General features: G+C 54.7%; 56 protein-coding genes (2 of these 56 cut by a window edge). 36 read left to right on the top strand and 20 right to left on the bottom strand.

Annotation, left to right across the window (positions count from 1 at the left end):
* Positions 1–39 carry the 5' portion of a DUF1178 family protein gene (locus tag M9H61_RS19980; RefSeq protein WP_068519659.1) on the bottom strand. The gene continues 399 nt to the left of window position 1, outside the view, so 39 of the gene's 438 nt are visible here — the first part of the coding sequence; its start codon is at positions 37–39; its stop codon lies beyond the left edge, outside the window.
* 113 nt (positions 40–152) lie between these two features.
* Between M9H61_RS19980 and M9H61_RS19975 the strand changes: the two genes are divergently transcribed.
* The 5 genes from M9H61_RS19975 to M9H61_RS19955 all read left to right on the top strand — a co-directional run bounded on the left by M9H61_RS19975 (position 153) and on the right by M9H61_RS19955 (position 5,163).
* Positions 153–692: a bifunctional 2-polyprenyl-6-hydroxyphenol methylase/3-demethylubiquinol 3-O-methyltransferase UbiG gene (locus M9H61_RS19975; protein WP_250282574.1), complete on the top strand. Its 540-nt coding sequence runs from the start codon at positions 153–155 to the stop codon at positions 690–692.
* 375 nt (positions 693–1,067) lie between these two features.
* Positions 1,068–2,561 carry an alkaline phosphatase gene (locus M9H61_RS19970; RefSeq protein WP_250282572.1) on the top strand — a complete coding sequence of 498 codons (1,494 nt, stop codon included), beginning with the start codon at positions 1,068–1,070 and terminating at the stop codon, positions 2,559–2,561.
* 73 nt (positions 2,562–2,634) lie between these two features.
* Positions 2,635–3,075 (top strand): hypothetical protein, encoded by a 441-nt coding sequence (locus tag M9H61_RS19965; RefSeq protein ID WP_250282570.1) that lies wholly within the window; start codon positions 2,635–2,637, stop codon positions 3,073–3,075.
* Positions 3,053–3,784, top strand: coding sequence for an ABC transporter ATP-binding protein (locus M9H61_RS19960; protein ID WP_250282568.1), 732 nt, complete (start codon positions 3,053–3,055; stop codon positions 3,782–3,784). Before M9H61_RS19965 ends, M9H61_RS19960 begins: the two co-directional genes overlap by 23 nt.
* Positions 3,781–5,163 (top strand): FtsX-like permease family protein, encoded by a 1,383-nt coding sequence (locus M9H61_RS19955; RefSeq protein ID WP_250282566.1) that lies wholly within the window; start codon positions 3,781–3,783, stop codon positions 5,161–5,163. The genes M9H61_RS19960 and M9H61_RS19955 overlap by 4 nt, the downstream gene beginning before the upstream one ends.
* 128 nt (positions 5,164–5,291) lie before the next feature.
* Here the strand turns inward: M9H61_RS19955 and M9H61_RS19950 are convergent, their stop codons facing one another.
* Positions 5,292–5,831: a YHS domain-containing (seleno)protein gene (locus tag M9H61_RS19950; protein WP_101245814.1), complete on the bottom strand. Its 540-nt coding sequence runs from the start codon at positions 5,829–5,831 to the stop codon at positions 5,292–5,294.
* A 230-nt stretch (positions 5,832–6,061) separates the two neighbouring features.
* Between M9H61_RS19950 and M9H61_RS19945 the strand changes: the two genes are divergently transcribed.
* Positions 6,062–6,463: a VOC family protein gene (locus M9H61_RS19945; RefSeq protein WP_228196462.1), complete on the top strand. Its 402-nt coding sequence runs from the start codon at positions 6,062–6,064 to the stop codon at positions 6,461–6,463.
* Positions 6,464–6,516: 53 nt separating this feature from the next.
* Here M9H61_RS19945 and M9H61_RS19940 read toward each other — a convergent pair whose 3' ends face one another.
* Complete coding sequence (locus M9H61_RS19940) at positions 6,517–7,341, bottom strand: carbon-nitrogen hydrolase family protein (protein WP_250282563.1); 825 nt, start codon at positions 7,339–7,341, stop codon at positions 6,517–6,519.
* 274 nt (positions 7,342–7,615) lie between these two features.
* On the opposite strand from M9H61_RS19940, the gene M9H61_RS19935 reads away from it, so the two are divergent.
* The 3 genes from M9H61_RS19935 (at position 7,616) to M9H61_RS19925 (ending at position 10,507) form a co-directional block, all read left to right on the top strand.
* Entirely contained in the window at positions 7,616–8,287 is a 672-nt protein-coding gene (locus M9H61_RS19935) for a GntR family transcriptional regulator (RefSeq protein ID WP_068519651.1), read from the top strand.
* A gap of 63 nt (positions 8,288–8,350) precedes the next feature.
* On the top strand, positions 8,351–9,145 hold the full coding sequence (locus M9H61_RS19930; protein ID WP_068519650.1) for a phytanoyl-CoA dioxygenase family protein: 795 nt from the start codon (positions 8,351–8,353) through the stop codon (positions 9,143–9,145).
* A gap of 24 nt (positions 9,146–9,169) precedes the next feature.
* Positions 9,170–10,507 (top strand): NAD(P)H-dependent oxidoreductase, encoded by a 1,338-nt coding sequence (locus M9H61_RS19925; RefSeq protein WP_250282561.1) that lies wholly within the window; start codon positions 9,170–9,172, stop codon positions 10,505–10,507.
* Between the two features lie 102 nt (positions 10,508–10,609).
* Here the strand turns inward: M9H61_RS19925 and grxC are convergent, their stop codons facing one another.
* The 3 genes from grxC to M9H61_RS19910 form a co-directional block, all read right to left on the bottom strand.
* A complete protein-coding gene (gene grxC, locus M9H61_RS19920; RefSeq protein ID WP_101245924.1) occupies positions 10,610–10,867 on the bottom strand; it encodes a glutaredoxin 3 in 258 nt (85 codons plus the stop codon).
* A 124-nt stretch (positions 10,868–10,991) separates the two neighbouring features.
* Positions 10,992–11,756, bottom strand: a complete 765-nt coding sequence (locus M9H61_RS19915; protein WP_250282559.1) for a ComF family protein — start codon at positions 11,754–11,756, stop codon at positions 10,992–10,994.
* A 63-nt stretch (positions 11,757–11,819) separates the two neighbouring features.
* Positions 11,820–12,734, bottom strand: a complete 915-nt coding sequence (locus tag M9H61_RS19910) for a LysR family transcriptional regulator (protein WP_250282557.1) — start codon at positions 12,732–12,734, stop codon at positions 11,820–11,822.
* A gap of 132 nt (positions 12,735–12,866) precedes the next feature.
* Here M9H61_RS19910 and M9H61_RS19905 point away from each other — a divergent pair, with 132 nt between their 5' ends.
* The 3 genes from M9H61_RS19905 to M9H61_RS19895 all read left to right on the top strand — a co-directional run bounded on the left by M9H61_RS19905 (position 12,867) and on the right by M9H61_RS19895 (position 15,518).
* Positions 12,867–13,484 carry a glutathione S-transferase family protein gene (locus M9H61_RS19905; protein WP_250282556.1) on the top strand — a complete coding sequence of 206 codons (618 nt, stop codon included), beginning with the start codon at positions 12,867–12,869 and terminating at the stop codon, positions 13,482–13,484.
* A gap of 80 nt (positions 13,485–13,564) precedes the next feature.
* Positions 13,565–14,530 (top strand): pyridoxamine 5'-phosphate oxidase family protein, encoded by a 966-nt coding sequence (locus M9H61_RS19900; RefSeq protein WP_250282554.1) that lies wholly within the window; start codon positions 13,565–13,567, stop codon positions 14,528–14,530.
* Between the two features lie 88 nt (positions 14,531–14,618).
* A complete protein-coding gene (locus M9H61_RS19895) occupies positions 14,619–15,518 on the top strand; it encodes a methyltransferase domain-containing protein (RefSeq protein ID WP_250282551.1) in 900 nt (299 codons plus the stop codon).
* Positions 15,519–15,533: 15 nt separating this feature from the next.
* On the opposite strand, the gene M9H61_RS19890 is transcribed toward M9H61_RS19895, so the two are convergent.
* Complete coding sequence (locus M9H61_RS19890) at positions 15,534–15,752, bottom strand: DUF6500 family protein (protein ID WP_250282548.1); 219 nt, start codon at positions 15,750–15,752, stop codon at positions 15,534–15,536.
* Positions 15,753–15,879: 127 nt separating this feature from the next.
* Between M9H61_RS19890 and sfsA the strand changes: the two genes are divergently transcribed.
* The 4 genes from sfsA (at position 15,880) to M9H61_RS19870 (ending at position 18,832) form a co-directional block, all read left to right on the top strand.
* Positions 15,880–16,593 (top strand): DNA/RNA nuclease SfsA, encoded by a 714-nt coding sequence (gene sfsA / locus M9H61_RS19885; RefSeq protein WP_250282546.1) that lies wholly within the window; start codon positions 15,880–15,882, stop codon positions 16,591–16,593.
* A 114-nt stretch (positions 16,594–16,707) separates the two neighbouring features.
* Positions 16,708–17,514, top strand: a complete 807-nt coding sequence (gene map, locus M9H61_RS19880; protein ID WP_101245800.1) for a type I methionyl aminopeptidase — start codon at positions 16,708–16,710, stop codon at positions 17,512–17,514.
* Positions 17,515–17,540: 26 nt separating this feature from the next.
* On the top strand, positions 17,541–18,401 hold the full coding sequence (gene radC / locus M9H61_RS19875; RefSeq protein ID WP_250282543.1) for a DNA repair protein RadC: 861 nt from the start codon (positions 17,541–17,543) through the stop codon (positions 18,399–18,401).
* 38 nt (positions 18,402–18,439) lie between these two features.
* The gene (locus tag M9H61_RS19870; RefSeq protein WP_250282540.1) at positions 18,440–18,832 is read left to right on the top strand and encodes a VOC family protein; all 393 of its coding nucleotides are present in this window, start codon (positions 18,440–18,442) and stop codon (positions 18,830–18,832) included.
* Between the two features lie 117 nt (positions 18,833–18,949).
* Here the strand turns inward: M9H61_RS19870 and M9H61_RS19865 are convergent, their stop codons facing one another.
* The 5 genes from M9H61_RS19865 to M9H61_RS19845 all read right to left on the bottom strand — a co-directional run bounded on the left by M9H61_RS19865 (position 18,950) and on the right by M9H61_RS19845 (position 26,479).
* Positions 18,950–19,777, bottom strand: coding sequence for a MipA/OmpV family protein (locus M9H61_RS19865; protein ID WP_250282538.1), 828 nt, complete (start codon positions 19,775–19,777; stop codon positions 18,950–18,952).
* A 357-nt stretch (positions 19,778–20,134) separates the two neighbouring features.
* Positions 20,135–21,664: a trypsin-like peptidase domain-containing protein gene (locus M9H61_RS19860; protein ID WP_250282537.1), complete on the bottom strand. Its 1,530-nt coding sequence runs from the start codon at positions 21,662–21,664 to the stop codon at positions 20,135–20,137.
* A gap of 67 nt (positions 21,665–21,731) precedes the next feature.
* Positions 21,732–24,551 carry a TonB-dependent receptor gene (locus M9H61_RS19855; RefSeq protein WP_250282535.1) on the bottom strand — a complete coding sequence of 940 codons (2,820 nt, stop codon included), beginning with the start codon at positions 24,549–24,551 and terminating at the stop codon, positions 21,732–21,734.
* Between the two features lie 227 nt (positions 24,552–24,778).
* The gene (locus M9H61_RS19850; RefSeq protein ID WP_250282533.1) at positions 24,779–25,945 is read right to left on the bottom strand and encodes a FecR domain-containing protein; all 1,167 of its coding nucleotides are present in this window, start codon (positions 25,943–25,945) and stop codon (positions 24,779–24,781) included.
* A gap of 9 nt (positions 25,946–25,954) precedes the next feature.
* A complete protein-coding gene (locus M9H61_RS19845; protein ID WP_250282530.1) occupies positions 25,955–26,479 on the bottom strand; it encodes an RNA polymerase sigma factor in 525 nt (174 codons plus the stop codon).
* A gap of 477 nt (positions 26,480–26,956) precedes the next feature.
* Between M9H61_RS19845 and M9H61_RS19840 the strand changes: the two genes are divergently transcribed.
* From M9H61_RS19840 to M9H61_RS19820, 5 genes are all read left to right on the top strand, one after another.
* Positions 26,957–28,591, top strand: coding sequence for a peptide ABC transporter substrate-binding protein (locus M9H61_RS19840; protein WP_250282529.1), 1,635 nt, complete (start codon positions 26,957–26,959; stop codon positions 28,589–28,591).
* Between the two features lie 81 nt (positions 28,592–28,672).
* Entirely contained in the window at positions 28,673–29,596 is a 924-nt protein-coding gene (oppB, locus tag M9H61_RS19835; protein ID WP_250282527.1) for an oligopeptide ABC transporter permease OppB, read from the top strand.
* Positions 29,596–30,504: an ABC transporter permease subunit gene (locus tag M9H61_RS19830; protein ID WP_101245792.1), complete on the top strand. Its 909-nt coding sequence runs from the start codon at positions 29,596–29,598 to the stop codon at positions 30,502–30,504. Before oppB ends, M9H61_RS19830 begins: the two co-directional genes overlap by 1 nt.
* 21 nt (positions 30,505–30,525) lie before the next feature.
* Entirely contained in the window at positions 30,526–31,500 is a 975-nt protein-coding gene (locus tag M9H61_RS19825) for an ABC transporter ATP-binding protein (RefSeq protein ID WP_250282525.1), read from the top strand.
* Complete coding sequence (locus tag M9H61_RS19820) at positions 31,497–32,516, top strand: ABC transporter ATP-binding protein (RefSeq protein WP_250282523.1); 1,020 nt, start codon at positions 31,497–31,499, stop codon at positions 32,514–32,516. Before M9H61_RS19825 ends, M9H61_RS19820 begins: the two co-directional genes overlap by 4 nt.
* Positions 32,517–32,596: 80 nt before the next feature.
* Here the strand turns inward: M9H61_RS19820 and M9H61_RS19815 are convergent, their stop codons facing one another.
* Positions 32,597–34,351 (bottom strand): HD domain-containing phosphohydrolase, encoded by a 1,755-nt coding sequence (locus tag M9H61_RS19815; protein WP_250282521.1) that lies wholly within the window; start codon positions 34,349–34,351, stop codon positions 32,597–32,599.
* A gap of 291 nt (positions 34,352–34,642) precedes the next feature.
* On the opposite strand from M9H61_RS19815, the gene purB reads away from it, so the two are divergent.
* Positions 34,643–35,953, top strand: a complete 1,311-nt coding sequence (purB, locus tag M9H61_RS19810; protein WP_068519628.1) for an adenylosuccinate lyase — start codon at positions 34,643–34,645, stop codon at positions 35,951–35,953.
* Between the two features lie 61 nt (positions 35,954–36,014).
* Here the strand turns inward: purB and M9H61_RS19805 are convergent, their stop codons facing one another.
* On the bottom strand, positions 36,015–36,662 hold the full coding sequence (locus tag M9H61_RS19805) for a GntR family transcriptional regulator (protein WP_114101472.1): 648 nt from the start codon (positions 36,660–36,662) through the stop codon (positions 36,015–36,017).
* 418 nt (positions 36,663–37,080) lie between these two features.
* Between M9H61_RS19805 and M9H61_RS19800 the strand changes: the two genes are divergently transcribed.
* Positions 37,081–37,866: an Asp/Glu racemase gene (locus tag M9H61_RS19800; RefSeq protein ID WP_278006877.1), complete on the top strand. Its 786-nt coding sequence runs from the start codon at positions 37,081–37,083 to the stop codon at positions 37,864–37,866.
* A 150-nt stretch (positions 37,867–38,016) separates the two neighbouring features.
* Positions 38,017–38,637, top strand: coding sequence for a YbhB/YbcL family Raf kinase inhibitor-like protein (locus M9H61_RS19795; RefSeq protein WP_114101471.1), 621 nt, complete (start codon positions 38,017–38,019; stop codon positions 38,635–38,637).
* Here the strand turns inward: M9H61_RS19795 and M9H61_RS19790 are convergent, their stop codons facing one another.
* The gene (locus M9H61_RS19790; RefSeq protein ID WP_250282518.1) at positions 38,638–39,570 is read right to left on the bottom strand and encodes a LysR substrate-binding domain-containing protein; all 933 of its coding nucleotides are present in this window, start codon (positions 39,568–39,570) and stop codon (positions 38,638–38,640) included.
* 69 nt (positions 39,571–39,639) lie between these two features.
* Between M9H61_RS19790 and M9H61_RS19785 the strand changes: the two genes are divergently transcribed.
* A complete protein-coding gene (locus M9H61_RS19785; protein WP_250282517.1) occupies positions 39,640–40,626 on the top strand; it encodes a DMT family transporter in 987 nt (328 codons plus the stop codon).
* Between the two features lie 97 nt (positions 40,627–40,723).
* Here M9H61_RS19785 and M9H61_RS19780 read toward each other — a convergent pair whose 3' ends face one another.
* The 3 genes from M9H61_RS19780 to M9H61_RS19770 form a co-directional block, all read right to left on the bottom strand.
* Positions 40,724–41,431 carry a hypothetical protein gene (locus M9H61_RS19780; protein ID WP_250282514.1) on the bottom strand — a complete coding sequence of 236 codons (708 nt, stop codon included), beginning with the start codon at positions 41,429–41,431 and terminating at the stop codon, positions 40,724–40,726.
* Between the two features lie 123 nt (positions 41,432–41,554).
* Positions 41,555–42,232, bottom strand: a complete 678-nt coding sequence (locus M9H61_RS19775; protein WP_068519624.1) for a response regulator transcription factor — start codon at positions 42,230–42,232, stop codon at positions 41,555–41,557.
* A gap of 163 nt (positions 42,233–42,395) precedes the next feature.
* A complete protein-coding gene (locus M9H61_RS19770) occupies positions 42,396–42,713 on the bottom strand; it encodes a DUF1476 domain-containing protein (RefSeq protein WP_068519623.1) in 318 nt (105 codons plus the stop codon).
* Between the two features lie 156 nt (positions 42,714–42,869).
* Between M9H61_RS19770 and M9H61_RS19765 the strand changes: the two genes are divergently transcribed.
* From M9H61_RS19765 to purL, 5 genes are all read left to right on the top strand, one after another.
* A complete protein-coding gene (locus M9H61_RS19765; RefSeq protein ID WP_068519622.1) occupies positions 42,870–43,649 on the top strand; it encodes an NRDE family protein in 780 nt (259 codons plus the stop codon).
* Between the two features lie 222 nt (positions 43,650–43,871).
* Positions 43,872–44,636, top strand: a complete 765-nt coding sequence (gene purC / locus M9H61_RS19760; protein ID WP_068519621.1) for a phosphoribosylaminoimidazolesuccinocarboxamide synthase — start codon at positions 43,872–43,874, stop codon at positions 44,634–44,636.
* Positions 44,637–44,758: 122 nt separating this feature from the next.
* Positions 44,759–44,998 (top strand): phosphoribosylformylglycinamidine synthase subunit PurS, encoded by a 240-nt coding sequence (gene purS / locus M9H61_RS19755; protein ID WP_008891731.1) that lies wholly within the window; start codon positions 44,759–44,761, stop codon positions 44,996–44,998.
* An 81-nt stretch (positions 44,999–45,079) separates the two neighbouring features.
* Complete coding sequence (purQ, locus tag M9H61_RS19750; RefSeq protein WP_068519620.1) at positions 45,080–45,769, top strand: phosphoribosylformylglycinamidine synthase subunit PurQ; 690 nt, start codon at positions 45,080–45,082, stop codon at positions 45,767–45,769.
* Complete coding sequence (gene purL / locus M9H61_RS19745) at positions 45,763–47,976, top strand: phosphoribosylformylglycinamidine synthase subunit PurL (RefSeq protein ID WP_371922233.1); 2,214 nt, start codon at positions 45,763–45,765, stop codon at positions 47,974–47,976. Before purQ ends, purL begins: the two co-directional genes overlap by 7 nt.
* A gap of 77 nt (positions 47,977–48,053) precedes the next feature.
* Here the strand turns inward: purL and M9H61_RS19740 are convergent, their stop codons facing one another.
* Positions 48,054–49,229 carry an Mrp/NBP35 family ATP-binding protein gene (locus M9H61_RS19740; protein ID WP_250282510.1) on the bottom strand — a complete coding sequence of 392 codons (1,176 nt, stop codon included), beginning with the start codon at positions 49,227–49,229 and terminating at the stop codon, positions 48,054–48,056.
* Positions 49,230–49,631: 402 nt separating this feature from the next.
* Between M9H61_RS19740 and hflK the strand changes: the two genes are divergently transcribed.
* The 4 genes from hflK (at position 49,632) to M9H61_RS19720 (ending at position 53,630) form a co-directional block, all read left to right on the top strand.
* A complete protein-coding gene (gene hflK / locus M9H61_RS19735) occupies positions 49,632–50,756 on the top strand; it encodes an FtsH protease activity modulator HflK (protein WP_250282508.1) in 1,125 nt (374 codons plus the stop codon).
* On the top strand, positions 50,756–51,628 hold the full coding sequence (gene hflC / locus M9H61_RS19730) for a protease modulator HflC (RefSeq protein ID WP_068519616.1): 873 nt from the start codon (positions 50,756–50,758) through the stop codon (positions 51,626–51,628). The genes hflK and hflC overlap by 1 nt, the downstream gene beginning before the upstream one ends.
* Before the next feature lie 117 nt (positions 51,629–51,745).
* Positions 51,746–51,937: a DUF2065 domain-containing protein gene (locus M9H61_RS19725; protein WP_068519615.1), complete on the top strand. Its 192-nt coding sequence runs from the start codon at positions 51,746–51,748 to the stop codon at positions 51,935–51,937.
* A gap of 199 nt (positions 51,938–52,136) precedes the next feature.
* On the top strand, positions 52,137–53,630 hold the full coding sequence (locus tag M9H61_RS19720; protein ID WP_250282506.1) for a DegQ family serine endoprotease: 1,494 nt from the start codon (positions 52,137–52,139) through the stop codon (positions 53,628–53,630).
* A gap of 77 nt (positions 53,631–53,707) precedes the next feature.
* Here the strand turns inward: M9H61_RS19720 and serB are convergent, their stop codons facing one another.
* Positions 53,708–54,598 (bottom strand): phosphoserine phosphatase SerB, encoded by an 891-nt coding sequence (gene serB / locus M9H61_RS19715; RefSeq protein WP_206927039.1) that lies wholly within the window; start codon positions 54,596–54,598, stop codon positions 53,708–53,710.
* A 210-nt stretch (positions 54,599–54,808) separates the two neighbouring features.
* Here serB and miaA point away from each other — a divergent pair, with 210 nt between their 5' ends.
* Both miaA and M9H61_RS19705 read left to right on the top strand, forming a co-directional pair.
* Positions 54,809–55,777, top strand: coding sequence for a tRNA (adenosine(37)-N6)-dimethylallyltransferase MiaA (miaA, locus tag M9H61_RS19710; RefSeq protein ID WP_250282503.1), 969 nt, complete (start codon positions 54,809–54,811; stop codon positions 55,775–55,777).
* Positions 55,778–55,929: 152 nt separating this feature from the next.
* On the top strand, positions 55,930–57,443 hold the 5' portion of the coding sequence (locus M9H61_RS19705; RefSeq protein WP_068519611.1) for an acetolactate synthase 3 large subunit. 250 nt of this gene lie beyond the right edge of the window; the window shows 1,514 of its 1,764 coding nt (coding positions 1–1,514); it begins with the start codon at positions 55,930–55,932; its stop codon lies off the right edge, out of view.

Genomic DNA, 57,443 nt, shown 5'->3' with positions numbered 1-57,443 from the left:
TTCGTGATCATGTTCGCATTTAAGCTGAAAAAGAATCATGATGGTACTTGTGGAAACCGATATGTCGCAGAATTAAGGTATCTGTAATATGGCCTGACCGGGCGCATTCCGCCAGTCACATGCGAAACCTTCAATAAACAAGATTTACAAAAATGTCATCCCAATTGCCATCGGACTGGATCACACAGCATTGCCCTGTGGCAATGCCGGGACATAACCGCGCACTCGACCTTGCCTGCGGCGCCGGACGGCACAGTTTCTGGCTGGCCAAACAGGGATGGGATGTCACGGCAATTGATCGCGATCTTTCGCGTATCGAACAGTCAGGCAACCCGGCGATCACCTGGATCGAGGCCGATCTTGAAACCGGGAACTGGCCCCTTGAAAACCGTCAGTTTGATCTGATTGTCGTCGTCAATTACCTGCATCGCCCGTTGTTTGATCATCTGCGGGCCGCAACAAGGCCGGGCGGCATCCTGATCTATGAGACCTTCATGGTCGGCAATGAACGTTTTGGCCGGCCACGGTCACCGGAATTTCTGCTGCGCCCGGATGAATTGAACGAAACCTTTGCCGACTGGAATATCATCACCGGCCAGCAAGGCCCCGTGCGCGACAGCGATACCGGATTACCGGTTTCTGTCAAACAGGCGATCGTTGCGCAAAAGCCGATTACGCCTGAAAACGAATGATCGGGCCCGAAGGATCGGTCACGGTCGCAAGGTTCGGTCTGGCAAAATCGGCATTCAAATGAACAATCGGTTCTTTCGAAACATCATACCAACAAGTCACACATTTGTGGATTTGCCTAAACCGCTGTTTTGTCGAGATTATTGATCAACAACAGCATCTTATGATCTCGAACACCCGACCGCACCACACCGGTAAAAACATATCGTCAGACTTTTGAAATCGCGAGAATTGGCGAATTCCGGTTCATCCGAACATTGTAACAGATCAATCATATTTGCTTCACGAAAGCGCCTTTCACAGACACTAGACTCCCGCCGCATTCGCTGTTGGGCAGATAGCAGCGAGCATATTATTCGATAAGGGAGACTATCGAAATGAAACGCCTTCTTGTGGCTTCCGCGCTGGCTGGTGCCATGTGCGCAAACGTTGCCTATGCGGCTGATCAGCTTCCGCAGGCAAACGATTCCTATTTCCTTGCTGCACAGCAGACCCTTCAGCAGAAGCTGATGGAACAGGACAACACCAACCGTGCCAAAAACATCATCCTGTTCGTCGGGGATGGCATGAGCATTCCGACCGTTACCGCGGCCCGTATCTTTGAAGGCCAGAAGCGCGGCGTTGACGGCGAGAGCAACAGCCTGATTTTCGGTCAGTTCCCGAACGTCGCACTGTCGAAAACCTACACCCATGACGCCCAGATCGCTGACTCGGCACCGACCGCATCGGCAATGGTTACCGGTGTTAAACTCAATAACGGCACCATCGGCGTTTCCAAGGAAGTCGCCCGTCGTGATTGCGAAGCACAGAAAGAACATCCGCTGACCAGCATCGCCGCACAGGCCGAAGAAAAAGGCATGTCGACCGGCTGGATCTCAACCGCCCGCCTGACCCACGCGACCCCGGCTGCGAACTATGTTCACACCGCTGACCGTAACTGGGAAAGCGACAGCGACCTGACCGAAGAAGCAAAGGCAGGCGGCTGCAAGGACATCGCCCTTCAGATGATCGAATGGAAAGAAGGCGGTGACGGGTTTGAAGTTGCCATGGGTGGCGGTCGTCGCATGTTCATGGACAAAACCATGGAAGACCCGGAAGATGCCGGCAAAATGGGCCAGCGTTCCGATGGTCGCGATCTTCCGAAAGAATGGGTAAAGGCAGCTGGTGCCGGTGCGCAATACATCTGGAACCAGGAACAGTTCAACAAACTTGACCCGGCCAAAACCAAAAAGGTCCTGGGCCTGTTTGACCATTCGCACATGGAATACGAAGCCGACCGTGCAAAAGATGCGGCTGGCGAACCGTCGCTTGCTGAAATGACCGGCAAGGCGATTGATATTCTTGCAAAAAATGACAAGGGCTTCTTCCTGATGGTCGAAGCAGGTCGTATTGACCACGCCCACCATGCCGGCAATGCCGCACGCGCCCTTGAAGACACCGTCGCACTGAACGATGCCGTCAAGGAAGCCATGGGCAAGGTCAACCTGAATGACACCCTGATCATTGTCACCGCCGACCACGCGCACACCATGACCATTTCCGGCTATGCAAGCCGCGGCAACCCGATCCTCGGCCTGTCTGAAGAAAAAGGCGATGATGGCAAGCCATACACCACCCTTGGCTACATGAACGGCCCGGGTGCCCTGAAAGACAACCTTCGTGCTGATCTGACCAATGTTGACACCACCGACATTGACTACCTTCAGCAGGCACTGGTCCCGATGAGCAGCGAAACCCATGCGGGCGACGATGTTGCGATCTTTGCAGCCGGTCCTTGGTCGCACCTGTTCAAGGGTGTGGTTGAACAGAACTTCATCTACCACGTCATGGCGCATGCCTCGAAAATCCAGGAAAGCATGGCTTCGAAATAAGCCATCCGCTGACCACCATCTTTGCCGGTCGCAGTTCGCTGCGACCGGTGCTTCTGTTTGACGGAGACTTCCCATGCCCATCGGACGCCGCACATTCATTGCCGGTGCCTCTGCCTCAATCGGTCTTGCCCTGACCCGTCCGGCATGCGCGCAAAGCCGCATCAAAATTCGCGACCTTTACAAAACACAGGCCGAATTTTCCGCTGAGGCCAAAGCCTTTGCCGCATCGCGCGAAATCATCACGGTTCCGGGTTTCATGGCCCCGCCGCTTAAGGCAGATGCATCCTTTTTTGTCCTGACCCAGCGCCCGATGGCGGTCTGCCCGTTCTGTGAAACATCGGCAGACTGGCCAAGTGACATCGTTTTTGTCCGCACCCGCGATACGGTTGATGCGGTGGCATTCAATCGCCCGATCATTACCACCGGTATTCTTGAACTCGGTGAAGCCAAAGATGAGGAAACCGGTTTTGTCAGCCTTGTCCGACTTGTCGATGCCCAGTTCGAAATTATCTGAGCCCGTCTCTGACGTGCTTTTGCGCATCGAAGAACTCAGTCTGCATTACGGGAAAAACCAGCCCCCTGTATTGCAGATCGGAAATCTTGCGATTGATCGCGGGCAAACCGTCGGCATTTCCGGCCCGTCCGGATCAGGTAAATCAAGCTTACTGTATCTGATCAGCGGTCTTTTGAAGCCAAGCCACGGCAAGATCATCTGGAACGGCACGGATATCACCACCCTTGGCGAAGGTGAAACAGATCGCTGGCGGCGCAAATCCATCGGTTTCGTGTTTCAGGATTTCCACCTGATTGATGAAGTCAGCCCGCTTGACAACGTTCTGATCCCCGCAAGCTTTATCGGTTGGCGCATTGATGACGCCACCCGTAAACGCGCCCACGAACTTCTTGATCAGGTGGGCGTACCACTGGCGCGCAAAAGCACATCTGATTTGTCACGCGGTGAACAACAACGTGTCGCCATTGCCCGTGCCCTGCTGTTTGATCCACCCGTCATTCTGGCCGACGAACCAACCGCAAGCCTTGATGACGCCGCATCAAAAACCGCAACCGACACCCTGTTTTCGCTGGCCGGGTCAAACCGCACCATCATCACCGTCAGTCATGATCAGGATGTGATTGATCGCTGCGGCCGCGTTCTGCGTTTTGACAAGGGCGCCCTGATTGATGATAGCGCTAACATCAAGGAAAAGGCTGAGCTTGCATGAACCCGTTTCCCATCGTGATGGCCAGTCTGAAACGGCACTGGATCATGAACATTCTGTTTGTTCTTCTGATCGCGGTTGCGGTTGCTATCGGTGTTGGCCTGACGGCACAGGAACGTGCGCTCCGTCAGGGCAGTGCACAGGCGGCCGACAAGTTTGATATCCTGATCGCAGCCCCGGGAAGCCAGACCGAAATCGTCATGAATTCGATCTTCCTGCAACATAGCGCCATCAATCTTCTTGATGGTCCTTATTGGGGCAAGCTGTTTGATGATCCGCGTGTTGAAATTGCTGCCCCGCTTGCCTTTGGCGACAGCTGGAAGGGGCATTCGATTGTCGGATCAACGCCGCAATTCGTGACCTATCTGTCTGGCGGGCTTGCCAGCGGGCATGTGTTTGAAACCATCGAACAGGCCGTGGTCGGTGCTGCCGTGCCGCTTGCCATTGGTGATGAATTTGAACCCAGCCACGGCCATGGCCCCGAAGAAGTCCTTGATCATCATCACGGCGCGGAACTGCATGTAGTTGGCAAAATGCAGCCGACCGGCACGCCATGGGATAGCGCCATTATTGTGGCGGTCGAACAGGTCTGGGATCTTCATGCCCTGCCGACCGGGCATCATGAACTTGCCGGTGATGAACATGATCATGACACCGAAGAAGGTCACCTCGATCATCAGGATCACGAAGATCATGAACATGAAGAAGCCAATGCCCATGATGACGGCGATCATGACCACGATCATACGGCAGATCACGACGAAGACGCCCATGATCACGCACACGAACATGACGACGATCATCACGTAACCCGCATCGGTCCGCCCTTTGATCTTGATGAATTGCCCGGTGTCCCTGCCATTGTCGTCAGACCCAAAAGCGTTGCCGCGGCCTATACCATCCGGTCCGATTATCGCACCGACCATTCCACCGCCTTTTTCCCGGCCGAAGTCCTGGTCGAAATGTATCGTCTGCTTGGCAATGCCGGATCGGTGATGCGGGCCATGGCGCTGGGGTCACAAGCACTTGTGGTTGCGGCAATTCTGGCTGCGATCCTTGCGCTGATGCAGCTTTATCGCAAACAATTTGCCGTTCTGCGGGCCCTTGGTGCGCCGCGCAGTTACGTCTTTTCCGCGATCTGGAGCTATGTCTCCCTGCTGGTGATTACCGGCGCGATTTGTGGCCTTGGGCTTGGCTGGATGGTGGCGCAATCGGTGTCGCGGATCTTTACCGCCGAAACCGGCATGGCCATGCAGGCATCGCTCGGATCATCGGAACTGATGCTGGCGGGCGGCTTTGTCATTATTGGATTGATCCTGGCAACCCTGCCCGCCTTTTTGCTGTATCGCCGCCCGGTGGTCAGCGCATTGCGCGGTTCCTGACCTAACCTGATCTGATCCGTAACCGATCAAAAAAACACCCCGGCAGACCATTCTGGCCGGGGTGTTTTGTCATGGGGGCAATATCGGGGGCAGTATGGGGGCGCTATGGGCCGTATGGGGCTTAACGCTTATTTGATCGGTGCTGCCATGTCATAGGTGCCGTCATTGTCGCTCATCTCCATCCAACTGTCATCAGACGCCGATTTCGGTTCAAGATCGGACCACTCATCATTAGCATCCATGATGTAATCGGCGATATCGCTGTTCCAGGTTTCGGCGACTTCCGGGGTGATGTTAAGATACAAGCTGCCATCAACAATCCGCCACAGGTTCGGGTTGGCAGGCACCTTCGCCCCCTTGGCAACACCATACGCACAATGCCCGTCATATTTCGGGGCATATTTTGCCGGATCGGCCAGGAACATGTCGCGGTTTTCTGCCGTCGCAAAGGCCCAGGTCGCCCCGTTATAATCAGCGGTAATGTCCGCGCGGCCCGGCACGGCATGGGGCTGCATCATCCCATCGTCTTTTTGCGCCAAATTGAAATAGGCCACCGCGTCATAGCCGCTGATCGCAAAGCCGGTTTCGTCGACATATTGCTCACCCGCCAGGGCTGCGCCCGACATGGCAAAAAGGACAATCGCCCCGGTCAGTGTTTTCTTCAACATTGGTGCTGTCTCTCCGCTTGGGTTTCCGTGATGCCCAAGAGTGCCCCGCACAGCTTGAAAATCGAAATGACGTTGCGACACTGTTTCGTGAGGCCCTGTGAGCAATCTGTCATCCCGATCAGATAAAATTGCAAATTCAATGCAATTTGACCCTTGACCTCAACCTTACTTCATGAATTACCACCAAGGAACAAACCCACCCTTCTCCTTTACATTGAAAGGGAAACGCCATGAGTGAAGCATTTCTGGAACACGTGAATTTTACCGTTTCCGACCCCGCCCGAACAGCAAGCCTTCTGCATGACTGGTTCGGATGGCACGTCCGCTGGAAAGGCCCGTCGATCCATGACGGGGAAACCTATCATGTCGGCAACAGTTCAAGTTACGTCGCACTTTATGCGCCAGGCAAAGCCGACAGTTCAAACGGCGCCCGTGATGCACGCGACAATACCTATCAGACGCGCGGTGGCCTGAACCATATTGCCGTGGTGGTCGATGACCTTGATGCGACCGAAGAAAAGATCAAGGCATCGGGTTTCACGACCCATAATCACGCCGATTACGAACCCGGTCGTCGGTTCTATTTCCGCGATGCCGATAATATCGAGTTCGAAGTGGTCAGTTATTCCTGACCAATTCGACATCAGACCTTAGACCTCGAACCTCAAACCTTACCGGCACATGGTCAGCACGGCTTATAGGTCTGACCATTTTGCAGAGACGGCACCATGCGCCGGATTTCATCAACGCGCGACAGATCGATCTCGGCTGTGACAAAGCCGGGATCGGTCCCGCCATCGGCCAGAACTTCGCCCCACGGATCAATGATCAGGGAATGACCGAATGTCTGACGCCCGCCCGGATGATCACCACATTGGGCAGCGGCGATGACAAAGCAGCCATTTTCAATCGCCCGCGCCTTCAAAAGTGTATGCCAATGTGCCTGACCGGTGGTTCGGGTAAAGGCCGCCGGGATGCTCAGGATATTGGCACCGGCCTTGGCGTAATCGCGAAACAGATGCGGGAACCGCACGTCATAGCAAACCGACACACCGATCTTGCCAAACTCGGTCTCCGCAAGTTTGGCGGTGTCGCCGGGACGGAATGTTTTGCTTTCGCGGTAACTTTCCCCATTGGCAAGATCGACATCAAACATATGGATCTTGTCATAGGACGTGATGACATTGCCATCGGACCCAATGACAAAGCAGCGGTTTGCCACGCGGTCTTCACCCGCGACCTTTACATGCAGCGATCCGACAATCAGGGTTGATTGAAGTTCCCGGGCCAGATCGGCAAAGAAGCCAAGACCGGGATGTTCTTCCTGGGGAAAGGCTGCGGCGCGGACATTTTCCCCGCCAAAGGACATCATCGATACGTTTTCAGGAAATGCGATCAACCGGGCCCCTGCCGCATGGGCATCGCGCGCATAGGTCGCCGCACGCGCAAGGTTGTCGGACATGACGTCACGGGAATTGACCTGGACACAGGCAGCAATGAAACGGGTCATGATGCATTCTCCTTTTTATCATTATCCCTGCCATGATGACCCGGTCGGTCACGCGCGACAATACGCAATTCGATCAGTGCGAACTTCACACCTTATGACTATCGCACCGCCTTGCGGTCGTGATGCCCAGCACTCGTACGCAATGACAAAACGTCACGTCCGCGCGGGCACGTGATCAACCGCATGCCCCCAAAAGAGTCCTGATTGCAACTTACATCTTTCCTTGGTCGAAATTACTGTATACAGTATTCCGTACACCTAAGAAGGATCGAAGATGGAACCTCTTTCCGGTCGAAAAAGTCTGACTGACGAAGTGCATGACCGCCTGGTTGATGCCTTGTGTTCCGGTGCTCTCCCTCCCGGGACACCTTTGCGTCAGGAAGCGCTGGCTGAGGAACTCAATGTCTCGCGGCAACCCGTGTTGCAAGCTCTGGGGCTGCTGCGTCGTGACGGACTGGTCGAACCGATGGGGCGGCGCGGCTATCGCGTGGCACCTGTTGATGCCGATCTGGTCCGTCACGTTTATGACCTGCGAGAAGCGTTTGACGGGCTCGCCGCCCGTCTTGCCGCCCAATCCAACGCCCCGGACCGGGAATCGGCTTTGCGGGCTGCCATCACACAGGGAAACCACGCCCTGGGCAGCGGCGACACCGCAGAACTTGTTGCAGCCGACGTCGCATTTCATCAAACGATCTATCGTCTGTCGGGCAACCCCCTTTTGCCCGAAGCATCAGCGGCCGTCTGGTTGCAAATTCGGCGTGTGATGCATGCAGACCTGCAGACCGGATCGTCCCGCGATCCGATCTGGACGGAACATGAAGCCATCGCCGACGCGATCTGTGCCGGCGATGGCGACCGTGCCCAAATGCTGGCCATTGAACATACCCACAATGCCAAGCATCGCCTGATCTCGAATATGAAGGATACCGATCACCACACCAATTAACCGCCCGAAGCGGGCATCAGCCGCAACACAATAAACAAGAATGTGCGGCGCGGAGGAAACGTCATGAAACTCAGTGAGACCGAACTCGCGAAATTTCGCGAAGATGGCTTTGTTTTTTTGCCTGAACTTTTTTCACGCGAAGAAGCCGCCCTGCTGTTATCCGAAGCCAAACAGATTTACGCATCCGACCGCGAAGAGGTCTGGCGCGAGAAATCCGGCGTCGCCCGAACCGCCTTTGCCGCACATACCTATAATGAAGCCCACCGCCGTCTTGGCGCCCATCCTCGCCTGATTGAACCCGTTGTTCAGTATCTTGAAGAACAGGTCTACATGCATCAGTACAAGATCAACGCCAAGGCCGCCTTTGATGGCGCTGTCTGGCAATGGCATCAGGATTACGGCACCTGGCAACGCGATGATGAAATGCCCGAACCGCGTGCCTTCAACATTGCCCTGTTCCTCGAAGATGTAACCCCGGCCAACGGCCCGCTTCTTTTTATTCCCAAAAGCCACAAGGCAGGTGTGCTTCAGGCCGGACATGATCTTGAAACCACGTCCTATCCGCTTTGGACGCTTGATCGTGAAACCGTGACCAAACTTGCCGATGACGGCGGCTGCGAAGCCCCGATCGGTCCGGCTGGCTCGGTTGTGATGTTCCACGGCAATCTGGTCCATGCCAGCCCGCCCAATATCAGCCCGTTTGACCGCACGATTGTGTATCTCAGCCTGTGTGCGGTTTCGAACCATATTCGGGCATTCAACCGCAAACCGTGGATTGCGCATCGCGATTTCACGCCAATCGAACCGCTTGCGGATAACTGCCTTGAAGAACTGGTCGCCAAGCGCACCGCCGCATAACACCTGCCGGAGAAGTGAAGATAAATGAATCTCGATGCAAAACTGCGCAAGCGTGCCGATGAAGGCAATCCGGTCCGGGTTGGCATTATCGGTGCCGGTAAATTCGGATCGATGTTTTTAAGTCAGGCCGGACATCATCCGGGCTACCATGTGCTGGGCATCGCAGACCTTGGCATCGACCGGGCCAAGGCGGCATTGCGCCGCGTTGGCTGGTCCGATGACCGGTTTTCGGCAACCGATCCGGCAAGTGCGTATAAAAACGGAACGACCTGGATCACCGATGATGCCGACGCCCTGATTGCCGCTGACGGGCTTGAAGTCGTCATTGATGCAACCGGAAGCCCGTCAGCCGGTATTCGCTTTGCGCTAAAGGCCATCGAATATGGTCGCCATATCGTCATGGTCAATGTCGAGGCCGATGTGCTTGCAGGCCCCCTTCTTGCCAAGCGGGCCGAGGCCGCCGGTCTTGTCTATTCCATGGCCTATGGCGATCAGCCGGCTCTGATTTCGGAAATGGTTGATTGGGCGCGCGCCATTGGCCTGCCGGTAACCTGCGCAGGCAAGGGCACCAAATATCTTCCGATCTATCACCATGTAACCCCTGATGATGTCTGGCATCACTATGGCCTGACGCCCGAACAGGCACAGGCGGGCGGCATGAACCCGCAAATTTTCAACAGCTTCCTTGATGGCACCAAATCCGCCATTGAAATGGCCGCTGTTTCCAATGCCTGTGATCTGGTGCCCCAGGATTGTGGATTGCAATTCCCGGCCTGCGGGGTTGATGACCTTCCCCGATTGCTGTGCCCGCGCGAAAGTGGCGGCATCCTTGATCGCAAAGGCACGGTCGAAGTTGTTTCAAGTCTTGAACGTGACACCCGCCCGGTCTTTCGCGATCTGCGCTGGGGCGTCTATGTGACATTTGAAGCCCCCAGTGACTATGTCGCCAGATGCTTTAACGAATATGGCCTTCTGACCGATCCAAGCGGGCAGTATTCCACCATGTATAAGCCCTATCACCTGATCGGGCTGGAACTGGGAATTTCGGTGGCATCGGCAGCCCTGCGCGGTGAGGCAACCGGCACGTCGCGCGCCTGGTCGGGCGATGCGGTCGCCACCGCCAAGCGTGATCTTAAACCCGGCGAAATGCTGGATGGTGAAGGGGGCTATACGGTGTATGGCAAACTCGCCCCGGCCAGCACATCGCGTGCACGCAATGCGCTGCCGATCGGCCTTGCCCACCATCTTAAAATCAAACGCCCGGTCGCCATGGATCAAACCCTGACCTGGGATGATGTCGAATTTGACGCCAAAGACCCGGCAATCGCATTCCGCAAGGAAATGGAAAGGGTCTTTTCCTGATTTTCGCAAATCAGTCTCGCCCCGTCCCCCGTGCCACCAACAAAAAACCCCGGCCACAAAAAGGCCGGGGTTTTTAACATGTGCGGGTCAGGATGACCTGATTTATGCCGACAGTTTTGCGTCAAGCTTGTCAGCAGCTTCAAGCGCCATCAGCTCGTCGCAACCGCCGATATGTTCGTCATTGATGAAGATCTGCGGCACGGTATGACGGCCATTGGCACGGTCCATCATTTCCTTTTTGCGCTTCGGCTCCATCATCACGTCGATCAGCTGATATTTCGCGCCTTTTTCTTCAAGAAGCTTGCGGGCACGTTTGCAATAGGGGCACCATTCGGTGGCATACACTTCAACTTTTGCCATTGGGCATTCATCCTTTTTCAGGCAGCCGATCATGCCAAAAGCCCCGTAAACCGGGCTTTGAACATTTGATACGGCGCGGAAAACTGTTCTGATGACGGCTGTATAACAGATTTTTTGCAACGCGTCATCGTACGACGCGTGCAACCGTGATCACAGATACGTGCATGACGCCCGACTGCTTCAACGCCCGGGCACAGGCATTGGCGGTTGCCCCGGTTGTCAGCACATCATCAATCAAAACAACCCGCCCGCCATCAAGCCTGCAAAGCTGCGCCCGCGTGTCATCAATGGCAAAAGCACCGCCGACTTCACGTTTGCGCGATGACGGACCAAGCCCGCCAAGACTGCGCGTGTTTCGCTTGCGCCCCAGCACCAATCCATCCCAGGGAATACCGGTCATTTTTGATAATCTGGCGGCCAGCAATCCCGACTGGTTATAGCGACGATGCAATAACCGCCGCCGATGCAGCGGGACCGGCACAATCAAATCCGCCTGATCCCATACCCCCTTACCACACTGATAAAGCCAGCGTGCCAGAAGCGGGGTCAGATCGGTGCGATCGGCATGTTTGAACCGAAGCAGATAATCGCGGCTGTGATCATCATAAACAAGTGCACCCCGCGCCAGATCAAAATCCGGTTTCTTTTGCAGACAATTTCCACACAGCACCTGCCCGTCAGGCTGTTCATTTCCGGTGATGTTAGCGCTATCATCAAGTTCAAACGGATAGCCGCAACAGGCACATTGCGGGGCTGATATGAACCGCAATCCCGCCCAGCAATCGGCACAGGCCGCATGGGTGGTTTCGGTAATCGCGCCACACCCGCCACAGCGCGGGGGCAGGATCGCATCAATCCCGATCCGGCCAACCGTGCGCAACACCGCCATTACCATTCCCGTGATCCCCGATTTCCCCGCAATCACCGGATCATATCACACGCACAGGTCGAATTAATCGGAATTCAGTACCGGGTTTGATCGCAAGGTTTCGACCGCAAGATCGATAAAACTTCGGACCTTTGCCGGGGCGTGGCGGCCTTCGGGATGGACCAGATGAACCGGCACCGGGTCGGGGGCATGATCATCAAGCACGGTTTGCAGGCTGCCGTCGGAAATGAAGGGTGCGGCCTGATAGGACAACATGCGCATGATCCCCCACCCGTCAATTACGGCTTTTCGCGCCGCTTCGATCGAATTGGTCTGCCATCTGGCATCCGGGGATACCTGTATTTTGCGCCCGCCCCCCGACAATGTGTTAAATTGCCAATCAAGCCTTGCCGATGAACCGGTGGTGGCAATGATCCGGTGCCCGGCCAGATCCGCGGGGATTTCAGGCACCCCGACACGGTCAAAATAGGCCGGCGCGCCACAAACCACCTGGCGCACCTGCCCGATGCGGATGGCTGAAAGCGATGAATCGGCAAGATGACCGATCCGCACCGCAAGGTCGATGCCTTCTTCGACGATATTGACGATGCGGTCAAACAGCATCAGGCGTGCGCGCATGTCGGGATATTGATCAAGATAGCGCCCGACAATCGGGGCAACATGCACCTGTCCGAACTGCACAGGTGCGGTAATCGACAACATCCCGCTTGGGCGGGCATATGCCCCGCCAGCCGCGGCTTCGACTTCGTGCAAATCCGCCAGCAACCGTTTGCAATCAGCCAGATACCGTGTCCCGGCCTCGGTCATTGAAACTGTGCGTGTCGTGCGGATCAGAAGCCGCGCGCCGATGATATCTTCAAGCTGGGCAATGGTTCGGGTGACGGCGGCCGGGCTCATATTCAGGGCGCGGGCCGCAGCGGCAAAGCCTTGTTCCTCGGCCACACGCACATAGACCTTCATGGCGTTAAAGCGATCCAAGCACAGCCTCCTTCGCAACGAATATTATTTCATTTATCGGAATAATAAATTGCAGATGATGTGAATTCCATAAATTTTCCGAAACAGACATCATGGCACGACATTTACAGCGCAATCACAGGGAAACCTGCCATGAAACTCTATTACCATCCGATTTCCGGGCATGCCCATCGTGCGGTCTTGATGCTTGGCCTTTTGGGGATTGATCATGAACTGATCGAAGTCGATCTTGCCAGCGGTGCGCACAAGAAGCCCGACTTTCTCGCCCTTAATCCGTTTGGGCAGGTGCCGGTCCTGCAGGATGGTGAGACGGTGATTTCCGATTCAAATGCCATTCTGGTCTATCTTACCAAGAAGCAGCGGGCGACCAACTGGCTGCCCGAAGACCCAAAAGGTGCCGCCAGCATACAGCGATGGCTGTCGGTTGCGGCAGGTCAGATCGCATTTGGCCCCGGTGCCGCCCGTCTTGTGACCCTGTTTGGCGCGCCTTTTGACCCCGATGAAGTGATTGCGCGCGCCCATGCCATCCTTGGCCTGATGGAAGCACATCTGAACACCCAGAACTGGCTGGCAGCCGATCATCCGACCATCGCCGATGTCGCGCTATACAGCTATGTAGCCCGCGCACCCGAAGGCAATGTTGATCTTGCCGGCTATGGCAAGGTGCGCGACTGGCTGTCGCGGATCGAAGATTTGCCGGGTTTTGTGCCCTTCATGCATGCCCCGGCCGAAATGCTGGCGTCTTCCTGAACGCCCGGTCCTGACCCCATGCCTGCTGCAATCTGCCTGTTGCCAGTTGCCTGCTGCCCCCTTGTTTGAAGGACGCACACATGTCTGATCGCATCGACACCCAAAACCCGCACTCCCCCCGACCGCCTGTGTCGGATGGTGCCCCCAGCCCCTGGCATGCTGGAGAAATCCGTCTTCAGCAAATTCTGGGTGTCGATGCGCGTATGGAGGAAGTCGGGCGGAAGGTGCTGCGTGATCATTTGATCGAACAGCACCGCCTGTTTTACCCGCAACTGCCATTCGTTGTGTTGGGCAGTGTCGATCCCGATGGCAGACCTTGGGCCACCCTTCGCGCCAACAAGCCGGGCTTTTTGTTTGCGACCGATATCTATCACCTTGCCGTAACGCTGCCGCGCGACAGGAATGACCCGGCCGATGCCGGGATGGAAGACGGTGATGCTATCGGATTACTGGGGATCGAGCTTCATACCCGTCGACGCAATCGTCTGAATGGGACAATCAGTCGCACAAATGAGACATCGTTTGATATCACGGTCGGGCACAGTTTTGGCAATTGCCCGAAATATATCACCCCGCGCGATCTCGACATTTCCCGTCATTCTGCCCCCGCAGGCGCCTCAATCACCCGTGGCGAGCATGACCTTTCAAACGATGCCCGTGCATTGATTGCGCGCAGCGACACATTTTTCATCGCGTCCTATATCGATCATGATGATCAAAGGCGGGATGTCGATGTATCGCATCGCGGCGGCAATCCGGGCTTTGTCCATATCGAGGATGACGGAACCCTGATCATTCCCGATTATGCCGGAAACCGGTTCTTTAACACGCTGGGCAATCTTTTGATCAATCCGCGGGCCGGACTGGTATTTGTTGATTTTACCAATGGCGACATGTTGCAGATTACCGGCAATGCCGAAATCATCATGGGCGGTGCCATGCTGGAAAATTATGAGGGCGCGGAACGCCTAGTCGCATTTCGACCAAGCCAATGGATCCATCGTCCCGGCACATTTCCGTTGCGCATGAACGTTGCGAATGACTGAATGGTTTGATGGTTGATTGCGCGGCGGACCAAGACGCTCTATCTAGGTCGTAACATTTTTAACGACTTTTGCCGGAGCATCCCGCCTCATGGCCGATCCGATCACTGTCTTTGATCGAGACATATTAAAGCTGCGCCGCGACCGTGCGGCAACCCGGGCACAGGAGTACAACTTCCTGTTTGCCGAAACCGCCGAACGGCTTGCCGACAGGCTTGATGATACCACACGCACATTCCCCATGGCGGTTGATCTTGGCTGCCACAGTGGCGAATTGGGCCAGATCATTGGCACGCGCGGCGGTATTGAAACACTGTATCAATCCGATATTTCAACCGGCTATGCCCGCAATGCGCGGGCCAACAATGGCAAGACAGCCCTTGTCGCCGACGAGGAATTCCTGCCCTTTGCCGAAGGGTCGCTTGATCTGATCCTGTCCAACCTGTCGCTGCACTGGGTCAATGACCTTCCGGGCATGTTGCTGCAGGCACGCCGGGCGCTGAAACCCGACGGGTTGCTTTTGGCCTGTATGCTGGGCGGCGATACATTGCGTGATTTGCGCGAAGCCCTGATGGCTGCCGAAGCCGAGGAAGAAGGTGGCGTATCCCCGCGTGTATCACCGTTCGTTGATGTGAAGGATGCCGGTGCGTTGCTTCAGCGCAGCGGCTTTGCCCTGCCGGTGGTTGATGCCGATGACATCACCATTGATTATCCCGATGCGCTTAAACTGATGCGCGATCTTTCGGGCATGGGTGAAAGCAACCTGATCGCCAAACGGTCCAAGAAATTCACCAAACGCAGCACCCTTGCCCGTGCAGCCGCGATCTATCACGAACGCCATGCCCGCGAAGACGGCCGCATTCATGCGAAGTTTCAGGTGATCTATCTGACTGCCTGGGCCCCCGATGACAGCCAGCCCAAGCCGCTGCGCCGTGGATCGGGCCAGGTCAGTCTGGTTGATTTCCTTGGCGATGATGCCAAGAAACAATAATCCCTGTTTGGCGGGCTATTTGCCCGCCAGCACCATCTCGCGGATTTTGGTGGCCTTTTCAAAATGATCAAGCTGGCGGGTTTCGATCCACCAGGTTGCGGCCTCCATCAAAAGAGCCGGATCATCATTGCGGTTGGCAAAGAACGCATAAAATGACAGGCCGACATCCGGTCCCTTTTGCGCGATTTTGCGATCACAAACGGCAATGATTTTGGCGCGCAGGCTTTGACGCATGATGGTTCCGATACGGGCTTCTGTTTGCAAGGGGTTGATGTATGACCGATTTGCCGCAAAATTGGCATCCTGATCGCGGCCCCAAACTGACAGTTTCTGTCAGGACAGATTTCCCGAAAGGTTTTTCATGCAGCTTCCCCAGCCCCTGATCCATGGCAAACTGATCAAGCGATACAAACGTTTCCTTGCCGATATCGAACTGGATAATGGCGAGATGATTACGGCCCATTGCGCCAATCCGGGCGGGATGATCGGGCTTAAGGAGCCGGGCATTGATGTCTGGTTGTCAAAATCGGACAATCCGAAACGCAAACTGAAATACAGCTGGGAGCTTTGCCAGATCGGTGATGCCTGGATCGGGATAAATACCGCCCATCCTAATGCCATCGTCGAAGAAGCGATCCTGTCGGGCAAGGTCCCGGAACTGGCGGGCTATGAAACCCTGAAACGCGAAGTCAAATACGGCAAAAACTCGCGGATTGATATTCTGCTGTCGGACCACGATCGCGGGCTTTGTTATGTCGAAGTCAAGAATGTGCATCTGAAACGCGATGAAGATGTGCCCGGTCTTGCCGAATTCCCCGATGCCGTCACCGCACGCGGGGCCAAGCACCTTGATGAAATGGCCGACATGGTGGCCGAAGGTCATAGGGCGGTGATGTTTTACCTGATCCAGCGCACCGATTGTGATCGCTTTACCCTGTCGACCGATATTGATCCCCATTACGGCGAACGGTTCAAGGCCGCGCGCAGCAACGGGGTCGAGGCGATTGCCTATGACTGTTCGATTGATACAGATGCCGTGACCGTGCGGTCCGCGTTACCGATTGTCGGCCTGTAAGCACCGATCCCAAATCCCTGCATATCAGCCAATCCTTGCCAATTTCGGCGTCTGGCTTTATGTCATTGGACTATAAAACACAGATATACTTAGCCGAACGTAAGGAGATTTCGGGTGGCGAACGGAACAGTCAAACTTCACGGACCCGAAGCATTTGAAGGCATGCGCGCCGCAGGTAAGCTGGCAGCGGAAGTGCTCGATATGATTACCCCGCATGTGGTGCCCGGTGTAACCACCGGTGAACTTGACCGCCTGTGCGACGAATATATCCGCGACCATAATGCGATTTCGGCCTGCCTTGGCTATCGCGGTTTTCCGAAATCGATCTGCACATCGATCAACCATGTGGTCTGTCACGGTATTCCCGGTGACAAGAAACTGGCCAATGGCGACATCATGAATATCGATGTCACGGTTATCCTTGATGGCTGGTACGGCGATACATCGCGCATGTATATCGCAGGCACACCCAAAGTCATGGCGCAGCGTCTTGTTGATGTGACCTATGAAGCGCTTTGGCGGGGCATCAATGCGGTTAAGCCGGGCGCGACCCTTGGCGATATTGGTCATGCGATCCAGTCCTATGCCGAAAGCGAACGTTTTTCGGTCGTGCGTGATTTCTGCGGGCATGGCCTTGGCCAGGTGTTCCATGATGCGCCCAATGTCCTGCATTACGGCAAGCCTGGCGAAGGTCTGGTTCTTGAACCGGGCATGATCTTTACGATTGAGCCGATGATCAACCAGGGAACCTATGCGTGCAAAATTTTGCCAGATGGCTGGACAGCCGTAACGCGAGACCGCAAACTGTCGGCACAGTTTGAACATTCGCTCGGCGTGACGGATGACGGGTTTGAAATCTTTACCCGATCCCCGGCCGGTCTGGACAAGCCGCCCTATGACCTGCCCGCTGCGGCAGAATAAACAAGGGCCAAACGGGGGAAGCAGAATTGAGCGAAACCGAAGATCGCAAACCTGCTTCTGCCCCGAATATCCCCACCCCATCTGAAATTGATGACGGCACGCGGGTCTTTTTTGATCAGACCCGCGATCATCTGGCATCGGGTAGCGCCACCCCGGTCGATGCAGGCATCGCACCCAAAGCAGATGACAAAGCATCAAAATCGGCCAAGTCTGCAAAGCCCCATTATCACGGACACCGCCAACGCCTGCGTGAACGTTTTATCAAGGGGGGTGCCGATGCATTGGCCGATTACGAGCTTCTGGAATTGATGCTGTGCATGGCGATGCCCCGCGGGGACGTCAAACCATTGGCAAAGGCACTGATTGCGCAATTCGGAAGCTTTGCCAATGTCCTTGCCGCCCGCCCCGAAGATTTGCAAACCGCCAAGGGACTGGGCGATGCCGGGATCGCGGCCATCAAAATTGCCGAAGCCGGCGCACGGCATCTTTCGCGTGAACGCGCCATGGAATTGCCGGTGATTGCGAGTTGGGAACAGCTGATCGAATATTGCCGGGTCCGGATCGGGCATCTCAAGACCGAGGAACTGCATTTGCTGTTTCTTGATCGCAAGAACCGCCTGATTGCCGATGAATGTCATCAGCGCGGCACGGTCGATCACACCCCGGTCTATCCGCGCGAGGTGATAAAACGCGCACTGGAACTGCATGCATCGGCGATCATTCTGGTCCATAACCACCCAAGCGGTGATGCCACCCCGTCAAAGGGGGATATCGACATGACCCGCAAGATCATCGATGCCGCCAAGGCGATGGAAATCATCGTACATGACCATATCATCATCAGTCATGCCGGATATAATTCCTTCAAGACGCTTGGCCTGATATAGACCGCATCTGATCGCCCATCGCATTACGAGAATTCATCATGCCCCATATCGGTTTGTGCGCGCTTATTGTGCGCGACTATGACGACGCCATTGCCTTTTATACCGACAAGGTCGGGTTTGATCTGATTGAAGATACGGATATGGGGGACGGGAAACGCTGGGTCATCGTTGCCCCGACGGGTGCCACGGAAACCCGCATCTTGCTGGCCCGGGCATCCGGTGCGGATCAGGAAAATGCGATTGGCAACCAGACAGGTGGCCGGGTGGGCTTTTTCCTCAATACCGATGATTTTGCACGTGACCACGCACGCATGACAAAGGCCGGTGTGCGGTTTCTTGAAGCCCCGCGACACGAGCCATATGGCACAGTCGCGGTGTTTGAGGATCTGTATGGCAACAAATGGGATTTGCTTGAGCCGGCTTTGCAATAGTCGGAAAAATTGTGGGCCGGTCAAAAACAGCGGGGAAACCGGCCCACCCCGATCACCATCACTGGCACCGGAAAGTTTTGGGGTAAAGATGGATCAGATCATTTCAAATTGCCGACCCTAGAAGGTATAGACCAGCACCAGTCCGGCACTGATGACATAGTCATCTTCGATGATTGAGCTGTCGGTATATTCATAGGGCAGGAAGCGCACATCACTTGTCCCGATCACGGCAAAGCTTTCGGTCACCGGATAGATCACGCTGAAATCAAGATGGGGGACAAAGGCCGCATCGGGTGCATAGAAGCCCCGGTCACTGCGCGCTTCACTGCGTTTTACGCCAACATTGTAATCAACCAGTTCTTCGCTTTGCCAGGTGACACCACCGCCGATATTGAAATTGAACTTGTCCCAATTGGTCGGGATGTAATAGCCGACATCAATTTCATGTCCGCCATACGCATCATTCACATCGGTCAGATAGCTTGCCTTCACTTCGCCCCGCCACAGACGCAATGATCCGCCAAGTCCGGCTTCGAATGCCATGTCACGGTCTTCAAGCCCCTTGAGATACGGGGAATCATCGGGATCGAACGGCTCCATCCGCAGATTGCCGAGCAAAGACACGCTGCCAAATTTGTTTTCCCAGACCTTTGCATTGATCCCGTCAATGCCGACATGCAGGCGTTCGGCATCATAGGCCAGCATGGGCAATCCGGTCAGATCCGTGTTGTCTGCACCGCGATAGGGATTGGAACTGACCCGGCCAAGCACACCGATCTGCCAGTCGCCGCCCAGCCATGGTTTCAGAGCATCTTCGGTCTGGGGATTTACCTGTTCGCGGATAATTTCCTTTTGCCCCGGCGTTGCCGATTGGGCGTAGGCATCGCTGCTCAGGGCCATGATGATTGCGGTTGTGGAGATCGCAAGACCGCCCAGTACCATCATGCATCCCAATCGCCGCGTCCAAAAATACGAGACCATATGTCTAAACATCCCCTTGTGTGGTTAATGTCGCGACTTTGCCCGAATGCGAAAAGCACGGCGTCCGGTTTTATAGCCTTGTACGTACAAACCATCCATCAGAGGTACGAATGCGCATTCATACGCCTCAAACACCTGATCACATGGCGTTTTGCCGCAACAGGCACCTGGCGTTCCGTCGGTCATTTTCTTGAAGACCGGATTGACGGTTGATTGGCGATTACGCCCCCACCCGGGATATCGGGAATGGATCGGTCCGAGTGTTGCGGCACAAAAAACGGGACAGCATTTCTGCTGTCCCGCTGTGATAAGGCGGCTTTGTCAGTATGCTTCGAGATCGACCATCTCAAGCACGTCCATCATACGCACGCGATCCTCGCCCTTGCGCAGATAGCGGACCAGAACATATTGCTGATCTTCGTCAAGGGCGCGTTGCATGATGGTTTCGAAATCTTCGGGGGTTTTCATGGGGACGTCATTGACCTGTGTAATGAAGTCCCCCTTGGAAAAGCCTGCACGCGAGGCCTGGCTCATGGTTTCCATGCGGTCGACGACAAGCCCCGTCGTTCCCACCGGGAGTTCAAGTTTTTTCCAGGCTTTTTCATTGGCCGGAACAAGGTCCATGCCCATAATTTCCTTGCGCCCGTCATCCTTGTCCTTGCTGCCAAGCCCCATTTTTTCGCGTTCCTGGGCCCGGCGGCGGGATTTGGCTTCGTCCATGTCATCGGGGATCAGGGTAAAGCTGCGATAACCGTCATTGCGCCAGACAGTGACCGTGGCTTCGCCCTTGACCATTGCGGCCTGCATACGGAAATTCATGCGCGATTGAACGGTTTCACCATTGACCGCGACGATCACGTCACCGGCACGAATACCGGCCTTATAGGCAGGTTCATCGTCAGGTGCCCGTGACACCAGCATGCCTTCGTCCCGTTCCATTCCAAGCAGCTTTCCCATGCCTTTTTTGACTTCGCTATAGGCGATGCCAAACCAGCTGCGTTTGATTTCACCATCTGCCACCAGCAAGCTGATAATGCCCTGCGCATGCTCGGACTGAATTGAAAATGCCAGCCCCTCATTGCCACCGGACCGGGTATAAAGCGCGGAATTGACGCCGATCACCTTGCCATCCATCGACAAAAGAGGTCCGCCTGAATTGCCCTTGTTCACGGCGGTATCGGTCTGGATATAGGGGTTATATTGCCCCTTGCTGAGTTCGCGCTGCTTGCCCGAAATCACCCCGGTGGTCAGGCTTTGATCAAACCCGTACGGATATCCGACTGCAAAGACCGGGTCCCCGACGGCAGCGGCGTGGGAACTTCCCCATTTCAACGGCTCTATATCATCGGGCATATCAACCCTGAGAACGGCGAGATCGGTCAGGAAGTCCTTACCAACCAACTTTGCCGGAAGACGGCGGTCGTCAGTCAGGATCACGATGAACCGCACCCCATCGCGCACGACATGTTCGTTGGTGACAATCAGGCCGTCATGGGAAATGAAGAAGCCGGTCCCGGTTGCCTTGTTGCGGCGTTTCTTTTCCCAGTCATGTTCGGGTTCGTTCGGGTCTTCCTTTTCTTCGTCGTCATTATCGTCCTTGCGACGTTCATCGGGCGGCAGCCAGAAATCTTCGCCATTTTCCTTTTTCTCGCGTTCTTCCGCGACGATTTCGTTATAGCTTTTCTTGACGACATTGATGCGAACAACCCCCATCGTTATGCCCTTATAGATATCGGAAAGGGCAAGGTCGCCGGTCGCGGCAAAGGATACTGAGGGCACACCAATTCCTGGCAGCGCCAACAAACCTGACACCATACCAATGGCGATCAGACGGGATATCGAAACTCTCATTGCGGGTTTTCCCTTGAAACAAAGAAAGGCACGCCAGCAAAGTGCCGGCGCGCCGAGTGTGGAAAATTCAATAGGTGTAAGTCAGGCCAAGCCAGAAAGCCCGGCCCTTGCGATAGGGGGTTGATGCAGAAAGCGTGTGACCACCACCACGATTGAGCACATTGTCAATTGAGGCATTTAGCGTCAGGACACGGTTGTCTTCGCGGATGACGTCATAATCGAGCGACATATCAAGATCGAAACGGGCCTTGTTATAGCCGTCTTCATAAATGTCATAAGTCTCGCCATTGATGGTGATGTCGGACCCGCTATCGGTGATGGTGTCATATCCCGTGGTGTAACGGCCAACCAGTCCGGTGCGCAGGGTATCGTCGAGATAGCTGGAATACAGGCTGACATTAACGAAGATCGGTTCATCGAGATTGCCCGTCAGAACATCGAGATCCATGGTCGGAATCACGTTGCCATTGTAATAGGCACCCTCGGTGTCGTCGCTGGTGGCGTAGTAGGTATTGTTGGATGTCTGACGTTCGGAATACTGGCCATTGATGCTAAAGGCGTGCTGACCACCCCACGGGTCGGTTCCGATTTTTTTGCTCCATTCCACCGAGTAGGAAGAATAGGAACTCGATCCTTCGTTCGACAGGGTATAGGTCGAAAGACTGCTGTCTGTGGAATCGCGAGAGAACTGTTCACGTCCTTTGCGTTCGACCCATTTCAGGCGGGTGCTTCCGCCCAGGAACGGCAAAGGGAACGTTACCGCCGCCATGCGTTCGTCCGTAAACGGGGTTTTAAGGTCAGATCCCTTGAAGTTGTATTTGTTGCCCGATGACAGATACGACCAGTCGTCGGAATAGATGATATCTGCGCCGCTGGTCGTTCCGGTACGGTTTTCCACTGTTGTGCTTGGTGTGGCGTCCCGCAATGCGTAACTTAGCATGTTGGCCGCGTAATACCGGTTCCAGCCCGCTGTGAAACTGACATCCCAGTCGGTGTAATACGTGGCGTTGAAACGCGGCGCCAGATTGGTATTGCCCAGAAACGTTTCACGTTCCAGCCGCAAGCCCGGACGAACTTCGACTTCACCGAACGGAACGTTGTCAAAATTCATGCCATATTCGGCGTAAAGGGCCGCCGTGGAAAAACTTGCCGTTCCGGAAAAGGCATCATAATGGACGCGTCGTCTTGATACCTGGTCGCCGTCATCACAGGCGGGATCATCGGCATCGGCACAGACAATCGCGGAATTTACCGAGGTCGAATAATAATAATAGACATCTTCGGGACGACGACGGTTGGCACGGATCGAATGAAGATCCGCCCCCACCAGAATGTCGCCATTTCCAAGATTGCCGGTAAGATCCGCCGTATAGCCAAGATCCTGTTCCGTCTGGGTCAGATCGCCATACCAACCGTCATAACAGTTCGTTGCATCACACAGGTTTTCATAGGCCGATCCGGCAACACCGGACCGGATTTGCCGACGCACATTGCTTTCGGATTCACGGGCATTTTCCGATGTATTGAACGACAGACGGGTATCGAGTTTCAGATTGGACAGGCCATAGCCATCATATTCAATCGGCATTTCCAACCCGACATAGGTGCTAAGCCCGTCGCCGGTAATGTCCATCTTGCTGTTATAGTTTTCAGCCGCTTCCCATTCCTGGCTATAAGGGGCATAGACAAGCTGGGTTGTCAGTTTGATGCCGTCATTGCCTTTGAACTGTAGCTTGCCCAACACATTGTCAGCAGTACTTTCGGTCGAGACTTCCCGACCATAATAATCATCGCCGGCATATTTTGTGGCTTCTGCGGTTTTGCGTCCGGCCGAAACCACAACACCCCACTGGTCGGCAACCGGGCCGCTGGCCGACGTCCCGTACATAAGCTTGGTGAAACGGGGTTCGCGTGCAGTCGCATCAGGCGTTTCATCTGATTTCAGGTGGTATTCAGTCCAGTTTGAACCCGTACGGCTGATATTGGCGGAAAATGTCGGCCTGTCGCTTGGATCCATGACTTCGTAATTGATTACGCCGCCCTGGAACCCGCCATATTTTGCCGACACGTTGCTGTCGATAATTTCTGCCTGTTTGAGGATGGAGGCATCGACATAAACACTTTGCGGATGCAACCCGTACAGGTCATCGGCATTGATCGAGTTTTTATCATCATCAGGCAGGTTGCTTTCGCCATTATAGCTTGTATCCGTACCGCCCAGCGAATTGATGCCAACACCGTCAAGCCGGATATTGTTCTGATCAATTGCCCCGCCCGATATGCTTAATGTCTGCGGACGAAGGTCCTGTTCGGCAGTTGCACTTGCACCGTCTTCATCGCGCTGCCCCTGAACGACATATTGAACATTCGGATTGGCACGAAACACCATGTTCGGATCGTTATTGCCCTGAACAAATCCCTTGATCAGCTGTTCGCCGTAAACGGTTGATCCGCTGTCTGCTCCGCTGCCAAGTGCGATACCGGGCGATTGACTGCCCTGGACAACGATCGGCGCGGTTGTCGTGCCGTCTGTTGACTGCGCGCCAACGCGTTTGAGGATCACGATCTGCCCATCCGTCAGCGAAAAGGTCAGATCGGTTCCATCAAACAATGTCTGAAGGGCTGATTGCAGATCAAAGCGCCCGGAAATGGCATTGCCGTCCTGTGCCAGATTGACATCGGCAACCGCGGAATAGGCCGTACCTGTCAGTTCGGATACCCGTTCAAGGGCCTGCATCAACGGAAGTGACGGAATATCAAACTGGAATATCGGGGCGGACTGATCCTGTTGGGCGACCGGGGCTGCCTGATCTGTTTGCGGTGCCGGGCCGGTTTGTGCATGGGCCGGAATGCCAAAACAACTGACCAGAAGTGTTGCATATGCCAAGCGTAATTTCAGACTTCGGGCGGTGTTGCGCCCTGCCCCGGAGCACATTGTTGCCGGGGTTAAAAGTCCGTTCTTCATGATCATCTGACGGCATCCGAAAACGTTATTGCGTATCACTCGCAAATATGGACGCAGACCAAATAACAAACCGGACAGAATTTATTTCATTTTAAAGTCGGAAAAACAGACAGGTGTCTAAACAGGGCGCAAATGCATCGAACCAGGGATCACCCCCGGTTGGTCAGCAGGACATACCCGAATGGCAAATCATAGCGGTTCAGTCCGAGCGACTGCAGCAAAAGCCCGATGGACTGTTCGCCATCCACAAGATTGAACCGCCCACGGACATCAAGACCGGCAATCGACGGATCAATCAGCAAATTGACCCCGCTTTGACGCCGGATGGCTGCAGCAACATCGCCCAGCGATTTGGGTGAAAAGACCCGCCAACCTTTTGCGACATTATCAATTTGTGCTTCGGTCACATCACGGCGCACAAATTTACCCGATGGATCAACGACAAGCCCCTGCCCGGCTGTAAGGGTCACTTCGCTATGCTGGCCGGTTTGACGTTCGCGGACTCTGACGATGCCTTCTGCAACGCCGACTTCATTGCTGTCCTGATCGCTGATGACGATGAAGCGGGTTCCGACGACCGTCACATCGCTGATCGCGGTATGAACGACCAAGGGGCGCGCCGTGTCATGTGCGGCCTTGATGGTCACGGCCCCTTCTTCGAGATCAATCCGTCTTTCGGAACTGGTCAGTGACCAGGTCAAAGCCGTGCCGGGTGCAAGGGTAAGCTGGCTACCATCGGGCAGGGTTTCATCGACAATGTCACGGGTCGCCACCAATTGCTGACCGTTTGACGCGGGCGTAAAAACTTCCACCCCGACCACGGCCAGCACAACCACACAACACGCAGCGGCAAGCATACCGATCGACCCGCCGGCGCGACGGCGCGCCACCGGGCGCGCAGAGGTTTGTGACAGTGGGCGTGATTTGCGATACGGATGGCGCAAGCCCCGATGCGGGCCGGAAGCATCCGCCGACCTGTCACCGTTCGGGGCAGAGACCAAACCGGGCTGATCTGCCCCCCCCGCTGTTGAGGAGACAAGTTCCGCCTCCATCCGCGACAAGACATCATTGAAGCCGTCATCGGCCATAAAGGCGCTGACTTTGTCTGCGGCCTTCTGATGCGCCGGGCTTTGGGCACACCAGTCCTGATAGGCCGCATATACAGGCGACGCCCGATCATCAATACCTGCCTTGGCGTGCCAGGCGATGGCCTGATCGATCAGTTCATCAGATGGCTGTGCCGCCGTGATCTGGTCACGGTCCGGCTGATCACCAATACTGGTGTCCTGATCCTGAAATTGTGGTTTATCGTTCACAACCATCGCCTAATCGAAGTTTTTCAGGATATCGCGGCACGCGGTCAAAGCCCGGTAAAGGTGCTTTTCGATCGCGGATTGTGACAGGCCTGTCACCGATGCGATTTCATCATGGCTCTTACCATGCAACTTCCGCAAGATGAAGACTTCCGGTGATCGCGGACTCAGACTTTTTAGCGCCTGTTCAAAGGCACCAAGACGCTGACGATGATAGATGATCTGTTCTGGCGATGGTGTGTCTGACGCCGCCCATTCGATCGGATTGGTTTCTTGCTGGCTGTCCACAACATGCCCCGCCACCTTGCGCCGGCGCATCCGGTCACGCACCAGATTGATCACGATGGTGCGCAAATATGCCGGTCCGTCTTCAACCGATTGCACCGATGCGCCAGCCACGCGAACAAAGGCATCCTGAACGATGTCGTGTGCTTCCTCGGCATCCCCGATTTTTCGGGCAGCAAGACGCAACAGGCTTTCGCGCTCCTGTTCAAAATCAGCAAGCAGACTGTTTCGGAAACCTGTGGGTGAAAGCATGAATAAGCAATGACTGGGAGGGCTGCATGGGCGAGTAGCCAGCAAATACACCAATCGCGCCTAATTGCAAATAGTTATTAATAACAAATGCAAGATTACTGCATCACGCAGTGACACGAATCATCCGTCAAAGAGCCGATTCGACCATCCCCGATCATGCCCAAACCCTTGAGTGTGAAGTATTTCACACCACAACCCACAACCCTGAGCACAAAAACCAGCCGAAAACACACCAATAAACAGGTTTCCGGGCAATCGAACCAATCTGGAAATTGGACCGCACAAAATTGGGCATAATTTGCTCATCACGCAAAAAATCACCTGCATTTTCGTAAAAATGCGCAAATTTCGACCAATTGCGTCAATAAAGTGAAATCTGACTTGCAGTTGACGCATGGCAGCCTCAGTATTTTTGCGTACGTACTTTCAGGGAGTACCGTACGCAACAAATCATAATTGTTGAGGGAGACATCACACATGTCAGAAAACACGAAGACTGCAAAAGGTCTCGTGAACGGATTGCTGAAATCCTCACGTGCCTTTGTCCTTGGGACAGCCTTGATTGCGGGCTCCATGACCATGCTGTCGAGTACCCATGCCCAGGCTGAAAAAATCCTGCGCATCGGCAATGACGGCGAGCCCCAGTCGATGGATCCGCATTTTATCTCCACCATTCAGACCAGCCGTATCTCCGATGATATGTCGCTTGGCCTTCTGACCTATGGCCCGGATGGACAGCCGGTCGCCGGTGCAGCAGAAAGCTGGACGGTTTCAGAAGACGGTATGACCTATACGTTCAAAATCCGCGACCATAACTGGTCGGATGGAACGCCGGTCACCGCACAGGATTTCATTGCCGGCTGGGAACGCCTTCTTGATCCGGAACTGGGTGCGGAATACGCATCCCTTCTTTACATCATCGAAGGAGCCGAGGCGGTCAATACCGGCAAAGAGGGTGCCAAACTTGGCGTAAAGGCGATTGATGATCACACCCTTGAAGTCAAACTGACGGCACCTGCCCCCTATTTCCTGGCACAGCTTACCCACCAGACCGCATTTGCCATCCCCCGTCATGTCGTTGAAAAATACGGCAAAGACTGGGTGAAGCCCGAACATATCGTGGTCAATGGCCCGTATAAACTGGTCGAGTGGCTGCCGAACGTTCACACCAAACTGGTCAAGAACGAAGAATTCTATGATGCCGCCAATGTTCCGATCGACGAGGTGATCTATTACACCTATGAAGATCGCACCGCGATGCAGAACCGTTTCCGCGCCGATGAACTTGACGTTGCGCGCGACATCGCATCCGAACAGATTTCGTGGCTGCGTGATAATCTGGCAGACAGCCTGCGCATCGCGCCTTATGCCGGTATCTATTATTATGCGATCCGCACTGATAAGGACAAATTCAAGGATGTCCGCGTGCGCAAGGCGCTTTCACTGGCGATCAACCGCGAAGCCATTACCGATGCGGTCCTGAAGACCGGTGAATTGCCGGCCTATTCCTTTGTTCCGCCGGGAACCGGCAACTACACGGAACCGGCCTATGTTTCGTGGAAAGACCTGCCCTATGCCGAAAAACTTGCCGAAGCCAAAAAGCTGATGGCAGAGGCCGGTTACGGTCCGGACAACCCGCTTAAATTCACCCTGCGTTACAACACATCGGAAAACCACAAGCGTATCGCGATTGCCGCTCAGAACATGTGGAAACAGATCGGTGTCGAAGCCGAACTGTTCAATTCCGAAGGCAAAATCCATTATGCCGATTTGAAAGTTGGTGACTTTGAAGTCGCCCGCGCTGGCTGGATTGCCGATTACAACGATGCACAGAACTTCCTGTTCCTGGCAGAAGAACGCACCGGGCCGCTGAACTATTCCGCATTCGACAACCCGCGTTACAACGAATTGATGCTGGCGGCCGAAAAGGAAGGCGACCTTAAAAAGCGTTCCGATCTGATGCATCAGGCCGAAGCCATCATGATGGAAGCACAGCCTTACATCCCCATTTACTACTATGTCTCGAAACAGCTTGTCTCGCCAAAGATCAAGGGCTGGATCGATAACGCCCCGGATCGCCACCTGACCCGCTGGCTCGACATTGCCGAGTAAATCCTGACTTCGTGTCGCAGGCTGCGTGGTGTTCCTCCCGCCCGCAGCCTGTGGCCACCCCGACGGGGATGAGAGAGAATTATGTTATCTTACGCCATTCGGCGCCTGTTGATCGCGATCCCGACATTGTTCATCGTGATCACGGTGGCCTTTTTCATGATGCGTATTGCACCGGGCGGCCCGTTCGATCAGGAACGCGCATTGCCACCCGAAATCGAAAAGAACATCAAGGCGGCCTATGATCTTGATAAGCCGCTGATCGAACAATACGCGATCTATATCGGAAAGCTGTTTCAGGGCGACTTTGGCCCATCGATCAAAATCCGCGACTTCAGCGTTGCAGAACTGATCATGGCCGGTGCACCGGCCTCCATGCAGCTTGGACTGAGTGCAATTGCCATCGCCCTTGTCTTCGGGGTCGGATTTGGCACCTATGCCGCCCTTCGGCAAAACAGTGCGGTTGATTTTGCGGTGATGGGCGTTGCCATGATCGGCATTGCCATTCCGAACTTTGTCATGGCACCACTTTTGTCACTGGTGTTCGGGCTGTATCTTTCGGTCCTGCCAACGGCGGGATGGGGCGATGGTGAAATCCAGTACAAGATTTTGCCGATCATTGCCCTTGCCCTGCCCCAGATTGCCTATATCGCGCGCCTGACCCGCGGATCCATGGTCGAGGTTCTGCATTCCAACTATATCCGCACCGCGCGCGCCAAGGGTTTGCGTGAAACGCTTGTCGTCAATCGTCATGCAATCAAAGGCGCACTTTTGCCGGTTGTGTCCTATCTGGGACCGGCAACCGCGGCCGTGATGACCGGATCGGTGGTGATCGAGAGCATCTTTGGCGTGCCCGGTATCGGCACCTATTTCATCAAGGCGGCACTCAACCGTGACTATCCGCTGGTGATGGGCGTGGTCATTGTCTATGCGGTGATGATCATCATGCTGAATTTCCTGGTCGATATGGTTTACGGCCTTCTTGATCCAAAATTGAAGTCACGCTGATGATGAATAAATCTGAAAAGACAGCAATGCTTGAAGCAGCAGGCGCGCCCGCGGAAATCGAAGGCCGCAGCCTGTGGCGGGATGCGCGTATCCGCCTGTTTCGCAACAAGGCGGCTGTGGGGTCGATGATCATTCTGGGGATCATTACCCTGCTGGCGATTTTTGCCCCGCTTCTTAGTCCCTATGCATATGACCAGATCGACTGGGGCTATATCCAGGAAGGCCCGAACTGGGAAAACGGCCATATCTTTGGCACCGACGGCAACGGGCGCGATCTGTTTATCCGTGTTCTGTATGGTGCGCGGGTTTCACTGGCGGTCGGCCTGCTTGCAACATCGGTGTCGCTGGCCATCGGGGTTACCTATGGCGCGGTTGCCGGGTATTTCGGCGGCAAGGTCGACAACATCATGATGCGCTTTGTCGATGTGCTTTATTCCCTGCCCTTCATGTTCTTTGTCATCATGTTGATGGTGGTGTTTGGCCGAAACATTTTCCTGATCTTTGTTGCCCTTGGTGCGGTTGAATGGCTGACCATGGCGCGTATTGTCCGCGGTCAGACCTTATCCCTGCGTCGGCGCGAATTTATCGAGGCCGCCCACGCCACGGGTGTTTCGAACTTCAAGATCATTTTCCGGCACATCATCCCCAACGTTCTGGGGCCGGTCATTGTCTATATGACCCTGACCATCCCGCAGGTCATCCTGACCGAAAGCTTCCTGTCCTTCCTTGGACTGGGCGTGCAGGAACCGCTGACCAGCTGGGGGGTTTTGATTTCCGAAGGGGCCAAAGTGATTGAAGCATCGACCTGGATGCTGATCTATCCGGCCCTGTTCCTGGCACTCACCCTTTTCTGTTTCAACTTCATCGGTGACGGTCTGCGCGATGCGCTTGATCCGAAAGACAGATAAGGGACGGCAAGGACACATATCATGACAACAAATCATATTCTGACAGTCGAAAACCTGACCGCCCGTTTCCAGACCCCGGACGGGGAAGTTGCAGCCGTCAATAACGTCAACTTCCATCTTGATCCGGGCGAAACACTTGGCGTGGTGGGGGAATCCGGGTCGGGAAAAACCCAGATTTTCATGTCGATCATGGGGCTTCTGGCCAAGAATGGCAAATCGAGCGGGTCGGTTCGCTATAAGGACAGTGAAATCCTCAACCTGCCTGCACGCGAACTTAACAAGATTCGCGGTGTTTCGATGTCGATGATCTTTCAGGATCCGATGACGTCGCTGAACCCGTATCTGAAAATCTCCAAACAGATGACCGAAGTACTGGTCGAACATCGCGGCATGTCCGAGGCCGAGGCCCTTAAACGTGCAATCGCGATGCTTGATCGTGTTGGCATCCCGGGTGCGGCCCAGCGTGTTCATATGTATCCACATGAATTTTCCGGCGGCATGCGCCAGCGCGTGATGATTGCCATGGCGCTTTTGTGCGATCCGGAAGTTCTGATTGCCGATGAACCGACCACCGCCCTTGATGTGACGGTACAGGCACAGATTCTGGATCTGTTGCGTGACCTGCAAAAGGACTTCAACACCGCCACGGTCATGATCACCCATGATCTTGGTGTGGTGGCCGGCCTGTGTGACCGGGTGATGGTGATGTATGGCGGGCGCGTGGTCGAAACCGGATCTGTCCGCGACATTTACTACGACAGTCATCATCCCTATACCGAAGGGCTTCTGAAATCGATGCCGCGCATCGATCACGCCAATGAGGAAAGCCTGTTTGCCATTCCGGGTCAGCCGCCCAACCTGCAAAACCTGCCGACAGGGTGCGCCTATCAGGAACGCTGTGGCTATGTCATGGATCGGTGCTGTGCCGAACGCCCGGTTCTTAAGGTGTTTGATCAGGGCCGTGCCAGTGCCTGCTTCCGGGAGGATGGACAATGACCGCAATCACCGCGCACAAACCGAAAAAAGCAACCAGTCCGATCCTGTCCGTTCGCGATCTGAAGGTGCATTTTTCCGTGCCGGGCAAAGGACTTTTTGCACCAGACCGCAAGCTTCGCGCCGTGGACGGGGTGAATTTCGACCTTTATCCCGGCGAGACACTGGGCGTTGTCGGGGAGTCCGGTTGTGGCAAATCGACACTTGGCCGGGCGATCCTGCAACTGATTCCGCCATCAAGCGGACAGGTCGCCTGGCTTGGCAAAGATATTGTCGGCGCCCCGCACCGTGAAATGCAGCCGCTGCGCCGTGATCTTCAGATCATTTTCCAAGATCCGCTGGCCAGCCTTAATCCCCGCATGACGATTGGCGAAATCATTGCCGAGCCGCTGGTGACCCACAAACCCGAACTGGGCAAAGATGAAATCAAGGCCCGGGTCAAACGCATGATGGCGCGTGTGGGATTGCTCCCGCAGATGATCAACCGTTATCCGCATGAATTTTCGGGTGGTCAGTGCCAGCGTATCGGGATTGCGCGTGCGATGATCCTTGAACCGAAACTTATTGTCTGTGACGAACCGGTTTCGGCACTGGATGTGTCCATTCAGGCCCAGATCGTCAATCTGTTGCAGGAATTGCAGCGTGAGTTTGATCTGTCGCTGATTTTCATCAGCCATGACCTGTCGATCGTGCGCCATATCTGCCACCGCATCATGGTGCTGTATCTGGGCAATGTCATGGAACTGGCAGATCGTGACAGCATCTATGCGGCACCAAGACATCCCTATACCAAGGCGCTGATTTCAGCCGTGCCGATCCCCGATCCCGAGATCGAACGCAACAAGGAACGCATCGTTCTGACCGGTGATCTGCCAAGTCCGCTGTCACCACCATCGGGCTGTGTTTTCAGAACCCGGTGTCCGTTTGCTCAGGACAAATGCACAACCGCATCACCAACACTTGACCGGGTTTCCGAAACCCAGGAAGTCGCCTGTCATTTCCATGACAGCATCTCATAAGAAGTCCCCAATAATTGCACCCTGAACTTGCCGGACCGTCCCTGTGGCGGTCTTTTTTTTATCGGTGCAAGGACGGGCTGCTATTTGGAAAGGATGAATTGTTCGATATCGACTTCGTCGCACTGCTCAGACCGCAGATATTTGCGGCCGTAATCGAGATATGTCCCGCTGACCAGAAACAATTCAAACAGGTCATTGTCGATCTGGCCCTTGTCACGCATATCGGCAAGGATCGCGATACATTCAGACAGAAGTTTGGGCCGTTTATAGGGACGGTCGACCGCGGTCAGTGCCTCGAAGATATCGGCGATCACCATCACTTTTTCGAGGATCCCCATATCATCACCGGTAAGGCCGCGCGGGTATCCCGAACCGTCCATTTTTTCGTGATGGTTGCCCGCAATCGCCGGGATGCGTTGCAATTCGCGCGGATAGGGCAACTGGGCAAGCATATCCTGCGTGATCACCACATGATCATTGATCACCTGGCGTTCTTCGGATGTCAGTGTCCCGTGCGGGACCGAAAGATTGTAAAGTTCCCCGCGGTTGAAGCCCTGATAGATGTGATCTTCGCGATCCATCAAAAGATTTTCCGGGCCCGGTTCGCGCAAGGTTGCAAGTTCGGTATCGCTTAGCCGTTCATTTTCCGCCCATGACAGACCCAATGTCCGGTCGAAATGGCGGGTCCATTTTTGTTCTGCAATGTCATGCAAGGCATAGATGGCATCCGTATCGATTTCCGCATCACCGATATTGGCATCGGCCACCAGCGCAAACTGAGCTTCCAGTTCGCTGACCCGTGCGTTGAAATCGGCCTCGCATACACCGGCATCCTCACCGGCAAGCTGGCGTTTGAGCATGTCGATTTCGGCATCACGTCTAAGGACTTCGAACCGGGTACGGATTTCGTGAATGCGGTTATGGATGGTTTCAAGCTTGGTGGCCTTTTCAATCACGTGATCGGGCGTAACGATCTTGCCGCAATCATGAAGCCAGGCGGCAAGATCAAGCTCATACCATTCCATATCGGTCAGATAGAAATTGGAAAACGGTCCGCGTTTGTCATCAACAGCGGCCTGTGCCAGCATGCGCGCAATCACCGGCACGCGCGAACAATGATCGGCCGTGTGCGGGGATTTGGCATCGATGGCATGGCCCAGTACGTGGACAAAGCTTTCCATCAGGTCACGCTGGGCGACCAAAAGACGGCTGTTTTCAATGGCCACCGCCGCCTGACTGGCAAGGGCGTTGATGATGGGTTCGATCGCCGGATCAAAGGCAATGACATTGCCCTTATCATCGCGCGCATTGATCAGCTGCAAAACGCCAATGACCGTGCCACGGGTGTTTTTCAACGGCACCGTCAGGAAGGATTTTGACCGATAACCGGTTTTGGCATCAAAGGCACGCGTTCCCGAAAAATCGAAACCCTTGGCGCAATAGGCATCTTCGATATTGATCGCCTTGCCGCTTAGCGCGACATAGGTTGCGATATTGCGGTAATTCGGGCGGCCCTCGTCATCATAAAGCGGCAATGGCGGAAACGGCTTTTCTGCTTCGCGGCCGCTGACGAAAAAGGTATCGAGCGTGTCATTGACCAGAATGCGGAAATGCAGTTCGCTTTCTTCGCGGTTTACAAGATACAGCGATCCGCCATCGGCATTTGTAAATTCGCGCGCCGCCATCAGGATTTTCTGATTAAGCTCTTCGCGCCCCTGTTCGGCGGAAAGTGCGATCCCCAGATCCACGAGCCTGGCAAGATGGTTCTCGTCGGTCATCTGGCTGCCGGTCGGTTCTTTCTGGTGACTCTTGGCCCCGTCGGCTTCACGCGCCATTAATTTCCCGCCTACTCAACAATCGGATTGTCAGGCTGAATGCACTGACAGCGTTTCGATCAACACTGCATATATTATCTAAGTTGCTATATTTCTAACAGAAGACAAGTTTTTGGGCGGTAAAAATGCGTTCACATCCCTGCCATACCGTCTGCAGGGTTGCCAATTGCCCCGGAATGGACTATCCGACCCGGTGAAAGCGTGCCGGCCTTATGATCGTGCAACTGATCACGCATTCCGATCATTCACATCATGCCCCGGCGCCCAACCATTATGCCCGGAGGCGACCGCATGATCCCCCGTTATTCCCGTCCGCAGATGACAGCCATCTGGGAACCGGCGAACAAATTCCGTATCTGGTTCGAAATCGAAGCTCACGCTGCTGACAAACTGGCTGAACTGGGTGTTATCCCGGCTGAATCCGCCAAGCTTGTCTGGGAAAAAGGCGACAAGCCCTATACCCAGGACCGCATTGATCGCATCGATACCGTCGAAGCCGAAGTCAAACATGACGTGATCGCGTTCCTGACTGAACTGGCCGAACAGGTCGGTGAAGAAGCCCGTTTTGTCCATCAGGGCATGACCAGCTCGGACGTTCTGGATACCTGCTTTAACGTGCAGCTTGCCCAGGCAACCGACATTCTTCTTGAAGATATGGACAAGCTTCTGGCCGCCCTTAAAAAGCGCGCCTATGAAACCAAAGATGTCCCCTGCATGGGCCGTTCGCACGGCATCCACGCAGAGCCGGTGACCTTTGGCCTTAAGCTTGCGACTTTCTATGCGGAATTCAAACGTAACCGTGATCGTCTGGTCGCGGCACGTGACGAAATCGCCACCTGTGCAATTTCCGGCGCGGTTGGCACATTTGCCAATATCGATCCGAGCGTCGAGGAACATGTTGCAGCCAAACTTGGCCTGAAACCGGAACCGGTTTCGACCCAGGTGATCCCGCGTGACCGTCATGCCGCCTATTTCGCAGCCCTTGGTGTTATCGCATCCTCGATCGAACATCTGGCAACCGAAATTCGCCATCTTCAGCGTACCGAAGTGCGCGAAGCGGAAGAATTCTTCTCCAAGGGGCAGAAAGGCTCCTCGGCGATGCCGCACAAGCGTAACCCGGTTCTGACCGAAAACCTGACCGGCCTTGCCCGTCTGGTCCGTTCGATGGCAATCCCGGCGATGGAAAACGTTGCCCTGTGGCACGAGCGCGATATTTCGCACAGCTCGGTCGAACGTAACATCGGCCCGGATGCGACCGTAACGCTTGATTTCGCACTGATGCGTTTGACCAACGTTGTTGAAAATCTGGTGATCTATCCGGAACGCATGGACGAGATCCTCAACCAGATGGGTGGTCTGGTCTTCTCGCAGCGCGTGCTGCTGACCCTGACCCAGCATGGTGTTTCGCGTGAAGATTCTTACCGCATTGTTCAGCGCAACGCGATGAAGGTCTGGAACCGCGAAGGCGATCTTCTGTCGCTTCTGAAAACCGACGAAGACGTCACCGCACGTATTCCGATGGACAAGCTCGAAGCGCTGTTTGACCTTGGTTACCACACCAAACATGTCGACACGATCTTTGCCCGCGTGTTTGCCGACTAACGGCAACCCGGATCAAAAATCAAAGCCCCGGTCATTGGCCGGGGCTTTTTTTGTTCCAGATTTATTCGTGTCCGTACGCCCTGAGCAGCAATGGCAAGCGCTGCCCCTGCAGCATCATATGATCACGCATAAGAAAATCGGCTTCTGCACCATTACCCGCCAACACCGCATCTTTAATGTTCACATGCTCCTCAAATGACTGCTCAAGCCGACCTCGAATTCCATAAGGCATCGATCTGTAAGGATTGATCGTCCTGGACAAGTCAGCAAGTTGATCAATTAACCGATCATTCTCTGACGCTTTATGTATAGCAGTATGGAATTGAAGGTTTGCAGCGGCATAAGCCTCTGTATCTTCCTTCTCAACAGCCCGATTGCAGGCCTCCAGACCTTCTAAAAGATTCTTCAGATGAGCATCTGTCAAACGTTCTGACGCCAGCCGACACGCCATTCCTTCAAGCTCGGCACATACTTCAAACAGATCAATCAATTCCTTTATCGACAAAACTCTGACGAAGGCCCCTTTGCGCGACCGCGTTTCCAAGAGCCCACTTTCAACAAGTGATCTCACCGCTTCGCGTACCGGTGTTCGTGAAACCCCGAATCTTTCGGCAAGCGCTGCCTCTTCGAGCTGGTCCCCGGGGCTAAGTACACCTGATTGAATTTCGTTTTTAAGTTCTTCGATAAGTTGGTCGGCTACACGCGCCATTTACAATCCCCTGTTTCTGCGAGGATTTTATCCAGAACAAGGCCATAAGTCGACACGCAATAGTTTTTTATTGCATTCTTATAAATTTTATATGTATACAGATAAAACTCAAATAAACACACAAAGAGACATTCAGTGATCAAAACCATCCTATCGCCCACACCTACAGGTAGCACTTTTATTCCTAACCGAACCCAAGCAGAGAACTCAATCTACCGCACCAGTGGTCCACAAACGATCTCCGGCATCACGTCGCGCAGATGCTCCTTGATCAAAACAAACCTTCTTGGCTCTCAGTCGCCTGCATGCTTGTTACCATTCTGCTTCCGTGCATCTTCCCTAAGATTGCGACGTAGCGCCCGGACGCAACCATGGATTCTTCCTTGTAATTTTCACGAGAAATGAAACGGAGACCAATATGCCATTTTCGGAAAGAACCAGACGGATCGGAATGATAGTACCGAGTTCCAATGTCACTATGGAAACCGAGATTCCTGCACTTCTTAAAGCACGTGAACATATCCTGCCAGATCGCTTCACCTTTCACTCGTCACGCATGCGCATGAAAAGCGTGATCAAGGAAGAGCTGGAGGCAATGGATGCCGATAGTAAACGTTGCGCTCAAGAACTGTCTGACGCCGCAGTAGAAGTCCAAGCATATGCCTGCCTTGTTGCAATCATGTCGATGGGGCTGGGTTACCACAGAACATCATCAGAAACTCTATACCAAGCAACCGTGGATAACGGTTGTCCTACACCTATTCTCAATTCAGCAGGAGCACTGGTCGACGGCATTCAGGAACTTGGCGCGAAGAAAGTTGCTATAATTTGCCCATACATGCGTCCACTCACTGAAATGGTAGTCAACTACATTGAGAATGAAGGGATTGAAGTTCACGACTTTCTGGCACTGGAAATTCCTGACAATTTGGCGGTCGCAGCTCAGGATCCGTGCGCGCCTGCTGAACTGTGGCGTAAACTCGACCTTACAGGTGTTGATGCAATCGTTGCATCTGCTTGTGTGCAGATGCCCTCTTTGCCATCAATTGAAATGATTGAACGCGCATCTGGTCTTCCGACCTTGTCTGCGGCAGTGGCCACGACCCGGAAAATTTTGCAGATGCTTAATCTTTCCGAAATTGCACCTGGAGGAGGAGCCTTACTTTCCGGAGGTTTACCATCCAAACGCATTCAAGCCACCTGAACTCACGATCTGAATGCAACCAGCCCAATCCAGTTTCCGAGGCCAATAATAACAATATTGCCCCGGAACAACTTGCCAGCCTCTTTGGGCAGCCCTCCGCGCTTATAACTACCACCGAGTTGACATACACACGGAAAAGGAAACCTAATAATGAAGCTTCATATTCAAGGATGGAACGAAGGCGCGCCAATACCCAATAAATTTGCCTTTGGTAAAATCCCCACTGAAGGACGGTTTGAATTGGCAGAGAACATCAATCCGGCCATTTTCTGGACAGACATCCCCAAAGGCACCAAATCGTTCGCTCTAATTTGCCATGATTCGGATGTTCCATCTTCTGGTGAGAACGTCAATATTGAGGGCAAAACAATATCCCCAGACTTACCAAGGGTCGACTTTTACCACTGGGTCGTTGCAAATATACCGCCGTCAACAACCAAAATTGACGAGGGTCAGGCTTCAAATAGGGTGACACCAACGGGAAAGAAGCCTGGAGCTCGCCCATATGGCGAAGCAGGGTTGAACAACTACACCAATTGGTTTGCTGACCATCCCACTATGGGTGGAAACTATGCAGATTATGACGGCCCATGCCCTCCCTGGAATGATGCACTTATTCATCGCTACCATTTTACCATTTATGCACTCGACGTTAATGAAGTTCCTCTGCCACAGCCCTTCGGTGGCCCTGAACTGTTAACCGCGATTGATGGTCATGTTTTGGCAAAGGCCTGCTATACGGGCACATATTCAATGAACCGCGACCTTTAATCACTTCCCCGATCGGCTCACACCGATTGGGGAGTAAACTTGTGTAAGTTCGCTTGCTTCATCAAGCAACCAGTCACGAAACAGCCGGACCTGCCTGCGCAATTCGCGCTTTTCCGGATGGACCAGATAATAGCCAAGGGGCACCGTTAGGACATGTTGCGGGAAAAGATGAACGAGCTTGCCTTCGCTTACATCTTCCTCGGTCAGAAGCGGGTTGGCAATCACCACGCCCTGATTGTGAATGGCGGCCTCGATTACCATGGCGGTCTGATCAATATCGATATGCTTCAGTGCCCGGGTCTGATCGGGATCAATTCCGGCAAAGGTCGCAAGCCAGTCTGCCCACCAGTGATGTTTGGTATCATTGATCAGGGTCGCGCGTACAAGATCCCCCGGCGTTTCAAGGCCGAGTTCATCACGATATGATGGCGCGCAATAAACAGCAGCCTGCCCGCGATACAGCAACACTGCCTCAAGACTGTCGTCATTGCCATCAAAGTAGCGAACCGCAATATCAAGGCCATCCTGATCGAAGTTCGGCTTTTCTTCGGTCGATCCGACATGAAGGGCCGTGGTCGGATGCATGATCAGGAACCGGGCCATTCGCGATGAAAACCACTTGGCGGCAAAGCTTGGCGGCATGGCGAAATGAACGGAATGATCCTGCCGTCGGCGCAATTGCGCACTGGCATCGGAAATCTGCTGCAAGGCCGGACCGATACGGGCGGCATAGGCCAGCCCGTCTGCCGTCGGGTAGACCTGTCGCACCGAACGGGTGAACAGTTCAACGCCAAGCCATTCTTCGAGTTTGCGGATCTGCTGTCCGACCGCACCTGGCGTGACATTAAGTTCATCGGCAGCCAGTGAAAAGCTTTGCAGACGTAATGCAGCCTCGAAAGCCGGAAGCGTTTTCAGGGGCGGATATGGCGACATAATGCAATTTTTCTATATTATAATCCAGATAGCATGATTTGTAAGATACACGGTAAATAAGTAATTGTCGTGGAAACTTCGCAATTCGAGTTTTCCGACATGAAGAAGAATGCCTATATCGTTTTCGGATTTCTCGCCCTTGTCTGGGGGCTGACCTATCTGTTTAACAAAACCGCCAGCCACTATGTCAGCCCGATGCATATTGTGATGGTTCGGGTGACCATGGGCTTTGTGCCGTTATTCCTGATTGCGTTGTTGCGCCGAAAACTTGCCTGGCGGCACCTGCGACATACCCATCATTTCGTTGTGATGTCTCTTCTGGCAGCATCGGTTTATTATTACGCCTTTGCCAAGGGCATCGCGATCCTGCCATCAAGCATCGCCGGAATCCTGGCAGGTGCCATTCCGTTCTTCACCTTTATCGCCGCCCTGCTGTTCCTGAAGGGAGAGCCGATCAATCTGCGTTCTGTCGGGGGATTGTTGCTTGGCTTTGCGGGGATTGCCGCCATTGCCCGCCCGTGGGAAGGCAGTGCCGGGGCAATTGATCCGGCCGGGGTTGGCTATATCGCATTCGGGTCTGCCTGTGTCGGGCTGTCCTTTGTTTATGCGCGCAAATTCATAAGCCCGCTTGGCATTTCCCCGATTGCGCTTTGCACCTATCAGCTTGGCCTGTCGTCGGCCACCTTGCTTGTGGTGGGTGATCTTGACGGGATTGATGCGATCTTTGTCAGTCCGCTGGCAACGGCCGGGCTGTTTATCGGGCTTGGCCTGTTTGGCACCGGCATTGCCTATATGTGCTATTACTATGTTGTCGAAAAACTCGGCGCGATCAAAGCAGCCAGTTCGACCTATATCCCGCCTGTCATCGGTCTTGCGACCGGGACCCTGATCCTTGGTGAAACGGTTACCGCGACCGATCTGGTTGCCACTTCTGTAATTCTGGTCGGGGTCATCATCATGCAATCAGGCAGAACGCCCGCCCCCATCGCGTCCACCACCGCTGCGATATCCCCATCACCAGATGTCCGGGCCCACAACCGGCCCGAACCAGCCTGAGAGCTCCCTGTTCTCAGAAACTGCGCCCCCGTGTCCCCGGGGGCGCTTTTTTTTTGCAACCATGTGATGGCTGCCCATGAAACCGGGCAGAAAGCAGCTATGCCGCAAGCATCATTGCCGCATCGACAAAGGCTGAAATCAGCGGATGGGACTCGCCGCGCAATCCGGATCGTTCGGGCTGGAACGCTGTTCCGATAAAGAATGGATGATCAACGACTTCGACAGCACGCGGGTCCCCATCCTGATCCCAGGCCGAAACGCGCATTGAACGGCCTTCAAGCAACCCGACATGGTCACGGTTAAAACCATAACTGCAACGATAGGTCTCCGTGATTTGGTCCTGGCCATAAAGGGACTGGATCAGACTGTCTTTGACCAGATCAATTCCGCCGTCCTGATCAATCAATGCACAGACCAGCGGCGCAATAATCGGAAGTTCCGCATCGGGATCGATTTCGGCATTTGCGGCATTCCCGAAACCAAGCTCATTACGGACATATTCAAGAACCGCATGTTGATAACCACCACATGTGCCAAGAAACGGCACCTTGTTCCGGCGGGCATACCAGATGGCGGCAAGGGCACCGTCAAAGCTTTGATACGGGCTTGCAGGCACACACCAGATGCCCTGATAACGGCCAAGCTGTGATGCGATATTTTCCGGATCAATCGACGCGGTCGCAATCCAGTCATGGTGAACCGATATGCCCGCGCGACTGCCCGCGATTTCAAGCGCCTTTGGGATCGCCTGATGGGCAGTGACATCGGGATTGAAATCGCCGATCAATGCAATTTTGACAGTCATGAATTTTTCCTCGTTTCAGGTGACATTACGAGGGAACGCAAACCGGTTTTCGCAACAAAAAACGGCCCGTGAAATCACGAGCCGGGATTTGCACCACAAACTGAGCTGCCTTTGACGACGATACTACAAACTTCCGGTGCGCGCCATATCTTCAAGCGCCATTTTCACCGCCTGTGCCCGGTTGGACACATTGAGTTTGCGATAGATGTTTTTGAGATGGTATTTGACCGTGATCTCGCGCAGGTCGAGATGACGGGCGATATCCTTGTTCGGGCGCCCTTCGGACAGCAGTGCCAGGACTTCGCGTTCGCGCGGTGTCAAACGGCCAAAGTCGCCATCACTTCCGAAACCGCCGGCCAGACGACCATCACCGTCGCCACCACCGATCGTGCCGTCGCTCAGATCATTCAGAATCGACGATGGCAGGTATTTTTCCCCGGCCAGAACGAGTTGAACGGCATTTGCCAGGGCCTGCCCGCGCAGGGTCTTGGGAATGAAACCATGTGCCCCGGCCTCGATGGCGTTGCGCACATCTTCACTGCGATAGGCACCCGACAGCAGAACCACAAAGGTTGATGGCGCGACTTTTTCAAGTGCACGTTTCAACCCTTCCAGACCGTTCATGCCGGGCATGCGCAGGTCAAGCAACACAAGATCGAATGAATTGTTTTCGTCAATCAAATCCAGCGCCGGTTCCAAAGCACCGGCCTCAGCGACTTCGCAATCGTCGAAATACTGCTGAAACAGAAGTGATATCGCCTCACGAACCAGATCGTGATCGTCCGCCAAAAGGATACGCAAAGCCTTTGCCCTTCTTCTACCTGATTAGCACCCTTACGCCCCTGGTGCATAATATCACACCAAAAGGTTGCACCCACTCGTCTTTTATTACAAGACGCAGGATACGAGACCGCCTAGTGGTTTGCAAACTAGAAGTTTTTGGCAAAGGCCCGCATCCTGACCGTCAGGTCAGGACTTCTGCGCGCGCAACCGGACGTAGTTCTTCGAGTTTGGCATTGAGTTCAGAGGCCGTGATATCGACATTTTTGCGCCCGAAGTCCGCCAGAAGCATTGCAACAACGCCATTGTCACGCGGGTTGGCAACCACTTCGCCCACGACCTTGACGGCATAATCCTGACTTTCCTGGGCGGACATGCCCATCTGTTCGCCGGCCCAGGCGATCAGCATTTTATAAAGATGTGTCTCGACACGAAAATCCTGTTCCAGATCAAAACTGTACTTTGCTTCGAAACCACGTTCACGATCATTAAAGCTGTTCATATCGAGCCCTCCTTGGATGTTGCACCGGCTTTCACACTGGGTGTGTTGCGCCCGTCCTCTGAATTAATATTTGAGAATAAGCGGGGTATTTTTCACCCCTTTGTTCGACACTTTTGAATTTGACAAATCATCTTTCATCGCGCTTTGATCTGGCTCATGTGCACAGTCATTATTTTACGCCGCCCCGACCATGACTGGCCGGTGATCATCGGCGCCAATCGCGACGAAATGAACAATCGCCCGTGGAAATCCCCGGCACGTCACTGGGATGATCGTCCCGATGTTGTGGCCGGGCTGGATGAAACGGCCGGTGGCACCTGGCTTGGTGTCAATGAAGATGGCGTTGTCGCGGCCGTTCTGAACCGGTTTGGCACCCTTGGCCCGGCCGAGGACAAACGATCCCGCGGGGAATTGCCGCTTGAGGCCCTTGATCATGCCGATGCCATTGATGCGGCACAGGCGCTGGCGGCCCTTGATGGCGATGCCTATCGCCCGTTCAACATGGTTATTGCCGATAACCGGGATGCCTATTGGCTGGCCAATCGCGGGACAGGAAAAATCGAAATTACCGACATTCCCGAAGGATTGTCGATTTTGACGGCCCATGACCTGAACGATACGGCAAACAGTGCGCGCACACGCCGCAATCTGCCACGGTTTCGTGCGGCCCCGGCACCGAACCCGGAAGCCGATGACTGGTTTGCCTGGCAGGCCTTACTGGCCGATACCGGTATCGAGGCCCCCGATCCCGATCATCATGACATCCGGTCCGATGCCATGCTGGTGCGCAGCAATATGGGATTTGAGACGGTTTGTTCGTCCCTGATCGGTTTGCCGGCGATTCCCACAAGCGAACATGAACTGCCACGTCGTCCGGTCTGGTTATTTGCCGACGGGCAGCCTGACACCACACCGTTCCATCCGGTAAACCTTTAGGCCCCTATCAGGCATAAAACCGAACTTTGCCAGATGTTTGCAGTGCAAAACAGACCGTCCCGGGATGGATGCCCGGACGGTTGCAAATTTTGATTATCAAGTTTGCGTAAATAGAGCTTAAGCGACAATTGAGTTTCTCGCCCAGCACTGCTATACGGGGGGCGCGAATTTCAGGGTGCCTGCGCAGTTGCCGTGCGGGCCTAGATGTGAAAGATCCCGCCAATGTCCAGAAAGCAGCCCATCTACGAGGGTAAAGCCAAGGTTCTTTACGAAGGTACTGAGCCCGGTACGATCATTCAGTATTTCAAGGATGACGCCACTGCGTTTAACGCTCAGAAGCGCGGCACGATTGCCGGCAAGGGCGTCCTGAACAACATGATCACCGAATTCGTCATGACCCGTCTGGCGGAAATCGGCATTCCGACCCATTTCATTCGCCGTCTGAACATGCGCGAACAGCTTTGCAAGAAATGCGAAATTGTTCCGATCGAAGTGGTGGTCCGCAACATCGTTGCCGGTTCCATGGCAAAGCGTCTTGGCCTTGAAGAAGGCGAACGTCTGCCCCGCCCGATCGTCGAGTTCTATTACAAGGACGACGCGCTTGGTGATCCGCTGGTTTCTGACGAGCATATCCTTGCTCTGGGCTGGGCAAGCCCCGAAGAGCTTGAGGAAATCGTTGGCATGACCCTGCGTGTGAATGATTACCTTTGTGGTTTGATGCGCGGCATCGGTCTGAAACTGGTCGATTTCAAACTTGAATTCGGTCGTGTTTGGGAAGGCGATTTTGCGCAGCTGGTGCTGGCTGATGAATTCAGCCCCGACAACTGCCGCCTGTGGGACGCCATCACCAACGAAAAGATGGACAAGGACCGCTTCCGTCGCGATCTCGGCGGCGTCGAAGAGGCCTATCAGGAAGTCGCGCGCCGTCTTGGTGTGCTCCCTGAGTCCGCCGAAATAGAGTCGCTGAACAAAGACGCGACCAAATAACACCCCAAGGCCGCGCTCGCGCGGCCTTTTCTTATGGCTGACCGGCGGCGAATGCCGGACAGCGTTCTGTTTGCAAACAAAGTCGCGCGAGCCCCGCGCCTGCGAACTTAAAGGAGCTTCTCGTGAAAGCACGTGTTCATGTCACCCTGAAGAACGGTGTTCTTGACCCGCAGGGCAAAGCCGTTCACCACGCCCTTCAGGGTCTGGGTTTTGATGGCGTCAATGACGTCCGCCAGGGCAAATTCATCGAACTCGAACTGGATGGCACCGATGCCGCCAAGGCCGAAGCCGAGGTCAAGGAAATGTGCGAGAAGCTTCTCGCCAATACCGTGATCGAAGACTACAGCATCGAGCTGGCCTAACCGCCTGGACGGGGCTTTGCCGATGCGGGGCCTTTGTCTTTCGCGATCACGTAACGGACATTAATCGAGAGACGGTATTTCATGAAATCCGCTGTCATCCTCTTCCCCGGTATCAACCGGGAGAATGACGCCATTGCAGCACTTGAGCAGGCCACCGGCACCAAACCGATCGTAGTCTGGCATGGCGAAACCGAACTGCCAAAGACCGACATCATCATGGTTCCGGGTGGTTTTTCCTATGGCGACTATCTGCGTTGCGGCGCCATGGCTGCCAAATCCCCGATCATGCGCGCTGTTGCTGATCGCGCCAAAGCCGGTGTGACCATTCTTGGTGTTTGTAACGGTTTCCAGATCCTGACAGAAGCAGGCCTGCTGCCCGGTGCGCTGATGCGCAATGCCAGCCTGAAATTCATCTGCAAGAACACGCATCTGAAAATCGAAAACGCCGATACCCGCTTTACCAACCAGTACAAGGCTGGCGAGGTTGTCGACTATCCGGTTGCCCATCATGACGGCAATTTCTTTGCCGATAGCGAAACGCTTGACCGCCTTGAAGGCGAAGGTCGCGTGATCCTGCGCTATTGCGATGCGGATGGTGTTGTCGATCCCAAGACCAACCTTAATGGTTCCCAGCGCAACATTGCCGGCATCATCAACGAGGCCGGCAACGTTCTTGGCATGATGCCGCATCCGGAAAATGCGATTGATCCGCTCCATGGTGGCACTGATGGCCGCAATCTGTTCAAAAGCTTGGTGGAGGCAGCATCGTGAGTGCACTTGATTTCAACACCCCGATCACGCCGGAACTGGTCAAGGAACACGGCCTGAACGAGGAAGAATACAAACTCGTTCTCGAAATCATGGGTCGCGAACCCAACATCAACGAACTTGGCATTTTCTCGGTCATGTGGTCGGAGCATTGCTCCTACAAGTCGTCGAAAAAATGGCTTAAAACCCTTCCGACCAAGGCTGACTGGGTCATTCAGGGTCCGGGTGAAAACGCCGGTGTGATTGACATCGGCGATGGTCAGGCTGCTGTCTTCAAGATGGAAAGCCACAACCACCCGTCCTTTATCGAACCCTATCAGGGTGCTGCAACCGGCGTTGGCGGCATCATGCGTGACGTCTTCACCATGGGCGCACGTCCGATTGCAAACCTTAATGCCCTTCGCTTTGGCGAGGCCGACCATCCGAAAACCCGCCATCTTCTGAGCGGTGTTGTCGAAGGGATCGGCGGGTATGGAAACTGCATGGGCGTTCCGACCATCGGTGGCGAAACCAACTTCCACGCATCCTATAACGGCAACATCCTGGTCAATGCCATGACCGTGGGGCTGGCCGATGCGGACAATATTTTCTATTCGGCGGCGGCCGGTATCGGCAACCCGGTTGTCTATGTCGGTTCGAAAACCGGTCGTGACGGCATCCATGGCGCGACCATGGCATCGGCCGAGTTCGATGATGACAGCGAAGAAAAGCGTCCTACCGTTCAGGTCGGCGATCCGTTCACCGAGAAGCTTCTGCTTGAAGCCTGCCTTGAACTGATGGCAACCGACATGATCGTCGCCATTCAGGATATGGGTGCGGCCGGTCTGACCTCTTCCTCGTTCGAAATGGCGTCCAAGGGCGGCGTTGGTGTCGAACTGTGGCTTGATAAGGTTCCGATGCGCGAAGAAGGCATGACGCCCTATGAGCTGATGCTGTCAGAGTCGCAGGAACGCATGCTGATGGTTCTCAAACCCGGTTGCGAAGAAGCCGCCAAGGCAATCTTTGACAAATGGGAACTCGACTTTGCCGTCATCGGTGTTCTGACCGATACCAAACGCATGGTCCTGAAATGGCATGGCGACATTGCCGGTGATCTTCCGATTGATCCGCTGGCCGAAGCATCGCCGGAATACGATCGTCCGTGGGAACCGACCCCGAAACAGGATCGCATTGACCCCGACAGCATTTCCGCAAAAGTCAGCCATATCGAAGCGCTCAAGACCCTGATCGCATCGCCCGATCTGGCATCGCGTCGCTGGATCTGGGAACAGTATGACCATCTGGTCATGGGCAACACCATTGTTCGCCCGGGTGGCGATGCCGGTGTGGTGCGTGTTGACGGCACCAACAAAGGCATTGCAGCCACCACCGACTGCACCCCGCGCTATGTCATGGCCGATCCGGTCGAAGGCGGCAAACAGGCCGTTGCCGAAGCATATCGCAACCTGGTTGCAACCGGTGCCAAGCCGCTTGCCATCACGGATAATATGAACTTCGGCAACCCGGAACGTCCGCGCATCATGGGTCAGTTCGTTGGCGCATGCCAGGGTATCGGCGAAGCCTGCATCGCGCTGGAATTCCCGGTCGTTTCAGGCAACGTGTCGCTTTACAACGAAACCAACGGCGTTGGCATCATGCCGACCCCGGCAATTGGTGGCGTTGGTGTGATTTCCGATCTTGGTCACCACGCAACGATCGGCATCAAGCGCGATGACAGTGCGCTTATCATGATCGGTGCGGCCACCGGTGAGCTTGGCCAGTCGCTGTATCTCAAGACCATCGAAGGTCGCGAAGAAGGTGCACCGCCGCCGGTTGATCTGAATGCTGAAAAGCGTGCCGGTACGCTGGTCCGCGAACTGATTGAACTTGGCCTGGTGCGGACCTGCCACGATATCGCCGATGGCGGTTTGCTGGTCACGGTTGCCGAGATGTGCCTTGCGGGCAATATCGGCGCTGAACTGCATCTTCCGGAAGTTGGCAGCGAAATCGCGTGGCTGTTTGGTGAGGACCAGGGCCGTTACGTGATCGCAACCCGCGACCCGGACAAAGTCCTGAATGCGGCAAGCAGCTCGAACGTTGCAGCAGTGATCATTGGTCAGGCAGGCGGCGATTCTGTCACCATCGATGGTGGCGACAAAGTAACGCTGGCCGAACTGCGCGAACTGAACGAAGGCTGGATGCCGTCCTTCATGGCAGAAGCCGTTCAGTAAGCAACCCCGATTTCAAAACAAAACCCCGTCAGAGCAATCTGGCGGGGTTTTGTGATTTCAGGCGTTCAAACAGCTGGTTACTTGAAGCTGATCTTGGGGAACAGGCCCTTTTTCTTGGGTGCCTCGGTCGGGCCGACGCGTTCTTCGATCGCGGTTGCGATCTTTTGGGCGATTGCGCCATAGGCCTTGGCATGTTCGCCATCGGCCTCGGTCTGGACAATCGGTTTGCCTTCATCGGCCCCCAGACGGATTTTGAGATCCAGCGGGATTTCACCCAGGAACGGAACCCCCAGTTCATCAGCCGCCTTGCGCGCGCCGCCATGATCAAAGACATGATCGACATGGCCGCATTCCGGGCATTTGTAATAGGACATGTTTTCGATCAGGCCGAAGACCGGCACATTGACCTTGCGGAACATGTTCAGGCCCTTTTTGGCGTCCAGAAGGGCAATGTCCTGCGGGGTTGAAACGATGACAGCACCGGTCACCGGAACACGCTGTGCCATGGAAAGCTGAATGTCGCCGGTCCCCGGGGGCATGTCGACCACAAGCACATCAATATCGCCCCAGTCGGTATCGCGCAGAAGCTGTTCAAGCGCGCCCATCGCCATCGGTCCGCGCCAGATTACCGGCTGTTCTTCATCAACCATGAATCCGATCGACATGATCCGGATGCCAAAGGCCGATGGCGGGATCATTTTGCCCTGATGTTCGGATGACGGGGTCGGCTTGGCAGCGCGAAGCCCCATCATACGCGGCAGGCTGGGTCCATAAATATCGGCATCAAGCAGCCCGACCTTGAGCCCCTTGGCCACCAGCGACAGCGCCAGATTGACCGACGTGGTCGATTTGCCAACCCCGCCCTTGCCCGATGCGACGGTGACGATACTGCGCACGGTTGGCAGTTCAAGCGGCTTCTGACCAGCCCCTTGCGGGCGCTGTCCGGGTTGGGCCGGGCGCGCAGCCGCTGGTTGTTGTGGCGCGGACTGACTTGCAGCCGCCGGTCGTTCCGCCGTCAGGGCGACACGGGCAGTTGTGACCCCGTTCACAGCAGCCACGGCCTTTTCGGCGGCCTGACGCAAATCTTCGAGTGCCGGGCCGCGCTTTGGATCGACCGCGATCATTACATTGACGACTTCATTATTGATATCAATACCTTGCACCATATCCTTGGCTGTGATTGATTTGCCGTCGACCGGGTCGATGACGCTGTCGAGTGCGGCGACAATCTGTTCACGGTTGAGCGAAGTCATATTGCGGTCTCCAAATTTTGGCTTAAGTCCGTGATCACACAGAACTTGCAGGCGCGTAACATTGTTTTGCAAGGCAAGCTGTCATATAAGGCCTAAGGGCATGCTCCGTCCAACAAGATTTCGTGAGTTTGCTATGGTCTGCAATCGGTTGCACCACCAAATGGCATATGATCAACATGTTGCCGGACTGGTGGTAACGGACTGATCGCCCGAACTTTGCCCGGTTTTACCGGCCTTGATCGTGCGAAATGTCAATCGGGCCAAATCACGGCTGTCACGTGGTCTGGATCCACGCCAGAATGGCACACTGGATCTTGTTGGACGGAGCATGCGTTGGGGGTAACGTCCCCAAGCTCGGTAAACAAAGATAAACACCGAACGGCAAGAAGAGGAAAACACTCGATGCCTTGGAATTCACAAGGGGGCGGCGGCCCCTGGGGTGGCGGCGGAAATAACGGCGGCGGCCAGAATCCGTGGGGACAGCGTCCCCAGGGTGGCGGCGGCGGAAATACGCCCCCTGATTTTGATGAAATGATTCGTAAAGGCCAGGAACGCCTGAAACGGCTGTTCCCCGGTGGTGGCGGTTACAAAGGCTTTGTCCTGATCGGTATCGCTGTGATCGGGTTGTGGCTTTTGACCGGCTTCTATCGTGTGCAGCCGGGCGAACAGGGTGTGACACTTCTGTTTGGCAAATGGGTCGGCACCACCGGCCCTGGTCTGAACTACTTCCTGCCCGCCCCGATCGGCGAAGTCATCAAGCCGAATGTCGAACGCACCAACCAGATCGAGGTTGGCTATCGCGGTGCAGGCACGGTGGCATCGAACGGCTCGCGTGACGTTCCGGAAGAAAGCCTGATGCTGACCGGTGATCAGAACATCATCGACATTGATTATGTTGTTCAGTGGCGCATCAGCGACGCGGGCGCATATCTGTTCAATGTTCGCGATCCGGAAAACACCATCAAGCTGGCATCCGAAAGTGCGATGCGTGAAGTGATCGGGAAAACCAATCTGGAAGAGGCCCTGACTGTTGGCCGTGTCCGGGTTGAGGAACAGACCCGTACCCTGCTTCAGAAAATCATGGACGGTTATGATTCCGGTATCTTCATTGCAGAAGTGAAGATGCAGAAAGTGGATCCGCCGCGTGATGTTATCGATGCGTTCAACGACGTGCAGCGTGCCCGTCAGGACCGTGACCGTTCCCAGAACGAGGCACTGGCCTATCGCAACGACATCATCCCGCGTGCAAAGGGTGAAGCAGAACGTCAGGTTCTTCAGGCGCGTGCCTATAAGGATCGTGTGACCAAGGAAGCAGAAGGTGAAGCGGAACGCTTTACCTCGGTCTATAATTCCTATCTGACCGCGCAGGACGTGACCACACGTCGCCTGTATCTTGAAACCATGCAGGACATCCTGAACAAATCCGAAAAGATCATTCTTGATCAGAAAGGCGATGGAAACGGCGTTGTCCCGTATCTGCCGCTGCCGGAAGTTCAGAAACGTGCGAATGCAGGAGGCAACAACTAATGGCAAGTCCTAAACTTATTGCCGCTGGCGTCGTCCTTGTAATTGCCGCTGTGGTTGGTTCGATGTGTGTCTTTACGGTTCGTCAGGACCAGCAGGCCCTTGTTCTTCAGTTCGGTAATCCCGTTCATGCGGTTTCCGAACCGGGTCTGCATTTCAAACTGCCGATCCAGAACGTCGAATATTACGAGCGTCGTATTCTTGAACTCGATCCGCCGGTACAGCAGGTTCTTCTGTCGGACCAGAAGCGAGTCAATGTTGACAGCTTTGCCCGCTGGAGAATTATCGATCCCCTGACCTTCCGTCAGCGTGCCACCAACTCTGCCAACTTTGTGCAGCTGTTTGGTCAGCGTCTGAACTCGGTCATCCGTGGTGAACTTGCGCAGGCCCCGCTTGTTGCAATGCTGTCGGACAACCGTGCACAGATCATGGAAAAGATCCAGGCGACCCTGGTTGATCCGGCCAAGGAATTCGGTGTCGAACTGATTGATGTTCGTATCGGTCGTACCGACCTTCCGCAGGAAACGTCGCAGGCGGTATATAACCGTATGCGTTCTTCGCGTATCGCCGAAGCCGCACAGCTTCGCGCAGAGGGTGAAGAGCTCAAGGCGAAAATCCAGGCAGAAGCCGATCGTGAACGTATTGGCATCATCGCCGAAGCCAACCGCCAGGCAGAAGTCCTGCGGGGTGAAGGTGATGCACAGCGGAACGTTATTTTGGGTAAAGCTTACGGTCAGGATGCGAAATTCTTCGAATTCTACCGTTCGCTGGAAGCCTACAAAACGGCGCTTTCGAATGGCTCGACCATGGTGCTTTCACCAGACAGCGAGTTTTTCCAATACTTTAATCAGTCGGCTCCAAGCACAAGCCGCTAGACAAAACACTAGGGCGACCTGATACTGGCATCAGGTCGCCCTTTTTGTTTTCATAATCAAGTCCTGCTGGCGCATTGCGTAAGGCAGGCTTTAAAAACCGCCGGAACGTCCACGCCCATGAAGGAACTTGCTACTGCCATACTTCTGGCCATCGCGCTGGAGGGCATGTTTTATTCGCTGTTTCCCGGCGGCGCGAAAAGGGTGCTGGAACTGGTTCAGGAAATCCCTGAGTCACAATTGCGCATCGGTGGACTGATTGCAGCGGTCGTTGCCATTGGCGCAATCTGGGCGGTACGTGTTTGGCTCTAGGCCCCGAAATCCGCCATATATGACAGGAACGTCACGACTTTGTGCCGAGAATTCCTTGATTTTTCCAAGAGCCGCCCAAATTCTGCCAAAGTCGGGGTTAATTTGGTTACTTAAGCGACGGGTAAAATAAACGCCCCATCGCGCGCTGCAAAACAGAATTACAAATACCGTGAACGCGGCAACGAACAGGATCAGACACATGCTAAAAGCATTTTACAACCCGGTGCGGTCGAAGGTTAGCGCTGCACTGGTGATTGTTCTCCTTGGCGTGACCAGTGTTTCGCATATCGCGAATGCCCGCCCCGCTCCTGAGAGTTTCGCAGACTTGGCCGAAAAGCTTCTGCCGAGTGTCGTGAATATATCTACCAGCCAGATGGTCGCTGAACGCCAGGGACCGGATTTCCAGTTCCCTCCGGGTTCGCCGTTCGAAGACCTTTTCCGTGACTTCATGGATCGCAATGGCCAGGGCGGCCAAGGTGGTCAGGCCCCGCAAAAGCGCCGCGCAACGGCACTTGGTTCGGGCTTTATCATCTCGGCTGACGGTTACATTGTGACCAACAATCACGTTATTGATGGTGCCGATGAAATCAGCGTCCGTCTTCATGATGGTGAAACCCTTGATGCCGAACTGATCGGTCGCGATCCGAAAACCGACGTCGCCCTTTTGAAAGTCGAACCGAAAGATGACCTGCCATTTGTAAAATGGGGGGACTCGGATGCGTCGCGTATCGGTGACTGGGCAATGGCGATCGGGAACCCGTTCGGTCTTGGCGGTACGGTAACGGCCGGCATCATTTCCGCCCGCAACCGCGACATCAACCAGGGTCCGTATGATGACTTCATCCAGACCGATGCATCGATCAACCGCGGGAACTCTGGCGGGCCGTTGTTCAACCTTGATGGCGACGTGATCGGTATTAACAGCGCGATCTATTCCCCGTCCGGTGGTTCGGTTGGCATCGGCTTTGCCATTCCGTCGGCCATTGCACAGGGTGTTGTTGATCAGCTTAAGGAATATGGCCGCACCCGTCGTGGCTGGCTTGGTGTTCACATCCAGACCGTGACCGACGATATTGCGGACTCGGTTGGCCTTGATAGCGCAACCGGCGCAATGGTTGCCGGCGTTTCTGACGACAGCCCGGCCAAGAAAGCCGGCATCAAACAGGGTGACGTCATCCTGAAATTTGATGGCAAGGATGTCGAGTCCATGCGTCGCCTGCCGCGTATCGTTGCCGAAACCAAAATCGGCAAGGATGTCGATGTTGTGATCTGGCGCGATGGCAAGAAACAGACCGTCCAGGTCGAGCTTGGCGAACTTAAAGAAGAAGTGATTGCCGCAAGCGCAAGCCCGTCCGAAGGCGATGAAGCCCCGGCAATCGCCGAAGCCAGCATTGCCGAACTGGGCATCAAGGTCGCCAATGTCGATGACGCACTTCGTCAGCGTTACAACCTTGCCGAAGGTACCGAAGGCGTGATTGTCACTGATGTTTCGGGTGACAGCTATGCCGCCGAAAAAGGCGTTCGTCCCGGTGATATCATCATCGAGGCATCGCACAGCTCGGTCACAACCGTCGAAGACGTCACCAAGGCCGTCAAAGCCGCGGTCGATGATGACAAACGCACCATCCTGATGTTGATCGAAACATCGGCCGGCCCGCGTTACTTCGGCCTCACACTTTCGGTTGCTGAGTAAGCATCCCGAACACGATGATACGAAAAAAGGGCGACCTGCTTGGCAGGCCGCCCTTTTTCTTTGGGGTGTGTCCGATATCAGGAAACGAAATCGGCCTTGCTGTAACCTTGCAGATAAAGCAACGCCGTCAGATCACCGTGATTGATGCAAATACGTGCCTGTTCCTGCACCGACGGTTTGGCGTGGAAGGCAACACCGGTCCCAGCCAGCGAGATCATCTGAAGATCATTGGCGCCATCGCCAACCGCAATTGCATCATCAACCGTAATGCCCTGCTGGGCTGAAAGGGTTTCAAGGGCATCGACCTTGGCCTGGCGATCGAGCACCGGCTTCTTGACCTTGCCGGTCAGTTTGCCATCACTTTCGATCAGGACATTGGCCTGATCATAGTCAAAACCAAGTTCGGCCCGAACCGCACCGGTAAAGAAATCAAATCCGCCCGATACCAGTGCCGCAAACGCCCCGTTGGCCTTCATGGTTGCAACAAGGGTCTTGGCCCCGCCGGTATATTCCACGGTTTTCCATGCTTCTTGCAGCATGTCGGTCGACATGCCTTCAAGCAGGCCGACACGTTCATCAAGGGCCGCTTCGAAATCAAGTTCCCCGTTCATCGCGCGCGCGGTGATCGCGGCAACACGTTCCTTTACACCGGCAAACTCGGCCAGTTCGTCAAGGGTTTCCCCGGTGACCATGGTGCTGTCCATATCGGCAATCAGCAGTTTCTTGCGCCGGGTGGCAATTTTCTGGGTGACGGCGTCCACGCCAAGCTCCGCCTCGGCAAGGCTGGTATCGGCCACATCAAGGGGAATGCCATCAAAAATCAGATCGCATGCCTCGCCATCCGCCAGCCAGGTAACATCCCCGACCAGCGCACCGGCACCGGTCAAGGCGATTGCGGCCTGATCAATCACGTTTTTGGTCAGCGCATTTGAATTGGGGGCGGCAATCAGGGTCAGTACCAATTTCATGGTCTGCGGGCTCCTTGGCGGAAAAGGCATAAAACAGATTTGTCGCCTTTATCCGAATTGCACCCGACTGTGGCAAGAGAACTTTGATGATCGACGCCATGCTTACGTGTTTTTTGCAGCCGGTTATTGTCCCAAATCGCTATGCCTTTGGCATCGAAGTCAATAGACTGACCGGCCTTTGACACATGTTTGAATTTGGAAGTGCCTTTTATGTCGGCTGTGAATGCCAATTTGTCTTTTGCCCCGGTCCTGATCGTTGCCGGCCCGACTGCCTGCGGCAAGTCCGCGCTTGCGCTGGATATGGCCGAAGCGTTTGACGGAGTGGTGATCAATGCCGACAGCATGCAGGTCTATTCCGAACTCCGTGTCCTGAGTGCCCGCCCCGATGAAAGTGAAACGTCGCGTGCACCACACCGGCTTTATGGTGTGCTGTCGGGACGCGAAGCCTGTTCGGCCGGCAAGTGGCGCGACATGGCGATGGCCGAAATCAATGACTGCCACGCGCAGGGAAAATTGCCGATCGTAACAGGCGGAACGGGCATGTATCTGAATGCCCTGACCGAGGGAATCGCCCCCATTCCCGATGTTCCGAGCCGGATTCGCGACAGTGTGACCGCCGAACTCGAGGATATTGGCCATGCCGCCTTCTTTGAAAAGCTTAAAAAGAACGATCCGGAGACCGCGGCAACACTCGATGGCACCAATACGCAACGGATGATTCGCGCTGCCGAAGTTTTTGCCCATACCGGTCGCGGGTTGGCTTCCTGGCACAAGGAACCGATGGTTCCCCCGCCTGACAATATGAAGTTCAAAAAACTTTGTTACATGCCGCCGCGCGATATTCTTTATGACCGCTGCAATCGCCGTTTTGACCTTATGCTTGAACAGGGTGCGATCGATGAAGTCCGCGATTTGATTGCGCTTGGGCTTCCTGACACGGCGCCGGTCATGAAGGCCGTGGGCGTCCGCGAGCTTGGCGCATACCTTGCCGGCGAGATCGATTTGGCCACCGCCCGGGAAAAATCACAACGCGAAACCCGGCGTTACGCAAAGCGCCAATTGACGTGGTTTCGCCACCAGATGAGCGACAAGGAAATCATCGACGCGCAATATTCGGAAAGTTTGGCAGCAAAAATGCGTCATGATATTAACCAATTTCTGTTGACCACGCCAAAGTGAGGCGATAGGTTGGCGCTTCCCCCGCCGAAATGGCGGAAAACCGCCGTTTCGGCGGATTTTTCAACTCCAATTTGAGGATAATTGGATCATGTTTCAATCACGCGGTTATCACGCGACACGTTGTTGTCGTTAAGTAAAGAGGCTCGAAAATCATGGCAGAACGTATTTTAAGCGGTTCGGAAGTAGTGTTGCAGGCCCTTGCTGATCAGGGTGTGGAAGTCGTGTTCGGCTATCCTGGCGGCGCTGTCCTACCGCTATATGACGAGATATTTAAACAAAACCGGATTCGTCACGTTCTAGTGCGCCATGAACAGGCTGCTGTCCACGCTGCTGAGGGTTACGCCCGCTCGACCGGCAAGGTCGGCGTTGTGCTGGTGACCTCGGGACCGGGTGCGACAAATGCTGTTACGGGCCTTACCGACGCGTTGATGGATTCTATTCCAGTTGTCTGCCTGACCGGCCAGGTCCCGACCCATCTGATCGGGAATGATGCCTTCCAGGAAGCCGACACCACCGGCATTACCCGCCCGTGCACCAAGCATAACTATCTGGTGAAAAATCCGGATCGTCTGGCGCGCACCATGCACGAAGCCTTCCACGTTGCATCAAGCGGCCGCCCGGGTCCGGTTGTGATCGACCTTCCCAAGGACATCCTTGTTGGCAAGGCCCCCTATATGGAGCCGGCCCAGGTTCAGCATCGCACCTATAACCCGGTCGTCAAAGGCGAACGCAGCCAGATCGAAGAAGCGCTCGAGATGCTGGCATCGGCGAAAAAGCCGATCCTGTATTGCGGCGGCGGTGTGATCAATTCCGGCACCCAGGCTTGCAAGCTTCTGACCGAATTCACCCGCATGACCGGTGCGCCGATCACGCTGACCCTGATGGGGCTTGGCGCCTATCCGGCATCGGACAAGCAGTATCTTGGCATGGTCGGGATGCACGGCACCTATGAATCGAACATGTCGATGCATGATTGCGACGTTATGGTCGCGATTGGTGCGCGTTTCGATGACCGCGTGACCGGTAACCTTGATTTCTTTGCCCCGAATTCGCAGAAAATCCAGATCGATATTGATCAGAGCTCGATCAACAAAAACGTTCCGGTCGATATCGGGATTGTTGGTGATGTCGGTCATGTTCTTGAAGACATGATCAAGATCTGGAAAGCCAAACAGTACAAGATCGATGCGACCGCACTTGATAGCTGGTGGGATGAAATCGAAGGATGGCGTGGCAAACACTGCCTGTCCTACAAGCAGCCCAAAGACGTTATCAAGCCGCAGCACGTTATCCGTCGTGTTCATGCGCTTACCCGTGATCGCAAGACCTATATCACCACCGATGTTGGCCAGCACCAGATGTGGGCAGCCCAGCATTTCGGGTTCGAACATCCCTATGAATGGATGACGTCCGGTGGTCTTGGCACCATGGGCTATGGCATGCCGGCCGCCCTTGGCGTTCAGGTTGCCCATCCCGATGCGACGGTCGTGTGCTTTACCGGTGATGCGTCCATCATGATGAACATTCAGGAATGCGCGACGATGACGCAGTATCGTCTGCCGATCAAAACCGTGATCCTGAATAACCGTTACATGGGTATGGTTCGTCAGTGGCAGCAGCTTCTGCACGGTTCGCGCTATTCCGAAAGCTATAGCGAGACCCTGCC

Source organism: Thalassospira sp. GO-4 (genome assembly GCF_023588965.1).
Classification (GTDB): domain Bacteria; phylum Pseudomonadota; class Alphaproteobacteria; order Rhodospirillales; family Thalassospiraceae; genus Thalassospira; species Thalassospira povalilytica.
The sequence above is the reverse complement of the archived record's forward strand: the minus strand, read 5'-3'. Positions and strand labels throughout refer to the sequence as shown.

Excerpts from the sequence above, each read along its gene's own strand:
- M9H61_RS19975 (WP_250282574.1), top strand. The coding sequence starts at position 153 with ATGTCATCCCAATTGCCATCGGACTGGATCACACAGCATTGCCCTGTG.
- M9H61_RS19970 (WP_250282572.1), top strand. The coding sequence starts at position 1,068 with ATGAAACGCCTTCTTGTGGCTTCCGCGCTGGCTGGTGCCATGTGCGCA.
- M9H61_RS19965 (WP_250282570.1), top strand. The coding sequence starts at position 2,635 with ATGCCCATCGGACGCCGCACATTCATTGCCGGTGCCTCTGCCTCAATC.
- M9H61_RS19960 (WP_250282568.1), top strand. The coding sequence starts at position 3,053 with ATGCCCAGTTCGAAATTATCTGAGCCCGTCTCTGACGTGCTTTTGCGC.
- M9H61_RS19955 (WP_250282566.1), top strand. The coding sequence starts at position 3,781 with ATGAACCCGTTTCCCATCGTGATGGCCAGTCTGAAACGGCACTGGATC.
- M9H61_RS19950 (WP_101245814.1), bottom strand. The coding sequence starts at position 5,831 with ATGTTGAAGAAAACACTGACCGGGGCGATTGTCCTTTTTGCCATGTCG.
- M9H61_RS19945 (WP_228196462.1), top strand. The coding sequence starts at position 6,062 with ATGAGTGAAGCATTTCTGGAACACGTGAATTTTACCGTTTCCGACCCC.
- M9H61_RS19940 (WP_250282563.1), bottom strand. The coding sequence starts at position 7,341 with ATGACCCGTTTCATTGCTGCCTGTGTCCAGGTCAATTCCCGTGACGTC.
- M9H61_RS19935 (WP_068519651.1), top strand. The coding sequence starts at position 7,616 with ATGGAACCTCTTTCCGGTCGAAAAAGTCTGACTGACGAAGTGCATGAC.
- M9H61_RS19930 (WP_068519650.1), top strand. The coding sequence starts at position 8,351 with ATGAAACTCAGTGAGACCGAACTCGCGAAATTTCGCGAAGATGGCTTT.
- M9H61_RS19925 (WP_250282561.1), top strand. The coding sequence starts at position 9,170 with ATGAATCTCGATGCAAAACTGCGCAAGCGTGCCGATGAAGGCAATCCG.
- grxC (WP_101245924.1), bottom strand. The coding sequence starts at position 10,867 with ATGGCAAAAGTTGAAGTGTATGCCACCGAATGGTGCCCCTATTGCAAA.
- M9H61_RS19915 (WP_250282559.1), bottom strand. The coding sequence starts at position 11,756 with ATGGCGGTGTTGCGCACGGTTGGCCGGATCGGGATTGATGCGATCCTG.
- M9H61_RS19905 (WP_250282556.1), top strand. The coding sequence starts at position 12,867 with ATGAAACTCTATTACCATCCGATTTCCGGGCATGCCCATCGTGCGGTC.
- M9H61_RS19900 (WP_250282554.1), top strand. The coding sequence starts at position 13,565 with ATGTCTGATCGCATCGACACCCAAAACCCGCACTCCCCCCGACCGCCT.
- M9H61_RS19895 (WP_250282551.1), top strand. The coding sequence starts at position 14,619 with ATGGCCGATCCGATCACTGTCTTTGATCGAGACATATTAAAGCTGCGC.
- M9H61_RS19890 (WP_250282548.1), bottom strand. The coding sequence starts at position 15,752 with ATGCGTCAAAGCCTGCGCGCCAAAATCATTGCCGTTTGTGATCGCAAA.
- sfsA (WP_250282546.1), top strand. The coding sequence starts at position 15,880 with ATGCAGCTTCCCCAGCCCCTGATCCATGGCAAACTGATCAAGCGATAC.
- M9H61_RS19870 (WP_250282540.1), top strand. The coding sequence starts at position 18,440 with ATGCCCCATATCGGTTTGTGCGCGCTTATTGTGCGCGACTATGACGAC.
- M9H61_RS19865 (WP_250282538.1), bottom strand. The coding sequence starts at position 19,777 with ATGATGGTACTGGGCGGTCTTGCGATCTCCACAACCGCAATCATCATG.
- M9H61_RS19860 (WP_250282537.1), bottom strand. The coding sequence starts at position 21,664 with ATGAGAGTTTCGATATCCCGTCTGATCGCCATTGGTATGGTGTCAGGT.
- M9H61_RS19845 (WP_250282530.1), bottom strand. The coding sequence starts at position 26,479 with ATGCTTTCACCCACAGGTTTCCGAAACAGTCTGCTTGCTGATTTTGAA.
- M9H61_RS19840 (WP_250282529.1), top strand. The coding sequence starts at position 26,957 with ATGTCAGAAAACACGAAGACTGCAAAAGGTCTCGTGAACGGATTGCTG.
- oppB (WP_250282527.1), top strand. The coding sequence starts at position 28,673 with ATGTTATCTTACGCCATTCGGCGCCTGTTGATCGCGATCCCGACATTG.
- M9H61_RS19830 (WP_101245792.1), top strand. The coding sequence starts at position 29,596 with ATGATGAATAAATCTGAAAAGACAGCAATGCTTGAAGCAGCAGGCGCG.
- M9H61_RS19825 (WP_250282525.1), top strand. The coding sequence starts at position 30,526 with ATGACAACAAATCATATTCTGACAGTCGAAAACCTGACCGCCCGTTTC.
- M9H61_RS19820 (WP_250282523.1), top strand. The coding sequence starts at position 31,497 with ATGACCGCAATCACCGCGCACAAACCGAAAAAAGCAACCAGTCCGATC.
- M9H61_RS19815 (WP_250282521.1), bottom strand. The coding sequence starts at position 34,351 with ATGGCGCGTGAAGCCGACGGGGCCAAGAGTCACCAGAAAGAACCGACC.
- purB (WP_068519628.1), top strand. The coding sequence starts at position 34,643 with ATGATCCCCCGTTATTCCCGTCCGCAGATGACAGCCATCTGGGAACCG.
- M9H61_RS19805 (WP_114101472.1), bottom strand. The coding sequence starts at position 36,662 with ATGGCGCGTGTAGCCGACCAACTTATCGAAGAACTTAAAAACGAAATT.
- M9H61_RS19800 (WP_278006877.1), top strand. The coding sequence starts at position 37,081 with ATGCCATTTTCGGAAAGAACCAGACGGATCGGAATGATAGTACCGAGT.
- M9H61_RS19795 (WP_114101471.1), top strand. The coding sequence starts at position 38,017 with ATGAAGCTTCATATTCAAGGATGGAACGAAGGCGCGCCAATACCCAAT.
- M9H61_RS19790 (WP_250282518.1), bottom strand. The coding sequence starts at position 39,570 with ATGTCGCCATATCCGCCCCTGAAAACGCTTCCGGCTTTCGAGGCTGCA.
- M9H61_RS19780 (WP_250282514.1), bottom strand. The coding sequence starts at position 41,431 with ATGACTGTCAAAATTGCATTGATCGGCGATTTCAATCCCGATGTCACT.
- M9H61_RS19770 (WP_068519623.1), bottom strand. The coding sequence starts at position 42,713 with ATGAACAGCTTTAATGATCGTGAACGTGGTTTCGAAGCAAAGTACAGT.
- M9H61_RS19765 (WP_068519622.1), top strand. The coding sequence starts at position 42,870 with ATGTGCACAGTCATTATTTTACGCCGCCCCGACCATGACTGGCCGGTG.
- purC (WP_068519621.1), top strand. The coding sequence starts at position 43,872 with ATGTCCAGAAAGCAGCCCATCTACGAGGGTAAAGCCAAGGTTCTTTAC.
- purQ (WP_068519620.1), top strand. The coding sequence starts at position 45,080 with ATGAAATCCGCTGTCATCCTCTTCCCCGGTATCAACCGGGAGAATGAC.
- M9H61_RS19740 (WP_250282510.1), bottom strand. The coding sequence starts at position 49,229 with ATGACTTCGCTCAACCGTGAACAGATTGTCGCCGCACTCGACAGCGTC.
- hflK (WP_250282508.1), top strand. The coding sequence starts at position 49,632 with ATGCCTTGGAATTCACAAGGGGGCGGCGGCCCCTGGGGTGGCGGCGGA.
- hflC (WP_068519616.1), top strand. The coding sequence starts at position 50,756 with ATGGCAAGTCCTAAACTTATTGCCGCTGGCGTCGTCCTTGTAATTGCC.
- M9H61_RS19725 (WP_068519615.1), top strand. The coding sequence starts at position 51,746 with ATGAAGGAACTTGCTACTGCCATACTTCTGGCCATCGCGCTGGAGGGC.
- M9H61_RS19720 (WP_250282506.1), top strand. The coding sequence starts at position 52,137 with ATGCTAAAAGCATTTTACAACCCGGTGCGGTCGAAGGTTAGCGCTGCA.
- serB (WP_206927039.1), bottom strand. The coding sequence starts at position 54,598 with ATGAAATTGGTACTGACCCTGATTGCCGCCCCCAATTCAAATGCGCTG.
- miaA (WP_250282503.1), top strand. The coding sequence starts at position 54,809 with ATGTCGGCTGTGAATGCCAATTTGTCTTTTGCCCCGGTCCTGATCGTT.